Below are 56,137 nucleotides of genomic sequence, written 5' to 3'. Positions count from 1 at the left end.
GGTACGGCTGAGGGGCGGCGCCGCACCACGGCACCGCCCCTCGCCCGGGACCGGCAGGTCCCACCACCTGCCGGCCCCGGGCCGTCCTACAGCGCGCGGCGCGCGGCCGCGATCCCGTCGGGATCCCAGCCGGGCCGCGGGACGGACTCCAGCAGCAGCGCGGTGTAGGCGTGCTGCGGGTCGTCGAGGACCTGGGCGGTCGGCCCGGCCTCGACGATCCGGCCGTGCCGCATCACCACCACCTCGTCGGTGACGCACCGGACCACGCCCAGGTCGTGGGTGATGAAGAGGTAGCCGATGCCGGTCTGCTCGCGGATGTCGGCGAGCAGGTTGAGCACCTGCGCCTGGACCGAGACGTCCAGCGCGGCGACCGCCTCGTCCAGCACCAGGACGGCCGGCTCCACCGCCAACGCCCGTGCGATGGCGACGCGTTGGCGCTGGCCGCCGGAGAGCTGGCGGGGCAGCGCGTCGGCGGCCCGGGTGCCGAGCCCGACCTGGTCGAGGAGTTCCCTGATCCGGGCCTGGTGGTCGGTGTCGGGGAAGTGCAGCCGCAGGGTCTCCCGCAGGACGGCCTCGACGCTGGTGCGCGGGTCGAGGGAGAGGTACGGGTCCTGGAAGACCATCTGCACCTCGCGGGCGCGGGCCAGCCGCTCCGCCTTGCCGCGGGCACGGCCGGCCCGGGCGCGGCCGAGGACGGTGACCTGCCCCTCGTCGGCCTGTTCGAGGCCGACGATGATCCGCGCGGTGGTGGTCTTGCCGGAGCCGGACTCGCCGACGATGCCGAGCGAGGCGCCGGCGTCGAGGGTGAAGGAGACGTCGTCCACCGCCCGGACGCTGCCGAAGGTCCGGTGCAGCCCGGTCACCTGGAGTACGGGCTCAGGCATCGGCGCGGCTCCCTTCCAGCGGGTGATGGCAGGCCGCAGGGTGTTCCCCCGCCAGCTCGGGCGTCTGCTCCCGGCACACCTCGGTCGCGTAGGAGCACCGGGCGGCGAACGCGCAGCCGGTCAACTCCTGCCGCAGGTCGGGTGGTTGGCCGTCGATGGCGGCGAGCCGGCCGGCCGGCGCGTCCAGCCGGGGGGTGGAGGCGAGCAGGGCGGCCGTGTAGGGGTGGCGGGGCCGGGCGAAGAGCTCGGCGGCCGGGCCGGTCTCGGCGATCCGCCCGGCGTACATGACGTAGACCCGGTCGCTGATCGCGGCGGCGAGGCCGAGGTCGTGGGTGACGAACAGCAGCCCGGTGCCGAAGCGTTCGCGCAGCCGGCCGAGCAGGGCGACCACCTCGGCCTGGCTGGTGACGTCGAGCGCGGTGGTGGGCTCGTCGGCGAGCAGCAGGATCGGGTCGCCCATCAGGGCGGCGGCGATCATCACGCGTTGCAGCATCCCGCCGGACAGCTGCCCGGGGTAGCGGCCCAGCAGTTCCGGCCCGAGGCCGACGGCGTCGAGGAGTTCGACGGCCCGCCGGTCGGCGTCCGCGGCGCTCATGGTGCCGGTGAGGCGCACGCTCTCGGTGAGGAAGTCGCCGATCCGGCGCAGCGGGTTGATGGCGGCCCGGGGGTCCTGGAAGATCATCGCGGCCTGCCCGGTGCGCAGGGCGCGCAGCCGGTCGGGGGCCATGGTCAGGACGTCGTCGCCGTCGACCAGGACGGCGCCCTCGGGTGCGGCGCCGGGCGGCAGCAGGCCGAGGGCGGTGCGGGAGGTGAGGGTCTTGCCGGAGCCGGACTCGCCGACCAGGGCGACGGTCTCGCCGGGGGCGACGGTGAGGTCGACGCCGTCGAGGACGGGCCGGGCGGTGCCGGGCAGTTGGAGCCGGAGGCCCTGGATGTCGAGGGCGTTCACTCGGTCCTTCCAGTGGTGCGGTGGTCGTTCATGCGGACCTCCGGGCGACCTGGTCGGCCCAGCGCTCGCCGACCACGTTGAAGGCGACGACGGTGAGCACGATCAGGGCGCAGGGCAGGATCGCGGAGAGCGGGTAGCCGTGCTGGATCGCGGTCTGGCCGTCGAAGACCATCCGGCCCCAGTCGGGGGTGAGGGCGGGGACGCCGAGGCCGAGGAAGGACAGGCCGGCGAGGTCCATCAGGGCGTAGCCGAAGTTGACCGCGGACTGGGCGAGGACGATCGGCGCGATGTTGGGCAGGACGTGCCGCAGGCAGATCTGCAGGGCGGAGTGGCCCTGGACCTGGTAGGCGGAGACGTACGGCCGGGTCCGTTCGGCCAGCACCAGGGAGCGGGTGAGGCGGGAGACGTAGGGCAGGTAGGCGATCGCGAGGGCGACGACGGGGGCGAGCAGGCCCTCGCCGTACACCGAGACGATCAGGATGGCGAGCAGCATGCCGGGGAAGGCGAAGACCAGTTCGGTGCTGCGGGAGAGGACGGAGTCGAGCCAGCCGCCGCGCCAGCCGGCCGCGAGGCCGACGGCGATCCCGGCGACGGTGGAGAAGACGACCACGCCGAGCGGGCCGAGCAGCGAGGTGCGGGCGCCGAGCAGCAGCCGGGAGAGGGTGTCGCGCCCGGCCGTGTCGACGCCGAGCAGGTGCTCGGGCGAGGGCCCGGCGAGGGCGTTGCCGAGGTCGACGGCGTTCGGGTCGTACGGCGACAGCCAGGGGGCGAGCAGCGCGGCGAGCACCACCAGGACGGCGAAGCCGAGGCAGGCCAGGTAGAGCGGGGCGCGGGCGGCCTTGAGCCGGCCGAGGCCGGGCCGGCGGGTGAGGGCCGGCCGTCGGGTGAGACCGGTGCTCATGCGTCGGACCTCCGGGAGCCGAGGGTGACCCGGGGGTCGACCAGGGGGTGGAGCAGGTCGACGATCAGGTTCACGGTCATGAACAGGGCCACGATGATCAGGGAGATGGCCTGGACGGTCGGGAAGTCCTTGGTGGTGGTGGACAGTTCGAGGAGCTGGCCGATGCCGCCGATACTGAAGGCGGACTCGACCAGGATGGTGCAGACCAGCAGGGTGGAGACGATCAGGCCGCCGGTGGTGAGCACGGTGCCCAGCGAGTTGCGGAAGACGTGCCGGCGGATCACCTCGCGCTCCGGGACGCCGCGGCTGCGGGCCACGGTGACGTGCTCGCCCTCCAGGGCCTCCAGCATGGCCGAGCGGGTGACCCGGGCGAGCATGCCGATGAGGTAGAGCGCGAGGGCGAGGGCCGGCAGGGTGAGGTGCCAGAGCATGTCGCCGAAGCCGTCGCCGACGCCGCCGACCGGGAACCAGCCGAGCTTGACCGCGAACAGGCCCTGGAGCAGGACGGCGGCGACGAAGGACGGCGTGCCGAGGGCGATCGTGGTGGAGACCAGGATGGTGGAGTCGGTCGCGCCGCCGCGCACCGCGCCGAGCCGGCCGAGCGCCAGGCCGATGACGACCACGATCACCAGGGCCATGCCGACCAGCAGCAGGGTGGCGGGCAGCCGGTCGGCGAGCAGCTTGGAGACGTCGGTGCGGTAGGTGATGGAGCGTCCGAAGTCGCCCTGGAGCACCTGGCCGAGCCAGCGGAAGTACCGCACCAGGAAGGGGTCGTCGAGGTGGTACTGCTCGTTGATGGCCTGGAGGGCGGCCGGCGAGGCCGACCGTCCCGACAGGAGGAAGCTCGCGGGGCTGCCCGGCGCCAGGTACATGGCCCCGAAGACCACGAACGAGGCACCGAACAGGGTCACCGCCATCTCGACCAGCCGCCGGGCGGCGAATCGGAGGAAGCTCACCGTGCGGCCCCCACATCGGCGGCCCACGGGTAGTACATGTACGAGATGGTGGTCGGGGCGCCGGTGATCCGCTTGTTGAGGAAGACGGCGGTGGGCCACTCGGCGACCGGGATCCAGAGCAGCTGCTGGGAGGCGGCCTGCTGGAGCTTGGCCTCGATCGCGCCGCGCTTGGCCGGGTCGTACTCGGCGGTGGCCTGGTCGACCAGGTCGTCGTAGGCCTTGTCGCTGTAGCCCGCGAAGTTCTGGTAGGCGCCGGTGCGGAAGTTGACGAGCAGGTCGAGCGGGTCGGTGATGGAGTCGTAGTACGTCTCCGGGAACATGTCGATGCCCTCGCGCGCCTTGGCGTCGGTGAACAGCGCGGTGAAGGCGTTCGGGGCGATCGTCTTGAGCTGGATGTCGAGCCCGATCCTCGTCCCCGCGGCCTGGACGGCGGTGGCGAGCAGGGAGACGTCCTGGCCGATGGTGCTGGTGGCCATGACGAGCGTCTTGCCGCTCGCGCCGGCCTCCTTGACCAGGGCCTTGGCCTTGTCGATGTCCTGGGTGGTGGGGGTGAGGCCGTCGAAGGCGCTCTTGCGGACGTCGTCGGGGGCGGAGCCCCAGGCGGCCTTGGTGGTGAGGGAGCCGGTGACGGTGCCGGAGCCGGCCAGGCCGGTCTTGACGAAGCCGGAGCGGTCCAGGGCCAGCGACAGCGCCTGGCGCACCCGGACGTCGCCGAGCGCGCCCTGCATGTTGGTGACGTTGACGTTGACGGTGCTCAGGCCCTCGCCGAAGTAGAGCGTGCCGGGGCCGTTCTTCTTGAGCCGGTCGTAGCTCTCGGTGGGGATCAGGTAGCCGCCGTCGACGTCGCCGGTCAGCATCGCGTTGGTGCGGGCCGAGGAGTCGGTGAGGAAGCTGAACACGACCTTCTTGGACTTGGCCTTGGTGCCCCAGTAGTCGTCGAAGCGCTGGAGTTCGAGCGACTGGCCCTTGGCCCAGGTGCCGAGCTTGAAGGGGCCGGTGCAGTCGAGGCCGCCGGTGGTGCCGTAGTCCTTGCCCGCGGCCTCCACACCGGCCTTGGCGGCGACCACGCCGGCGGCGGTGGCCATGTACTGCGGGAACTGGGAGTCGGGCTGCTTGAGCTTGACGGTGGCCTGGAGCGGCCCGGTCTTGGTGATGGAGTCGACGTTCTGGAAGACCTGGGCCCAGGCCGCCGCGTTGTTGGGGTCGGTCTGCCGACTGAGGCTGTACACGACGTCGTCGGCGGTCATCACCGTGCCGTCGTGGAAGTGCACCCCCGAGCGCAGGTCGTAGACCCAGGTGGTCGGGTCGGGGTTGGCGGCCTTCTCCGCCAGGCCGGGCGCCAGGGTGAGCTGGGGGGTCCAGCGCATCAGGCTCTCGCAGACGTTGGAGAGGATCGTGTTCTGCGGGTAGTCGAAGGCCTGGATGTAGTCGAGGGTCGGCGGCTCGGCGTAGGTGGCCCAGGTGAAGGAGTCGAGCTCGCCCTTGGCCGGCGGGGTGGTGGCGGAGAGCTGGTAGCCGGCCTGGTCGGTGCCCCCGCCGTGCGGCGGTCCGGAGCAGGCGGCGACCAGGGCTGTGGCCGAGAGCAGGGCGGTGGCGAGGGCGAGCCGGCCGCGCTTGGTGGCGCGTCTCGCGGGTGCGAGGGTCATGTGAGGGTGGTCTTCCGATCGGTGCGGAACGGGAGGTGCGGACGGTACGGGTGCTCGGCCGTACGTAGTGCGGGCCGTAGGAGGGTGCGGGCCCGTACCGGTCCGCGGGTGGGGAAGCAGCTGGGGAAGCGGGCGGGGAGGGTCGTGCGGTACGGCGGGGTCAGGCCCGGGCGGCCGGGATCTGCTGGGTGATGCAGTGGATGCCGCCGCCGCCGAAGGCGATCACCCGGGCGCGCACGCCGACCACCTTGCGGTCGGGGTAGGCCGCGGCGAGGACGGCCAGCGCGCCCTCGTCCTCGGGGTGGTCGGCGACCGGGACGACGACGCCGCCGTTGGCCAGGTAGAAGTTGAGGTAGCCGACCTCGACCCGGGCACCGTCGACCTCGACGAACGCGGCCTGCGGGAGGTCGACGATCTCGAAGGGCCGGCCCTGGGCGTCGGTGGAGTGCTCCAGCACGGCGCGGTTGGCGCGCATCCGCACGTAGTCCGGGTGCGCGGGGTCGGCGGGCAGCTGCACGACGACCTTGCCGGGGGCGACGAAGGCGCAGACGCCGTCGACGTGTCCGTCGGTCTCGGTGTCGAGCGCGCCGCCGTAGGGCAGCCAGATCACCTTGGTGACGCCGAGGCGGTCCTTGAGCTCGTCCTCGATCTCCTCGCGGCCCAGCTCCGGGTTGCGGTTGGGGTGGAGCAGGCACTGCTCGGTGGTGATCAGGGTGCCCTCGCCGTCGACGGTGATGGCGCCGCCTTCGAGGATCATCTCGGAGCGGACGGCGGGCACGCCGAGGTGGTCCAGCAGCAGGGCGCTGATCCGGTCGTCGGTGTCCCAGGGGTGGTGCTTGCGGCCCCAGGCGTTGAAGCGGAAGTCGACGCCGGCCCGCCGGCCGTCGCCGTCCAGCACGAAGATCGGCGCGCTGTCGCGGAACCAGGAGTCGTCCAGCGGGAGTTCGACCACGGTGACGCCCTCGCCGCAGAGCGCGCGGGCCTCGTCGCCGTGGCCGGGCGGCGCCACCATGGTGACCGGCTCGAACTCGGTGATGGCGCGGGCGACCGCCGCGTACTCGCGCTTCACCTCGTCCAGGGTGTCGCCCCACAGGTCCGGCCGTACGGGCCAGGCCATCAGGCAGCCCTCGTGCTCGGTCCACTCGGCGGGCATTCGGAACGTCACGGGTTTCCTCTTCCGGTCGGGACTGGTGCGGTGCTGTGGTGCTTGCTCGGCGCGTTACGAGAGCCGAGGCCTCGGCGGCCCGCCTCCGTGGGGTACCGGACGGGCCGCCGAGGGGTCAGGGGGCCGCCGGTACGGCGGGCTGGGACTGGGTGGCGCAGTGGATGCCGCCACCGCCGGAGGCGATGTTGTCGATGTTGATCTGGACGACGTCGCGGCCCGGGAACTCGGCCTGGAGGATGGTGTAGGCCAGGCCGTCGGCGTAGCCGTCGCCGAACTGGGGCACGAAGACGGCCCCGTTGGCGACGTAGAAGTTGGTGTAGCTGGACAGGAAGTCCTTGCCGCGGCCGCGGATCAGGCTGCGGTCCGGGCCGGGGAGTTCCACCACGGTCAGGGCGCGGCCCTGGGCGTCGGTCGCGCTCTGCAGGGCCTGCTTGGCCTGCTGGTAGACGTCGATCCAGAGCTGGTCGGTGCCGGGGCCGGGCTTGTCGAGGATCACCCGCCCCATGGAGGTGAAGCGGGCCAGGCAGTCGATGTGGTCGTCGGTGATGTCCTGGCCGGCCAGCCCGGCCAGCCAGATGACCTTGTCCATCCCGAGGCTGCTCTTCAGGGCCTGTTCGACCTGGTCCTGGGTCATGCCCGGGTTGCGGTTCGGGTTGACCAGCGAGCTGACGGTGGCCAGCAGGGTGCCCTGGCCGTCCGTCTCCAGGGCGCCGCCCTCGCCGGTGAAGGAGGCGCGGACGCGGCTGACGCCGTACTCGGCGAGCAGGCTCGCCGCGACCGCGGCGTCCTCGGCGAAGGGCTGGTAGTAGGGGGTGCCGGCCTTGCCCCAGCCGTTGAAGTTGGTGTCGACCCCGGTGACGGTGCCGGGCGCGACCGTGAAGGTCGGGCCGAAGTCGCGGATCCACAGGTCGTCGTTGGGGATCTCGACGACGGTGATGCCGTAGGTGCTGCCGGGGCCGCACCAGTACCGGGCGCTCGCGGCCTGGGCGGGGCGGGCGACCAGGACGACCGGCTCGTAGCGGGAGATCTCGTAGGCGACCCGGGCGATGTCGTCGCGGACCGCCGAGAGCTTGTTGCCCCAGATCGAGGAGAGGGTCGGCCAGGCCATGAAGGTGCGGTCGTGCCGGTCGCTCTCGGCGGGCATCCGCAGCCGGGGGGTGGCGGTGGCCGTCTCGGTACCCGTAGCGGCCTGGGCGTCGTCGGCCCGGGCGAGGGCCGGGAAGGCCGCGGTGAGGGCGGCCAGCGGCACGGCGGCCGCGCCGAACCGGAGCAGGCTTCTTCTTGAGGGGGTGGGGGTGTTCAAGAAACGCTCCCTGCATGAGGTGGGAGGTGTGGGGGTTGCCCCGCATCCTTCACCGCACTGAAAATTCAGTCAAGCCCCTGGGAGGCAGTTACCTACCGGTCACCTCCCGAACACCCTCGACAGCCCCGCCCCGCCGCCCCGCACCTGGGCGGCGCAGCGTGCTGACCAGGGCGACCGGTCTGCGGAGCCCCCGGGAGGAAGTCCTGAAATTTTCGTCAGGATTGTGTAACGAGACGGCCCGAAGCCCGGTAGAGTGACCGCTCATGTCGGACCGTCGGACAGGGATACTCGAAGCCGCCACCCGCGTCATCGCCCGACGCGGCATTCGCGGACTGCGCATGGGCGAACTCGCGGCCGAGGCCGGGGTGTCCACCGCGCTGATCTACTACCACTTCACCGACCGGGCCGGCACCCTGCGCCGGACGCTGGAGTTCATCAGCGACCGCGCCGACCACTACACCGCCGACCAGCAGCCCGCCGCCCGGGCCGCGGACCCGCGCACCGACCTGGAACGGATCCTGCTGCGCGAACTCCAGGACACCGCCGAGGTCCGCGAGAACAGCACCGCCTGGGGCGAGTTGCGGGCCACCGCCGTCTTCGAACCGGACCTGCGCGAGGAGCTGGCCCGCTCCACCCACACCTGGGTGCACGACGTCGCCGAACTCCTCGCCCGCGCCAACCCCACCGGCACCGCCCCCGCGCACGCGGCCGCCGCCGAACGGCTCACCGCGCTGATCGAGGGCCTCAGCGTGCGCTGGCTCAGCGGCTCGCTGAGCCTGGACCACGCCCGCCGACTGCTCCGCGGCGCCGTCGACACGGAGCTGGCGCGGCACTGAACCTGCGCGGGCGGACGGGCTGACCGCGGCGGCGGCTCAGGAGGGGCTTGCCCCGACGGCTTTGCCCTGACGGCTTGTCCTGAGGGCTTGTCCTAACCCATCCGCTCGCGCAGCCGCTCGCTCGCCCGGTCCAGGTGGACGGCGAGCGCGCGGTCCGCCTGCTCGGCGTCGCCGTCGGCGATCGCCGCGAGGATCGCGTCGTGCTCGTCGGCGATCTCCGCGATGCTGAGCAGCCGGTACGTCTGGACCTGGGCCATGCACAGCCGCATCTCGGCCATGATCGAGGCGTGGGTGCGGCTCAGCCGCGGGCTGTCGAGGGCGTCGACCAGCGAGCGGTGGAAGCGGACGTCCGGCTCCACCGAGGCGACCGCCGAATCCTCCGCCTCGGCGAGCCGGCGGATCTGCGCCTGGGCCTCCCGGGCGGCCGGCGGGACGAGCCTGCGCTGCGCCAGCTCCCGCATGACCTGGCGCTCGACGCACGTCCGTACGTAGTAGAGGTCCGCGACGTCGCCCGCGTCGAACACCGGGACCCGGGCGCTCTTGTGGGCGTCGCGCCGCAGCAGTCCTTCCCCGGTGAGCCGTTCGATGGCGGCCTTGGCCGTCGGCCGCGCCACCTCGTACCGGCCCGCGATGTCCGTCTCGACCAGCAGCGTGCCACCGGGGAGCCGCCCGTCGAGCAGTTGCTCCCGGAGTTCGACGACCAGCGCGTCGATCAGGGACGTCGCCTGCGGGCGGGTGGCCATCATGCCTCCAGGGTGTCGATCGGCTCCGCCAAGTTAGCGGACCGGACGGCGCCGCCCACGTCTTCGGCCCCCAGAAGGGCGCGGGACCGGACACCGTCGAGCTGCTGGACGACGGCCTGCGACGGCTCGCACCGCTGCTGACCGGCGCCGGACCCGCCGAGGGCGGGGGCGCGGCGGGCGGCCTCGGCGCCGCCCTGCTGGCCCTGGGCGCCGAACTGGTGCCCGGGGCGGGCCTGATCCGGCAGCTCACCCGCTTCGACGAACGACTCGCCGACGTGGACCTCTGCCTCACCGCCGAGGGCAAGGTGGACGCCGGGACCAGCGCGGGCAAGACCGTCCGCGGCGTGGTGGACGCGTGCGCGGCGGCCGCGGTGCCCTGCGTCGTCCTCGGCGGCACGCTCAGCCCGGACGCCGACCTCCTGTACGACCACGGCGCCACCGCCGTCCTGCCCATCGGCCCGGGCCCGCGCGACCTCGAAACCGCGCTGCGGCACGCCGCCGCCGACCTCACCAGGACGGCCTACGCGGTGTACCGGCTCGCCGCCGTCGGCGGGCGTCCGGCCCACGCCTAGCGGTGGGCGGCTCAGAGGCCGAACCGCGCCCGGTGGGTGGCGGGGACCAGGTCGGCGTACTCGGGGTGCTTGGTGATCCAGCCCCGGATGAAGGGGCAGTAGGGCAGCACGGCGAGCCCCTGCTCGCGGGCCGCGTCCAGCGCGGCCCGCGCCAGCCGGCCGGCCAGCCCGCGGCCCTCGAAGCGGGGGTCGACCTCGGTGTGGATGAACGCGATCTCACTGCCGGAGCGGTGGTACTCGGCGAATCCGGCGAGCTCGCCGTCGTCCTGGATCTCGAAGCGGGACTTCTCGGCGTTGTCGCTGACGAACTGTTCCATCGTTCCTCCTGCAAGGGCGTGGCCGACTCCGGCGCACGGGTACGGCGCCGGGTCCCGCCGCCCGGGGTCCGGGCCGCGATCTCGATCCCACAGTAGTTGAAGTCTCAACATTTGTCGCGCACCCCGCGCCCCGCGTCGCGTCGCGCCCGGCTGTCCTGGAGCGGCTGCCCGGGGGCGGATCACGGACGACTGACCGACCGATCAGGGTGAGCCGCCGTACGGCCCGGCGGCCCGGTAGGGTGGCGACCCATGGCCAGTCGTCGAACATCGATCCTGCAAGCAGCCGCCCGGGTGATCGCCCGACGCGGCGTGCGCGGACTGCGGGTGGAGGAGCTCGCCGCCGAGGCGGGCGTGTCCACCGCCCTCATCTACTACCACTTCAAGGACCGCACGGGGATCCTGCGGAGCACCCTGGAGTTCATCAGCGACCGGGCCGAGGGCTACACCACCGACCGCTCCGACGACGCCCCGCCGCCGACCGCGCGCGAGGAGCTGGAGCAGACCCTGCTCCTCGAACTCCAGGACACCGTCACGGTCCGGGAGAACAGCACCGCCTGGGGCGAGTTGCGCGCCAGCGCCGTCTTCGACGAGACCCTGCGCGAGGACCTCGCCCGCGCCACCCGCCTCTGGGTCCAGGAGACCGCCGGACTGCTCGGCGTGATCCGGCCGACGGCCTCCGCGATGGCGCTGGCCGGCGCCGCCGAGCGCCTCACCGCACTGCTCGAGGGCCTCAGCACCCGCTGGCTCAGCGGCAGCCTCCCGGTCACCCACGCCCGCGCTCTGATGGCCGAGGCGATCGACACCGAGATCGCCCGACTCGAGGCCTGAGCCGGGCCCGAACCGCGCCCGGCCACTCCCGGAAGGGCCCCGGACGGCGCGCTCCGTGACCGTTCCTGCGGCAGGAGTCACACTCTTTGCCCTGACTTGACTGACTTTTCAGTCAGTGCGACGCTGCAGGGGACAGCAGGCGCTGCCCGCCCCGGCCGTCCACCCCGGCCGTCCGGTCGGTCCCGCTGTGCGCCCACACGCCGTGACGCGGAGAGTGGAGACGGCCGCGGCCCCGCCCCGATCCGCGGACCGCCGCGAGCGGCGGACCGGCCCGAGGGCCGCGGCGCGAACGGCACCTGCGCACCCTCGCACGATCAGGAGACCACCGTGAGCCACTACCACGACGACCACTCCGGCGAGTCCGGCCCCTGGGTGCCTGCCGACGACGTCCCGCACGCGCGGACCTGGATGTCCTGGCCCTCCCGCCGGGGCGTGTGGGGGCTGCGCCTGGGCGGCGTCCAGGAGGACATCGCCCTGATCGCCCGCACCATCGCCCAGTTCGAGCCGGTGGTCATGTGCGCCCCGGACGACTACACCGCGGGCAAGGCCCGCTCCTGGTGCGGCCCCACCGTCGAGGTGATCACCGCGATCCCCACCGACGACCTGTGGATGCGCGACATCGCCCCGGTGTTCCGCCGGGACGGCTACGGCGGCCTGGAGGCCGTCGTCCTCAACTTCAACGGCTGGGGCAACAAGCAGGTCCACCACGACGACGCCCGGGCCGCCGAGCGGATCGCCGCCCACCGCGGACTGCGGCACTCCTACGCGGACTTCGTCGGCGAGGGCGGGGCGGTCGAGACCGACGGCGACGGCACCGTGATGGCCACCGAGAGCAGCCTCGTCAACAAGAACCGCAACCGCGGCATGAGCCGGGACGAGATCGAGGACGCCGTCCTGGAGGCCTACGGCGCGGACAAGATGATCTGGCTGCCCGGCATCAAGGGCGAGGACATCACCGACGACCACGTCGACGTCACCTCCCGGTTCATCCGCCCCGGCGTGGTGATGGTCCAGCTGCCGCCGGCCGACCGCAACGACTCCTGGGCGCGCGACGCCCGCGAGCAGTTCGCCATCCTCTCCGCCGCGACCGACGCCCGCGGCCGCCGGCTCCAGGTCATCCCCGTGCACGGCCCGGACACCGTCCGCTCCCGCAGCTCCAAGTTCGTCGACTCCTACCTCAACTTCGTGCTCGTCAACGGCGGGGTCATCACCGCCCAGTTCGGCGACGCCTACAAGGACGCCGCCGCGCGGGACGCGCTCGCCGCGGCCTTCCCCGGTCGGCACGTCGTCCAGCTCGACGTCGACCGGCTGATGACCGGAGGCGGCGGCATCCACTGCTCGACCATGCACGAGCCGCTGCCGTAGCCGAAGCCGAAGCTTCCCGTTCCCGTTCCCGGACCACCCTCGAAGCCCGCCCGGAGAGCCCTTATGACCAACGCCATGTCCCGCCGCAGCATGATCCGCTCCATCGCCGGTGCCGGCGCCGGAGTCGGCGTCCTCACCCTCGGCCTCACCGCCTGCGACCCCAACGACCTCGGCGAGGCCGACGGCGCCGTGCCGCCGTCCCAGCAGCCCGGCACCCCCGGCGCCCGGCGCTTCGGCGCCGAGTGGGAGAAGCACCAGCGCACGGTGATGTCCTGGCCCGCCTCCGAGAGCGTCTGGGGCGAGCAACTCCCGGAGGTCCGCCGGGACATCGCCGGTCTCGCCCAGGCCATCGCCGCCCGCGAACCCGTCGTCCTGATGGCCCGTCCGGAGCAGAAGGAGGCCGCTCAGAAGGCCTGCGGCTCCGCCGTCGAGGTCGTGCCGGTGGCCGTCGACGACCTGTGGGCCCGCGACACCCTGCCGGTGTTCGTCGAGGAGGGCGGCAAGGTCAAGGGCGTCGACTTCAACTTCAACGGCTGGGGCAACAAGCAGCAGCACGCCAACGACTCCAAGATCGCCCGGGCGGTGCTGGCCAGGTTCGGCGTCGAGCGCATCGAGACCCCGCTGGTCGCCGAGGGCGGCTCCTTCGAGACCGACGGCCAGGGCACCCTGATGGTCACCGAGAGCTCCGTCGTCAACGAGAACCGCAACCCGGGGATGAGCCGGGACCAGGTCGAGGCCGAGCTGAAGAAGGCGCTCGGGGTGACCAAGGTGATCTGGCTGGCCGGCGTCAAGGGCAAGGACATCACCGACGCCCACGTCGACTGCCTGGCCCGCTTCGTCGCCCCCGGCGTCGTCCTGCTCGACCAGTCCTTCCCCGGCGGCCCGGCGGACGTCTGGTCCCGCGCGGCCGACCAGGCCCGCGGCGTCCTCAAGAACGCCACCGACGCGACCGGCAAGAAGCTCCAGGTGATCGAGCTCCAGCAGCCGGACCCGGACAAGATCACCGGACGCGGCGACGCCTTCGTCTCCTCGTACATGAACTTCTACGTCGGCTCCAAGGGCGTCTACCTGCCCAAGTTCGGCGACGCCCGGGCCGACGAGCGCGCCCAGCAGGTCCTCAAGCAGTACTTCCCGGGGCGGGAGGTCGTCCCGGTGAAGATCGACGCGATCGCGGCGGGCGGCGGCGGCATCCACTGCGCCACCCACGACATCCCGGCCGTCGGCTGACCGGGACCGGGCTCCCGTACGGCATCGCACCCGCCGGGCGGGGCGGCCGCCTCGCCCGGCTCACGGCCGTCCTGCGGGGCCGACCCGCCCGGGCGGCGGCCGGGGGCGAAGTAGTCGGAGGTGGAGCGGCCTGGGGCGGAGCGGTCGGTGAACTCCCGTACGGCTGGGCCGCGGTGACCACGGCCGTGGCCCGGGCCGTGGCGGGCGTACCGGCGCAGGCGGTGACCGTACGGTCGGCCCGGCGGCTGCCGGCCGTCCCCGCCGTCCAGGCGCACCTGGACGCGGTGCTGGTCGCGATGGTGGAGTCCGCGCTGCGGCGCAGCCCGCCGGGAGCGCGGGTGCTGGTCCGGACCGACCTGGCCACCGGCCGACCGGGAGCGCCCGACCGGATCCGGGTCCACGTCGCCGACCGCGGGCCGGACCTGGCCGGCGAGGCCAAGCACTGGCTGCTCGCCGGACCGGGGGGCCCCGCCGAACTGGCGTCCGCCGCAGGGAGGTTGAGCACGGCCGGCGGCGGCACCCTCTCCGCCGGCGACAACCCGGGCGGCGGACTCGTCCTGACCCTCGCCCTCACCACCGCGGCCCGCCCCGGGCGGTGAGGGCCGGAGCCACCGAGACCGACACCCTGATCACTACGGCCATCGCCCCTGGTCGTCCTCGGATCAGTCCGCGCGTTCCAGCCCGAGGGCGCTACCCACCGGGACCGCCCGCCACATCGCGCTGACCTGCGGAAGCGTTTCGATGAACGCGGCGATCCGGGCCAGCGCCGCGGCCCGTTCATGACCGATGGGATCGAAGTCGAAGCCCATGCTGTCGGCCCAGGCCATAGCGCCCAGGTCGGCCCAGGCCGGAGCGTCGGCGAAGAACAGTGCGAGTTCCACGTTCCAGTGCTGCGGTTGCCGGAACCCGTCGTCCTCGTCACCCTCGTCGCACACCGCGAACTGCCTGGTGAAGACCAGTGCGGGGCGGTCGTCGTGCCAACTCCACCGCCCCCACTGCACGATGAACCCGTCGCCGTCGTCCTCCGCAGGCTCGATCCCGTCGATCTGCACCTGGACGAACTCCTGGAACGCAGACCAGGCCCGCGCAACGTCGTCGACCGCGTCCGGGTCAAGGCCATGACGTCGAAGGATCAGCGCGAACGTCTCAGGACTGCTCTTCCAGTGCGTGGCCATGCCGGATGCTAGCTGATCACCACCGGCTCCAGGGCCCCGGGCGGCGGACTCGTGCTGACCCTCGCCCTCACCACCGCGGCCCGCCCCCCGGCGGTGAGGCCCGGTCCTGGCGCCGGACCGGGCCTCACCGCCTCGTCGGGTGTGGGTCGGTTCAGACCGCGGGCTGTTGCTGGGTGACGCAGTGGATGCCGCCGCCGCCCGCGCCGATGTAGTCGATGTTGAGCTGCTCGACGGTCCGGCCGGGGAAGAGCTGGGCGAGCGCCGACCTGGCGGCGGCGTCGGCCCCGGTGTCGCCGAACTGGGCGGAGATCACCGCGTTGTTGCAGAGGTAGTAATTGGCGTAGGAGCCGACGAAGTTGGGGTTGGTCGAGCGGATCAGGTTGTAGTCGGGGCCCTGGATCTGCGCGACCGTGATCGGGGCGCCCGACGCGCTCGTCGAGCTCGACAGGATCTGGTATTGCTGGCGCTCGTCGTTCGACCAGACGTCGGTGTCGCCGGCCAGCGGCAGCTGGACCACCGCCGTACCGGCGGCGAGGAAGCGCGAGGTCGCGTCGACGTGGTCGTCGGTGATGTCCTGGCCCTGGATGCCGGGGAACCAGATCACCTGGGAGGCGCCGAAGGCGGCGCACAGCGCGGACTCGATCTGGGCCTGGGACAGGCCGGGGTTGCGGTTGGGGTTGACGATGCTGCTGCTGGTCGCCATCAGGGTGCCGGCGGCGTCGGTCTCGACGGCGCCGCCCTCGGTGACCAGCCCGGCGGCCGTGAACGGGATGCCGAGGTAGGCGGCGACCCGCTGGGCCACCAGGGCGTCGTTGCCGTGCGGGTTCTGCTTGTTGCCCCAGCCGTTGAAGTTGAGGCCGACGGCGTCCAGGCCGCCCGCGCCGTTGGTGCGGAAGACCGGGCCGGTGTCGCGCATCCAGCAGTCGTCGACCGGGACGGAACCGATGACGGTGACGCGGGAGCCGCACATCGACTGCGCCTTGGCGACGCTGGCGGGGTTGGCGCACATGGTGACCGGCTCGTACTTGGCGATGGTCTTGGCGACCAGGGCGATGTTCGCCTGGACGCCGCCGAGCTTGCCGCGCCAGATGCTGGTGCTGTCCGGCCAGGCCATCCACGTCCGGGTGTGCGGGACGCTGTCGAGCGGGACGGTGTAGCCCGTACCGGCGAGCGCCTTGCCGTCGGGCGTCTTGCCGTCGGGCGAGGTGCCGCGGGCGGCGGCCCGCGGGGCGTTCGCACCGGTCAGCGCGGCGCCGGCGGCGGCCAGCCCCGCGGCCGCCAGGAAGCCGCGTCGGCCGAGGCGCCCGGGGGCCGCCGGGTCGGGTCTGTGGTGATCGCGCTCGTCCACTTCTACCTCCGTGTCAATTCCGGTCAGGTGCAGGGGAGTTGACCAGAAGGTAGAACTGACCGAGCGCTCGGTCAATGACCCGCGCAAGGACGGGGGGAAGCGATTTCCGGCCCGCCCCTCCCCCGGCCGCCCCGCTCGTTACAGTGGCGGCCATGGCGATACGGGCGACGGGCACGGAACACGGGGGCTCCTGGGCACCGGGCGGCGCCGGCCGGGCACGGGCGTCCGCCAAGGGCGAGCAGACCCGGGCCAGGTTGATCGCGGCGGCCCGGACGCTGCTCGCGGGCGGCGACGCCGGGCGGTTCACCACCCGCAACGTGGCCGCGCTGTCCGGGGTTTCGCACGGGATGTGCCACTACCACTTCGCCGACCGCACCGATCTGATCGTCGCGGTGGTGGCCGACATCCGGCCCGAGTGGATCACCCCGCTGGAGGAGGCGGTGGACGGCCCGGGCCGCTTCACCGAACGGGCGGAACGGGTGCTGTCGCTGCTCACCCGGCCGGAGAGCCCCGACCTGGCCCGCCTGCACGCGGCGCTGCACTGGCTGGCGCTCAACGACGAGCGGGTGCGGGCCAGTCTGGAGGCGGAGTACGCGCGGTGGCGGTCCTGCTTCGTACGCCTGTTCCGGACGCTGGCGGACGAGCGCGGCGACGGCTCCGACCCCCGCCCGCTCGGCGAGGCCTTCGCCGCCGCCGTGGACGGGCTGGCCGCGATCGGCTCGCTGGACGGGACGGTGGACGCCGGGCGGGTGCTGCGGACGCTGATGGCCTCGCTGTCCGCCACCGGCTGACCGTAGTCGCCCGGCCCATACCGGCCCGGGCGACTACGGTCGCGCGGAGCGGGTGGCGCGCCGTCCGGGCGCGGCTCAGGGTTCGATGTTCTCCAGGTCGGCGAGCAGGCTCGGGTGGGTCGGCTGCCAGCCGAGGGTGGCGCGGGTGTGGGCGCTGGAGGCGGGCTGGTCGGCCGCGAAGATCGGGCCGAGGGTGCCGAAGCTCTCCTGCGGTACCGACTCGACGGGCAGGCCGAGCCGTCGGCCGATGACCGCGGCGATGTCGCGGACCGCGTCGCCCTCGTCGGCGACGGCGTGCCAGGAGCTTCCGGCCGGGGCCTGCTCCAGGGCGAGCCGGAACAGCACGGCGGCGTCCCGCGCGTGGACGGCCGGCCAGCGCTGGGCGCCGTCCGAGGGGTAGCCGGCGACGCCGGTACGGCGGGCGATGTCGGTGAGCAGCCCGGCGAATCCGCCCCGGCCCTCGTCGTGGACCGTGCGCGGAAGCCGTACCGCCGAGCTGCGCACGCCGCGGGTGGCGAGGTCGAGCGCGCGAGTCACCGACCGGCTGCGGCCGGCGACCGGCCCCTCGGTCGGCAGGGCGTCGGCCTCGGTGGAGGCCCGTCCCGGCAGGCGTGGGGTACCGGCCACGGTGACGAGCGGGCGGTCCGTGCCGACGAGGGTGTCGCCGAGCGTGGCGAGCGCGGCGGCCTCCTCGGCGACGCCCCGGGCCAGGGCGTCGGGCGAGCTGAAGTCGTTGCTGAAGGCGAGGTGGATGACGCCGTCGGCCCGCTCGGCGCCGGCTCGCAGCACGGCGAGGTCGGCGAGTGCGCCGCTGAGCACCTCGGCGCCGGCGGCCTCGGCGTGCGCCGCGGAGGCGTCGGAGCGGGCGAGGGCGGTGACCGAGTGTCCCGCGGCGATCAGTTCGGCGACGACGGCCGTACCGATGAGGCCGGTTCCGCCGGTGATGAAGACGCGCATGGTGGCTCCCCTGGGGAGGTGGGTGGGCAGGGCTCGGGCAAGTGATGAGACTTGGTCCCATCACTTCCACAGTAGCTGTGATGGGACTCGGTGTCATCACTTAGGATGTGCCCATGGCCAGATGGGAACCGAACGCGCGCGAACGCCTGGAGCGGGCCGCACTCGCGCTCTTCACCGAGCACGGGTACGACGCCACGACCGTCGCCGAGATCGCGGACCGCGCCGGGCTCAGCAAGAGCACCTTCTTCCGGCACTACGCCGACAAGCGGGAGGTGCTGTTCGGCGGGCAGAACGCGCTGGCGGAACGCTTCAGCGAGGCGATCCGGGCCACCGCGCCCTCGGCGACGATCGGCGCCTGCCTCGCCGCCGCACTGGAATCCGCCGCCCCCGCCTTCACTTCCGCCCGCCACGATCTCGCCCTTCAGCGGCGGGCGATCGTCGCCGCCAACAGCGAACTGCAGGAACGCGAACTGCTCAAGCGGGCCGGCCTCAGCTCCGCCGTCGCCGACGCCCTCCGGGCCCGTGGAGTCGACGACACCACCGCACGCCTGGCCGCCGAGCTGGGCATCCTCGCCTTCAGTACCGCCTTCGTGTGCTGGGCGACACCGGAGAACCAGCGGCCCTATGCCGAGATCGCGCACACCGCGCTGCGGGACCACCTCCAGGCTTGCGCGACCGTCCTCGGCGCGGAGCCCGACGTCCGGGCCTGATCCCGGACGCCGGCGCGTCCCGGCATCGCACCCGGGGCCCACTCGCCCGTGATAACCCTTGCCCGGACCGGGTCGGTCAGAACACCGACCAGCCGGTGAGGGTGGTGAAGGCGTCGAGGGCGGTGATCCCGGCCACCGAGTTGCCGTGGTCGTCCAGGGCCGGGCCCCAGGCACACAGGCCGCAGCGACCGGGGACGACGGCGATGATGCCTCCGCCGACCCCGCTCTTGGCGGGCAGTCCCACCCGGTGGGCGAACTCGCCGGCCGCGTCGTACGTGCCGCCGACCAGCATGACGGCGTTGATGCGCTTGGCCTCGCTGCGGGTGAGCAGCCGGGTGGCGTCGGCCCGGATTCCGTGCCGGGCAAACAGACAGGTGGCCAGGGCGAGGTCCTGGCAGGTCATGGCGATGGAGCACTGCTGGGTGTAGTGGTACAGCACGGTTCTGACCGGGTTGGCGAGCTTGCCGTGGTCGGCCAGCAGGTGGGCGAGGGCGGCGTTGCGGTGCCCGTGGCGCCGTTCGGAGCGGGCGATGCGGGGGTCGAAGTCGAGGGCGGGGTTGCCGCTCTCGGCGCGGAGGAACTCCCGCAGGGCTCCGCTGGCATCCCCGGTCAGGCTCTGCAGGCGGTCGGTGACCACCAGGGCGCCGGCGTTGACGAAGGGGTTGCGCGGGATGCCGCGCTCACGCTCCAGCTGGGCCAGGGAGTTGAACGGGGATCCGGAGGGCTCCTTGCCGACGCGCTGCCACAGCGTGTCGCCGTCCGCCGCCAGGACCAGCGCGAGCGCGAAGACCTTGGAGAGGGACTGGATGGAGAACGGCACCCGCCAGTCCCCCGTGCCGCGGACCGGCCCGGGGTCGGCGGCGGGGGCGGGGGCGATCGCGAACCCGAAGGCGGCGGGGTCGACCCGGGCCAGTGCCGGGATGTAGGAGGCGACCGTGCCGGTGGCGGCTGCCTGCCGGGCGGCTCGGGACACCTCGTCGAGCACGTCCTGGTCGTCCATGAGTCCCCCCGCGGTCCGACGTCGTTGTCAGGCAGGGTCAAGGATGCGCGCGATGGAGAAACAAGGGGAAGGCGCGTGCACCTGCGAGTAAGGTGACCGAGGGAACACAGGCACTCGCTGAGAGTTGTAACACCATGTCGGACCAGCTGCCCGAAGACCCGGGCCGGCTCGAAACGATCACCCGGACCATCGGCATCGACGAGCTCACCTCCAGCCCGGTGGCCATCAAGTGCATGGGCCGCACCTACACCGCCGCCGCGGTCGACGGCGTCATCCAGATCCACGACCGCACCGACATCACCCATCCCCGCCCGCTGGGCAGAGCCAGCCCCGCCCCCGCCGTCGGCGACTGGGAGCTCACCGACCCTCAGGGCTTCGTGCTGGCCCACACCCACGACCTGCTCCACGCCCTGTCCCTGCTCCGCCTGGCGCAATGGCCCCCACTCGACCAGTCACCCGGTGGCACTGCCACCTTCGGTCGCCGGCGGCCCGCCGCGGGCTGATCACGCCGCGTCGGCCTCGGCCTCCTTCTCGCGGCGCAGCCGGTGCTCGGTGCGGATGCCGCACCAGGCGGTGCAGGCCAGGCTCGCGGCGATGATCCCTTCGGCCCAGAAGAACGCGACGTAGTCCATCAGCGATCCGATCGGCGGCGCGCCGGGGGCGGCGTTGCGCATCCCGATCAGGGCGAACAGGCTGGCCGCCATCCAGCCCAGGGAGGGCCAGACCAGGCCCTCGCGCTTGCGGTAGAGCACCTCGGCGGCGCCCAGGACGGCCAGGGCGAGGGCCCACATCGCCGCGATCATGAACCAGGAGAGGATGAAGGTGCTGCGGGAGCGGGTGATCTTCGTGTCCAGGCTCACCGCGCCGTTGTTCGCGGTGGTGGCCTGCGGGCGCAGCACGAAGAACGGGTCGGTGTCGGTGAAGACGACGCCGACCGGCACGGCCGCGCCCGCGCTGGTGGCGGCGAAGCCGGCCTCCATGCGGTAGCGGTCGAAGGGGTAGTCGGTCTTGGTGCCGTCGTACATCCCCACCTGGACGAGCTGGGAGGGCGCGGCCTCCCCCTCGGCCGCCTTGATGGTGACCCTGGGGGTGCCGGTGACGGTGATCTCGGCCGGGCGGGCGAAGGCCTGGGAGCCCGGTCCGGCGGCGAAGCGGCCGTGCGGGACGGGTGTGACGTAGAGCGTCAGCTGCTGGGCCGTCGGGTCGACGTCCTGCGCGGTGACGTCGAGTTCGATCCAGTCGGCCGCCGAGGGGACGGCCAGCTCGCGGGTCTGCTCGCGGGTGTTGCGCTCGTTGAGGTAGAGGCCGATGCCGCTGCCGCACAGGGCGACGACCATGGCCAGCAGGACGGCGAAGCGCCAGCTGCGGCGGGGGGCTCGGGGCGGCGTCGCGGGGGGTGCGCCGGTCTCGTCGATGGTGGCCTGCACGGTGGTCCTTCCTGGAACGCGCGTCGGCGGAGGGGCGGGGTCGCCGCCGGCCACGCGGCCGCGCGCGGTGTTTCGTCCGGCGCTTTCCTCTGGGTTGCCCCGCATCCTCCATCAAACTGAAAATTCAGTCAATTGCCCGAATCGCTCCAGGTCGCCCCATCCCCTCTCACCAGGCTTTCACCGGCCCTGCGCCGGGCCCGCTGCGCCTTCCCCTGACGGAGCCTCTAAACTTCGCCGCGATGCCATCCGTGTCACACCCCTCCTTGTCCGCCGAGAGAGGCCGCCCCATGTCCGCTGACCGCTCCCCCTTCGCCCTCCAGCCGGTCTTCCAGGCGCTGACCGCGGACGACCCGCGCGAGGTCGGCGGCCACCTGCTGTACGCGCGGCTCGGCGCCGGCGGCATGGGCCGGGTCTACCTCGCGTACACCCCGGGCGGCCGCCCGGTGGCGCTCAAGGTGGTGCGCCCCGAGCTGGCCGGGGACCCCGACTTCCGGGCCCGGTTCGCCCAGGAGGTGGCCAGCGCCCGGCTCATCCACGGACTGTTCACCGCCCAACTGGTCGACGCCGACCCGGACGCCGCCACCCCCTGGCTGGCCACCGCCTACGTGCCCGGCCCCTCGCTCCAGCAGGTGGTGCAGCGGTACGGCCCGCTCCCGGAGCGCACCGTGCTGCTGCTGGTGGCCGGGATCGCCGAGGCACTCCAGGCGATCCACGCCAGCGGGGTGGTGCACCGCGACCTCAAGCCCGGCAATGTGCTGATCGCCGCCGACGGCCCCCGGGTGATCGACTTCGGCATCGCCCGGGCCGCCGACGCCGTCGCCCTGACCGGCACCGGGCTGCAGATCGGCTCCCCCGCCTACATGGCCCCCGAACAGGCCATGGGGCAGCCCGCGACCACGGCCACCGACGTCCACGCCCTCGGCGCGCTCGCCGTCCACGTCGCGGGCGGCGCCCCGCCCTTCGGCGACGGCCCGCACCCCGCGACGCTCTACCGGACCGTCCACGAGGAGCCCGACCTCGACCGGGTGCCGGAGGGTCTGCGCGACCTGCTCCGGCGCTGCCTGGCCAAGCGCCCCGAGGACCGGCCGACCACCGCCGAGGTGATCGCCGCGGCCGCCGGCCACCCCGCGGTGGACGGACACCTCAGGTTCGGCGAGGACTGGCTGCCGCAGCCGCTGACCAGCCAGATCACCCGGCACGCCGAGCTGCCGCAGGTGCCCGCCGAGGCCGCCGGGGCCGCCGGGGCCGCCGGGCCCGGGCTGAACGCGGCTCCGACGGTGCTCGCGCCGGCGGCGACGCCGACGCCGACCGTGCTCGCGGCCGTACCGACCGTGCTCGCGGCCGTACCGGCCGCGCCGGCCGTACCCGATGCGGCGCCCGCTCCTGCCGTTCCTGCCGCGACCGCCGCAGCCGTCGCTCCGGCGCGGCCCAGGCGGGTCCGCGGGCGCACCGCGCTGGTCGCCGTCGTCGCCCTGGCCGTCGGGGCCGCGGCCGCGGCGTTCGTGCTCGACGACCCGGGCCAGGTGGAGGCGGCGACGGCCGAGACCCCGGTGTCCGATTCCCCCGCGCCCGGCGCGCCCACGGCCTCGCCGACGCCCACCGGACCGTCGGGCGCCGCGCGCCCCACCACGCCCGCACCGACCCGCCCCTCGCCGGGGCCCGCCGCCGACTTCACGGCCGACTACCGGGCCGTCGAACTCACCTCGGCCGACCCCGGCTACGAGTTCGACCTCGCCGCGGGCACGGTGGTGCCGACCGAGAGCGTGAACTGGTACGTGGGGCGCAGCGACAGCGAGTTCTTCGTCCCGGAGAACGCCGACTCCTACATCGGCCGGGACGCCGGCCTCGGCGTCGCCGAGTGCCTCCAGGGGCTCGGCAGCCACCCCACCACCCGGGTGCCGTTCAGCGCGGTCGGCCCGCGCGGCGCCTTCTGCGTCCGGTCCGCGGACGGCAAGGAGCTGGCCGTGGTGCGGGTGCTGTCGACCGCGGGCGGCGACGGGCCGGTCAGGGTGTCGCTGGACCACTACCGCCGCAACGGCTGACCGGTCGGTGATGCCGAGAGCCCGCCGCTCCTCCCCTCGCGGGTGGGGCGACGGGCTCTCGGCATGGCCGGGGCTCCGGCCGGGCCGGTCAGACCGGGCGCCGAGCCGTCTCGGGCGTGCCGGTCGGGGGCGTACCAGGCGTGGGCGTACCGGGCGTGGGCGTAGCCACAGCCGCCGGGCCGGGCGTCGTCGTGCCGGCGGCAGGCGTGCCGGTGGCGGGCGTGCTGGTGGCGGGCTGGTCCTCCTCCCGCATGGCCGCCGTCTCCGCCTTGAGGATCCGCATCGACTTGCCCAGTCCGCGCGCCATCTCGGGCAGCTTCTTGGACCCGAAGAGCAGCACCACGACCGCCAGCACCACCAGCAGGTGCCAGGGCTCCAGTCCGTTGCGCAGCATCGCCGCCTCACCCGTCCTTTCGTCGTCGGGACCGGGGCCGTGTGCGGGCGGCCCGGGTCGTCTCGGGGTGGTTTGGGTGGCTTCACCCTAAAGCTTGACTGATTTTTCAGTCAATGCGAGAGTGCAGTTCCCGACAGGCCGGGCGACTGCGCCCGCCGCCGACCGGTGCCGCGCGCACTCCTGCGAGCCCCGCCGCACCGGACGACCCACCCTCGGCCCCACCGGAGTCCACCGTGTTCCAGTCCTCCCTCGCGCGCCGCACGGTGCTGCGTTCCCTCGCCGGCGCCGGTCTGATCGCGGCCGGCGCGACCGCCTGCGCGGCCACCGACGACCCGGCGGAGCCCGCCGCCCCGTCCTCCGCCGCCACCACCGCCGACCAGCCGTCCGCGGGCGCCTCCGCGGCACCCGACGCGCCCGCCCCGGCCCGCGGCCGCCGGCTCGGGGGCGAGTGGGAGAAGCACGAGCGGACCTTCATGGCCTGGCCCGCCTCCGAGAACGTCTGGGGCGAACAGCTCGGGGCCGTCCGCAAGGACATCGCCTCGGTGGCCCGGGCCATCGGCGGGCGCGAGCCGCTGGTCCTGCTGGTGCGCCCCGGTCAGGAGGACTCGGCCCGCAACGCCTGCGGCAAGGACGTCGAGCTGCTGTCCGTCCCGGTGGACGACCTGTGGGCCCGCGACACCGTCCCGGTGTTCGTCGAGGAGGGCGGCAAGGTCAAGGGCGTCGACTTCAACTTCAGCGGCTGGGGCGGCAAGCAGCAGCACGACAACGACGCGCGGATCGCCCGGGCCGTCCTGGACAAGTACGGGATCGAGCGGGTCGCGACCCAACTGGTCGCCGAGGGCGGCTCGTTCGAGACCGACGGCCAGGGCACCCTGATGGTCACCGAGAGCTCGATCGTCAACGCCAACCGGAACCCGGGCCGCGACCGCGACCAGATCGAGGCCGAGCTCAAGCAGGCGCTGGGCGTCACCAAGGTGATCTGGCTGGCCGGCGTCAGGGGCAAGGACATCACCGACGCCCACGTGGACTGCCTGGCCCGCTTCGCCGCCCCCGGCGTGGTCTTCCTGGACCGGGCCTTCCCCGGCATGCCCGCGGACGTCTGGTCCCGCTCCGCCGACCAGGCCCGGGCCGTGCTGGCGGACGCCACCGACGCCACCGGCAAGAAGCTCAAGGTGATCGAGATCAGCCAGCCCGACCCGGACCGGATCACCGGCCGCGGCGACGCCTTCGTCTCCTCGTACATGAACTTCTACATCGGCAACAAGGGCGTCTACCTGCCGCTGTTCGGCGACGCCAAGGCCGACGGGCACGCCCAGGACGTCTTCAAGGACCAGTTCCCGGACCGCGAGATCGTCCCCGTGCAGATCGACACCATCGCCTCCGGCGGCGGCGGCATCCACTGCTCGACCCACGACCAGCCCGCCGCCTGACCCCGAGCCGCCCTTTCGGCGCACCCCGCACCGAGGGAGAAGGAGCCCCCGTGCAGCTGACCCCCACCGAACGCGACCGGCTGCTGATCTTCACCGCCGCCGAACTCGCCCGCGCCCGCCGCGCCCGCGGCCTGCGGCTGAACGTCCCCGAGGCCACCGCGCTGATCTCGGACACCGTCTGCGAGGCCGCCCGCGACGGCCTCCGGCTGGCGGAGGCCGTCCACCGCGGCCGCACCGTGCTCTCCCCCGCCGACGTCCTGCCCGGCGTCCCCGACCTGGTCACCGAGATCCAGGTCGAGGCGGTGTTCCAGGACGGCACCCGGCTCGCCGTGATCGCCGACCCCTTCGGCGGCGGCGGCCTCGGCGAGGCCGCGCCCGGCGCCGTGCTCCCCGGCCGCGGCGCCGAGCCGCTGCCCACGCCGGCCCGCACGCTGACCGTCCGCAACACCGCGGACGTGCCGGTCTCGGTCACCTCGCACTTCCACTTCTTCGAGGCCAACCCGCGGCTGGCCTTCGACCGGGCCGCCGCCTACGGCATGCACCTGGCCGTCCCGGCCGGCTCCTCGGTGCGCTTCGACCCGGGCGCCGACGTCGAGGTCGGGCTGGTCCCGATCGGCGGCGAGCGGGTCGCGATCGGCTTCGCCGGGCTGGTGGACGGACCGCTGGACTCGCCCCGGGTCCGGCGGGAGGCGCTGCGCCGGGCGGCCGAACAGGGCTACCTCGGGGCGAGCGGCGCGAGCGACGCGAGCAGTGCCAGCGGTGCCAGCAGTGACGACGAGGCGGAGGAGAGCCAACCGTGAGCAGCAGCATCGGCAGCGGGTCGATCGAGGCGGCCGAGTACGCCGCCGTGCACGGCCCGCGGGCCGGGGACCGGGTCCGGCTCGGGGACAGCGGGCTGGTCGTCCGGGTCGAGTCCGACTCCCAGCGGCCGGGCGACGAGTTCCTGACCGGCTTCGGCAAGACCGCCCGCGACGGCATCCACCTCAAGGCCGCGGCGGTCCGCGACACCTGCGACCTGGTGATCAGCAACGTGCTGGTGATCGACGCGGTCCAGGGCATCCGCAAGACCTCGATCGGCATCCGGGAGGGCCGGATCGCCTCGATCGGGCGGGCCGGCAACCCGGACACCCTGGACGGCGTCGAGGTGGTGGTCGGCACCGGGACGGCGATCGTCTCCGGCGAGGGCCTGATCCTCACCGCCGGGGCCATCGACACCCACGTCCACCTGATGTCCCCCCGGATCATGGAGGCCTCGCTCGCCTCCGGCGTCACCACCATCATCGGCCAGGAGTTCGGCCCGGCCTGGGGCGTCGGCGTCAACTCACCGTGGGCGCTGCGCCACGCCTTCAACGCCTTCGACGCCTGGCCCGTCAACATCGGCTTCCTGGGCCGCGGTTCGTCCTCCCACCCGGCCCCGCTGGTGGAGGCCCTGGCCGAGGGCGGCGCCTGCGGGTTCAAGGTGCACGAGGACATGGGCGCGCACACCCGGGCGCTGGACACCGCGCTCTCCGTCGCGGAGGTCCATGACGTCCAAGTCGCCCTGCACACCGACGGGTTGAACGAGTGCCTGTCGGTCGAGGACACCCTGCGGGTGCTCGAGGGCCGGACCATCCACGCCTTCCACATCGAGGGCTGCGGCGGCGGACACGTCCCCAACGTGCTCAAGATGGCCGGGGTGCCGAACGTCATCGGCTCCTCCACCAACCCCACCCTGCCGTACGGCCGGGACGCGATCGCCGAGCACTACGGCATGATCGTCTCCGTCCACGGGCTGAAGACCGACCTGCCCGGCGACGCCGCCATGGCCCGCGACCGCATCCGCGGCGGCACGATGGGCGCCGAGGACGTGCTGCACGACCTCGGGGCGATCGGCATCACCTCCTCCGACGCCCAGGGCATGGGCCGCGCCGGCGAGACCGTGCGCCGCACCTTCGCCATGGCCGGCAAGATGAAGGCCGAGCGCGGACCGATGGAGGGCGACGGCCCGTCCGACGACAACGAGCGGGTGCTGCGCTACATCGCCAAGCTCACCATCAACCCGGCCATCGCCCACGGGCTCTCGCACGAGGTCGGCTCGGTGGAGGTCGGCAAGCTCGCCGACCTGGTGCTGTGGAACCCCGCCTCCTTCGGCGCCAAGCCGTACCTAGTCCTCAAGGCCGGCTTCCCCGCCTACGGCGTCACCGGCGACCCCAACGCCGCCACCGAGAGCTGCCAACCCCTCGTCCTGGGGCCCCTGTTCGGCGCCCACGGCGCCACCCCCGCCGACCTGTCGGTGGCCTTCACCAGCCGCGCCGCCGCCGAGGCCGGCACCGGCGACCGCCCCTACGACAGCATGACCACCCGGCGCCGACGGGTCGCCGTCCGCCACACCCGCGGCATCGGGCCGGCCGACCTGGTCCGCAACAGCCGCCTCGGACAGATCCTGGTCGACGGGCAGCAGGGCCTGGTCACCCTCGACGGCGCCCCGCTGTACTCCGACCCCGCCGAGGAGGTCCCGCTGAACCGCCTGTACTTCCTCTGACACCTCCCGCCGGGGCGGCGGCCCCGGCGGGCGCCCCTTCAGGTCCGCTTGAAGAACTCCACCTCGGCCAGCGCGATGGTGCGGCCCGGGCCGGTGCCCGCCGCCTCGCGGACGGTCAGCTTCACCTGGGCGACGTCGCTGATCCCGGTCACCACGGTCTGTGGGCCCGGCTGGTCGTTGAGCGTGACCTGCTTGCGGTGCACCTCCCCGTCCGAGGCCGTCACCTCCAGGGCGAGCACCAACGGGCGGGCCTGCCTACGGAACTCCTCCGGGTCGGCGGACCCACCGGTGCTGACGATCAGGTCCACCAGCCGGAACGGGGTGCGGAAGGTGAAGCTGATGGAGTCCCCGATCGCGGGCGCGCCCCAGTAGGTGTTGGAGACCCCGTCGTCGGCCGCGCTCGCGGGATGGCCCTCGACTGCGGCGCTCGCCGTGGTCACCGAGGGCGCGATCGGCGCGGTGCTGCCCAGCTTGTCCAGCACGTCCTGGTAGGCGTTCTTGCCGAGCGGCCACAGCAGGATCCCCGCCGCCACCAGCGCGAGCAGCACGATCAGCGCGATGGTGCGGCGCAGCGCGTTGCCCGAGCCGCCGATCCGCACCCGGCGCCGGAACGGCCACCGGGTGCGCCACCAGGGCAACTCGGGGGCGGGGGTGGGGGCGGTCAGCGGTGCCGCGCAGCGGCGGCAGAACCGGCGCTCGGGCAGGTTGGGCGTGCCGCAGCGGGGGCAGGGCGGGCCGTCCTGGGCCTCCTCGACGGCGGAGGACCGGACGACGGGGCGCGGCGCGACGGGCTTGGCGGGCTGCACGGCCACCGGGTCGGTCTGCGGTGCGGCGGGTGGTTCGGGTGCCGGGTCGGGCTTGGGATCGGGGGTCGGTTCAAGCTTGGGTTCGGGCTTGGGTTCCGCTGCGGGCGCCGGTCCGGGCGCTGCCGGGGTGGCGGTCGAACGCGAGGTCTCGGCGGCGAGCGGCTCGGGGGCCGCGGGCTCCGGGGCGGCGGGCGGCTCGGTGCGCCGGCTGCGGCTGGTGACCCGCCGGGAGACGTTCCGCCAGCTGCGCGAGGTGTCGGGCGCAGCCGGCTCGGGCGCAGGCTTGGGCTCGGGCTTGGGCGCAGCAGGTTCGGGCGCAGCCTCGGGCTCGGGTTCCGCCGCGACGGGCGCGGGCCCCGCCGGGGCGGGTGCGCGGCGCGACCACCCCAGGTAGGCACCGCAGTTGCCGCAGAAGTCGTCGCCTTCCGCGTTGGCCGTTCCGCATTCGGGACACACCGGCATCCGTCAGCCCTCCGCTCGCCCGGGTGGACCGGGCAGGATCTCGACCCGGCAGGTCAGGTGGACCGGGCAGCCCGCCCGGACGACGGACAGCACCTGCTCCTCGTCCAGCCCCGCGCCGCCCAGCGGCCAGACCCGGACCAGCACCTCGCCGCCGCCCGGCGCGGGCGGCAGGACGCCGCCGGGGTCGGTGGACCGGACGGCGCCGCCGCCGTCCGTGATCTCGGCCCCGGCGCCCAGCACCAGGCGCAGCCGCTCGGCGAGCCCGCGCCGGGTGCCGCGCCACCGGTGGAGTTCCACCGCGCTTCCGACCACGGCCCGGCGCACCTCGTCCGGCCAGGCCGGGTCGACCTCCACCGCGACCCAGGAGGCCAGCCAGTCCAGGAAGTCGGCCGGCGCGAGCTCGGGCCGGAAGTAGGCGGGCAGGTTGTCCAGGGTGGCGAAGACCGGGGCGAGGACGGTGTCCAGGCCGGCCGTGAACCGCTGGGCGAAGTCGTCCTCGGCGAAGAGCGCGGGCAGCAGTTCGCCGATCGGGTGCGGGCTGGGCAGTCCCGGGACGGCGGCACGGGTCATGACGCGCCGTCCTCTCCGGCCGCCGTGACCACGACCTGGTGCTGGTGCGAGAACACCAGGGCGTCCGGCGGGATGTCGACCCGCTCGGCGGGCGCGCCCCGGCGTCCGGTGATCGGGTCGGCCGGGAACAGCCGCAGCTCCTCGACCCCGGCGACGGCGGCCACCCGTTGGAGCACCGCGAACACCTCCCCGTACTGCACCGCCCGGCCGAACGGCCAGCCCGTGCCGTCGGCGCCGCCGCGCAGCGGGTTGAGGTACCGGTAGAGCTCGTCCAGCACCGCCTCGCGGACCCGGTCGGGGTCCGCGGCGCGGGTGGTGAGTCGGGCGACCACGGTCACGCCCTGGTAGGCGGGCGGCTGGACGAGCACCCGGGTGCCGATCAGCCGCCGCTCGTCCAGCGCGCTCGCCACGACGGCCAACACCTGCTCGTCCGGGATGAGTTGCTCGAAGCGCAGCCGCTCGCCCTCGTCGGCGACGGCCTCCGGCACCACCAGCACCCGTACCGCCCCGGCCTCCCCGCCGGTGGCGGGCACGCAGCTGACCCGGGCGGCGGAGGGCGCGGCCTGCCGGGCGATCAGCTCGAAGTCCCCGGCGGTGACGGCGCGTTCCTGCAGCCGCAGCTGGTGCGGGGCGCGCGCCTTGGCGTTCTCCACCGTCTCGCCGTCGACCCCGCCCCGGGCCGCCTCCCGGTTGTCCACCCGGGCGATGTACGGGACGGAGCTGCGCAGCACCGTGACGGTGTTGCGGGCCACGTTGCCCGCGACCCCGCCGCCGGTGCGGTACTGCGGGACGCGCAGCCGGGCGCCCTTGGGCGGCACCGCGCCGAAGGCGCGCAGGCTGCCGTCCGGTTCGCGGACGGCGGGCGGCAGGTGGAACTCGCCGTTGGTGGCGTCGAGCACCACGTGCCGGTCGGTCGGCGCGGACTCGCCGAAGTGCTCGACGACCGTCCAGCGCTGCCAGCCCTCCCCGGCCGAGACCTCGACCACCGGCGGTCCGCCGTCCAGCAGCACCGGCGGCCGGCTCAGCCGGAAGCGCTGCCCGGCGACGCCCTCGGAGGTGCCCAGCGGCGCGTCGGTGACGGTCTGGGCGTGCACGGCGGTGGCGGTGCCGCCGACGGTGAACACCTCGGCCCGGCGCACCGTCGGGGACTCGGAGTAGAACGGCTGGCCCGGCCGGGGTTCGGTCACCCGGCAGCGCAGCCAGCCGGCCCGCCGCCCGGCCACCACCGAGGCGGTGTGGCCGGCGGGCACGAACACCACCACCTCGCCGGGCCGGTTGAGGCCGCCGGTGGTGTCGCTGCCGGTCTCGCAGGCGATCCAGCGGGCGCCGTCCCACACCTCCCAGACCAGCGGCGGCTGGCGCGGGTCGACACCGACGCCCTCCACCCGGCTGTCCAGCCGGACGGCCAGGATGCAGCGCGGCACCACGGCGGGCAGGGCGAACAGCATGGCGTCCCCGGCCGCCGGGCGCGGCTGGAAGCAGGGCACGTCGACGCCGTCCGCGAGTCGGCCGGTGACGTCGGCCTGCTCCCCGGTGGCGGATACGGTGACCAGCCGCTCCAGCGAGCTGGGCACGATCGGGAGGTCCTCGGCGGTGGCGAAGACCACCGCGTCGTCGGTCTCGGTGCGCAGCGTGGACACCTCGGTGCCGGCGCGCAGCAGGACCGTCTCGGGCTGCGGGGCGGAGAGCCAGAAGTCGACCTCGGCCCGGGCGGCGGCGGGCGGGAACAGCCGGATGCCCAGCAGGTCCAGGAAGGCGGTGTAGTTCTTCTCCGGCACCCGGTTCAGCCGGTAGAGCAGCTGGTCGACCAGGTAGGCGAAGGTCTCGATCAGGGTGACGCCCGGGTCGGAGACGTTGTGGTCGGTCCACTCCGGGGCGCGCTGCTGCACGTACCGCTTGGCCTCGTCGACGAGTTGCTGGAAGCGGCGGTCGTCCAGGTTCGGGGAGGGCAGTGCCATCAGCGGGCACCCCCGTCCACGGCGGCGGCGGCCGGTGCCAGGTCCGGGGTCTCCGCTCCCGGGGACTCCGGGATGGTGTAGAAGGGGAAGACCAGGTTGCGGCGGTCGTTGGTGGCCCGCACGGTGTAGTGGACGTCGATGTAGAGCGTGCCCTCGTCGACCCGGTCGAAGGCGATCACCACGTCGTCGACCGTGATCCGCGGCTCCCAGCGCTCCAGCGCGATCCGCACCTCGCGGGCGATCCGCCCGGCGGTGGTGCTGTCGCCCGGGGCGAAGACGTACTCGTGGACGCCGCAGCCGAACTCCGGGCGCATCGGCCGCTCGCCGGGGGCGGTGCCGAGGATCAGCCGGATCGCCTCGGCGATCTCCCGGTCCCGCTCGACCATGCCGATGCCGCCGGTGGCGTTCACCCGCAGCGGGAAGGCCCAGCCGCGGCCGATGAAGTCGCTGCTCATGCGCCCGCCCCCGCCGTACTCCGCCCGCTCGCGCCGCTCATGCCGCTCATATCGCTCCGCCGATCAGCACGTTGAACGCCCCGGCGACGATGGTGGCGCCGCAGGTCGTCTTGTCGCCCATCCGGGCCGCCGGCAGGCCGCCGATCAGCACCACCCCCCGGGTCACCCCGCCGAGTTGGGGCTCGACGAGGTTGGCCGGGCCCATCTCCACGTGCGGGACGCAGGCGTGCACGGTGCCGGCCACGGCGGCGGGCCGGCCGCCGATCAGCACCGTCGCGACCTTGAGGGCACCCGGCGGCGGGGTGGTGAGGGCGCCGCCGTGGTCGGTCGGATCGCCGGTCCGGGCTGCGGGGGGCATGTACGGTCTCCATTTCCGATGGCGCCCTGACGGGCACGCGCCTGCTGTCGTACTTGATGATCCGTCAATTGATCCGCACGAAGGCCCCCTTGAGGACGGCCTCGGCCCCGCCGTCCACGGTAACGGCCGTCGTGCCACGAACGGTCACCGAGCCGCCGCGCACGTTCACTTCACCGGTGCCCGCGTCCAGGGTGATGCCGGAGGGGGTCAGCCGGACGGTGCTGCCCGCGCCGCCGACCCCGCCGTGCACGGTCAGCACGATCTCGCCGTGCTGCTGGTCCAGGCGGACCTCCAGCTTCCCGTCCCCGCTGGCCAGCCGGACCCCCGAGCTGCCGCCCGGCACGTCCAGCAGCTCCAGCCGGTGCCCCGAACGGGACACCACGGAACGGCGGTTGACCTTGCCGGCGGTCGCGTCGACCAGCGGCACGTCGTGCGGCGAGGGCCGGTCCACGCCGTTGTAGAGGCCGCCCAGCACATAGGGGCTGTCCAAGTCCCCCTGCTCGAAGCCCACCAGGACCTCGTCGTTGACCTCCGGACTGACCACACCACCGCCGCCGTGGCCGCCCCACTGCACGGTGCGCACCCAGTCGGAGACGTAACTGTCGTCCAGCCAGGGGAACTTCAGCCGCACCCAGCCGCGCTGCCCGTCGCCCGGCTCGCGGACGTCGGTGACCACGGCGACGGCCAGGCCCGGCATCCGCGGCCCGCGCGGCGGCGCGTTGCCGCCGGTCGCCAGCCCGGCCAGCGAGCGGTCCGGCGAGGCGCTGACCACCACCGTGGTGCGGTAGCCGCGGAACGGCTCCAGCAGGTGGCGCACCCCGGTGGCGGTGTAGCGGCCGGAGAAGGCCGCGCCGACGTTCCCCAGCGCGACCGCGACGCCCGCCCGCAGCCGCGGGTTGCCCTCGGCCACCACCTCCAGCTCGCCGAAGCCCGCGGCCACCGAGGAGGCCAGCGAGCGGGCCACGGCGGCGGTCTCCGCCTGGGTGCGGTACGGGGTGTCGGCGACGGTCAGCCGGGCCTGCCCGGGGAAGGCCGAGGCCACCACCGAGGGGCTCAGCCCCGGCAGCACGGTCGTCGAGGCCACCGACGGCTCGGTGGCGACCAGGGCGCTCTTGGTGGTCACGTTCCACCCGCGCGCCTCGACCGTGTCCGCGCCGGCCGCGCCGGTCAGCACCCCGCGCAGCTCCAGCAGGTTGCGCCCGTACTCCAGCACCAGCGGGTTCTGCGGCGCGGGCGTGGCCGGGGCCGGCGCCGAGGAGGCGGGCTGCGGCCGGACGAACTCCAGCTTCCCGTCGTCGTCCACCCGCACCTGCGCACCGCTCTCCTGCGCCAGGAACTGCAGGAACTCCCAGTCCGGGACGTTCGCCTGGGACAGCTGCTGGTGCACCACCGGGAAGGAGTCGACCCGCCCGCAGGCCAGGCCCGCGCCCGCGGCGACCTCGCGGACGATGTCGGCGGTGGTCATGTTCCGGAAGGCCTTCACCCGGCGCCCGCGCATCAGCCGGTGGGTCACCGCCGCCGCCCGCACCACCGTGTACGAGCCCGTGGTGTCCACCTCCAGCTCCAGCGCCGTCACCTCCCCGGTGAACAGCCGCGCCCGGGTGTTGCCCTGCACCGTCACCACGGAGACCCGCAGCTCGGTGCCGATGGTGATCCCGGTCGCGGCGAGGAAGGTGTGGTCCGCGTCCCGGAAGCTCAGCACCGCCGTGTCCGGCAGGCCGACGCTCTCCTCGATGTCGCAGGACACCAGCTGCGCCGCCCACACCGGCGGCAGCGGCCCCGGCGCCTCGACGACGGGATCCGCGGCGAACGGCCGGCCGCCCCGGGCCTCGGGGGTGGTCATGCCGCACCGCCCCGGGTGAGCTCGTCGATGCCCGGCACGATCAGCTCCGCGCCCGGGACCAGCACCAGCGGATCGTCGATGTCGTTCGCCTCCGCGATCGTGCGCCAGGCCGTCGCGTCCCCGTACGCCCGCCAGGCCAGCAGCGGCAGGCTGTCGCCCGCGATCACCCGGTGGGTGCTGCGGGCCTCCGGGGAGCCGGAGGTCGGGTTCTGCCCGGCCGGGTCGACGCTCGCCTCGTCGATGGAGAGCGAGCAGACCGCGCGCAGCGGATTGCCGTTCACGTCGAAGAGCGTGTAGGTGACCGACAGACTGGTCAGCACCCCGTTGAACGAGGTCGTCTTGAGTGCCCCCCAGTCCAGCCGGATCCACGGGCTGGCCGGGGTCTTGCGCGCCAGGCTCGCCGGGGTGGGCACGCACGCCGTCATCAGCTGCGCCACCGCCCGCTCCACCGAGTCGTCGTGGGTCGACGTCGAGTCCAGGAACACGTCCAGGGACAGCGACCGCGGGCCGCTGCCGACGAACTCCGGCAGCGCCGACTGGCCGGCCATCCGGGACGGCGTGCGCCGCCACTCGGTGGTCTTGCGCAGCACCAGGGTCGCCGGGTTGAACTTGAGCGAGAGCAGCGCGATCTCACCACCGGGCTGGGCACCGACCGTGGACGGCGGCTCCATGATGGTCAGTTGGGCCCGGGTGACGCTCGCGGGGGCCGCCGAGGACATCCTGCTGCTCCTTGGGTGGGGGGGGTGAGAACGGGGGGCGGGGAGGGCTCAGGACGGGCGCAGGCCCGCGTGGGCGATCTCCAGGGACTCCATCGCCGGCTGGGAGCTCGACGGGTCGAAGGACGGCCCCTCCCACCGCACCGGGACGATCCCGAGCACCTGCCAGCCCGCGATGCGGGTCAGGTCCGGGCGCAGCGCCACGATCTCGCCGTTCTTCGGTTCGACCTTCCGCACGATCTCGTCCAGCCACCGGGCGATCTTGGCGGTGTCCGCGGTGACCGCGCGGCTCAGCGTGATGTTCGTCCAGGTGATCCGGCCCGGCAGTTGCCAGGCGAAACCGTTGTTGCCGCCCTCCGCGTACTGCTCGATCTCGACCTGCGCGCCGAGCCCCGAACAGGTGGTGAACTCGCCCAGGTCGGTGCCGCCGATGGTCAGGCTGAAGAACACACTGCTCGCGAAGATGTTGTCGGTCATCGGCCCCGCCTCCTGCTGTGCTGCTCACGGTCAACGTCGATCCGGTCCTCCGGCGGCCGTCCTGCGCCGGTCCCCGCGCTCAACGGCGCAGGTCGTACGGCTTCCCGGCCCGCTCCCGGCCCCTGCGCAACTCCGTGCGCAGCAACCGTCCGACCGGTTCGACCAGGCGCCGGGCCAGTTCGTCCAGGTCGGCGGGCGCGGCGTGGTCCGGCTTGTCCTCACCCTCGGCCGCCGCGGCGCCCCCGGACGGCTGGTGCCCACCGGCCGTCCGGTGGGCGCCGGGCTGACCGGCGCTCGACGGGGCCGCCTGCACGGTGGTCGGCCGACGCGCCGGGACGGCGGTCAACGGCACCCCCACCAGCCCCGCCTGCTCGGCCACCCGCTGGAGCACCTGCGCCGTACCTGACGCGGACCGCTGGAGCGGCTGCTGCGGGGACGGTGCCGAGGGGGCACTCATCACGGCCTGCCCGGGCGCCACGGCCCGGGTCAGGATCGGCGACAGGGCCGCGGGTGGCTGCGCCTGCGGCGACGCCCCGGGCGCGGCCGGCAGTCGCTGGAGCGACCGGACCACGGGCAGCGCGGGAGGTGCGGGCGGTACGGGGGGTGCGGGCGGTGCGGCCTGCGCGGGCGTCCTGACCGGGGCGGGCGCGGCCGACCCCGGTGGCGACAACTCGTATGCTGCCGAAGGCCATTGAGCCCGCTGGACGAACGTCGAAGGCGCTCCGGACGGGTGCGCGGACGCCCTCGGGAGCAGCTGGATCCCCGGAGGCGCCGGCCGGACCACGGGCAGTGACGGGGCAGACCTCCCGACGGACCGTGCCGACGGGCCGACCCCAGGGCGGCCCGGGTGACCGGCGAACGAATCGGCGAACGACTCGGCGACGGAGGGGCGTTGAGAAGCCGAAGGGCTGTGGCCGCCACCCTGCGGCCGCCACGTCCCAGGCATCGCGTCGCGAGGACGTCCGGGCTGGACGGGCGAGGGACGGTCGGCGGGGGCACCCGCGGTCGGGGCGGCACCGCCGGGCGCCGAACTCCCCTGCACTGAGCGGCGATCGACCGGCGACCGGCCGCCCCCGCGTTCCACCGAACGCCGGGAGCGCAACCGCTGCACGGCAGCCACCACCCCGCGCCCGACTCCCCCACCGGACGAACGGCCCACCACCGCAGCGGCACCGCGGACCTGCGACACCGGCTGCGCTGCGGCAGACCGGCCGCCCCCGGGGCTCGGCCGGCGATCGGGGGCAGCGGTCACCCCTCGACCACTGCCAGGCTTCGGAGACGGCGCGGCAGCTTGCGCGTCCTCCGTACGGCCCACCGGCGAGGCGGGCCAGACCGCCGGGACTACCAGCGGGGCGGCGGGCACCGGGCCGGTGCCCGCACGAGTACCGGCGCCCCCGACGAAGGGCGCAGACGGTGTCGGGAGGGCGACCGCCATCGGGCGCTCGCCGATCAACCCGCGCCTCGGGGCGGCGGGTCGGACGGCCCGCTGCACGTCCAGGCCTCCACCGGCCGGACGCGCGGGAACCACTGGCGCATCCACCGGAACAACCGGCTGCGGCCTCGCGCCCGAAGTGCGTGCGCTCTCCGAATGTCCGTCAGTTTTACTCAACTGCAAGGAGGTTGGCTCGGTCGAGCCCGTCCCTTCGACGACGGCCGGTCCACTCCGTCCGCCACCCGCCACGGGAGCCCCGGCACCTCGTCGGATCCGCCGCCGCCCGCCGGGCGACGGCACGGCAGGGCCCGCCGCTGCGGCCGTCGGCGGCAGGGCGTCGAGGGGGGCGCCCAGACCCGAGCGCGTACGAGCCGGGGCCTGGGCCGGTTCGGGCCGCACCCGAGAAGCTGGTTCGGTGTTCGACAACGACGACGAGGGCGTGCGCTGGACGGATGCAGATGCGGATGCGCCGCCGACGGGCCCAGGCCCGGAGACACGCGTTCCGCGCTCACCGCTCCCGCGTTCGCCGCTCGCAGGCTCCCCGCCGCCGGTGGACCCGGCCTCGGCGCGGACCACCGGCATGGCCGACGACCCCGAGGCAGGCTCAGCAACCCGGGGCCCGGAAGCGGTGACGGGTACGGCACTCGCGGGCAGCCCGGTCAAGGGCGCACCGAGCACCGGCCGGGCCGGTGCATCACCACGCGGCGCGGCCGCACGCTGGACCACGGCATCGGCGGCACCGATCGGGCCCGACGACGCCGGCCGGGCCGCGGAATCGGCGCGCTCGGGCACCTGCCCACCGCCGGCCGACTCCTCGGCCACCGCGACGGGCTGCGGCTCCTCCGCACCCCGACTCGACGACGCCTCTCCGACGACGCCCGACGGCGTCCCGCCCCGCCCCGGCACGGCCGCCACCGGCCGCAGGGGCAGCAGCCGGGGCCGCCGCGCGACGGTCAGCGGCACGCTGACGGCCCGCGGTCGCACCGCGCGCTGAACGGCCGGACCTGCCGCACCACTCCGCCCTGGCACCCCGTGCTGCGCCGTACCGGACTCGGGCGCCTCGCTGCTGGTCGCACGACCCGCCACGCCGGCGGGCGTGTCCGCAACTGCCGCCCCGGAAGGAGCAGTTGCCGCGCCCGACTCCGGGACAGCACCCTCGGACGCACCCGGCACCGCGGCCCCGGCCCGCCGGTCAGCACGCTGAACAGCCGGACCTGCCGCACCACCCCGCCGTGCCTCCCCGGAAGGAGCGGCTGCCGCACCCGACTCCGGGACAGCACCATCAGGCGTACCCGCAACCGCCACCCCGGCCCGCCGGTCGGCACCACCCGTACGCGCCCCGGACCGCACGGGCAACTTCCTTAGCCGGACGGACCGTTGGACGGGCCGAGCCCGCCGACGCTCCACCTGTTCCACCGGCTCCGGCGCTTCCGACGGTCCCTCCTCCGCCGCCACCACCGGGGGCCGCAGGACGAGCGCGTCCCCGCCCCCGGCGGCCACGGACGGAGTGCCCGGCACCGCGACCGCCCGCAGGATGCCCGCCGGGGCGGAGGGCAGCACGGCGTGGCCGAGCGGGCCGCTCAGCGTCGGGTCCTGCCAGGAGGCGAGCCGGGAGCGGAACGCCAGTCCGTCGCTGACCCCGCGCGGCGACGCCCCGGCCAGGGTCGGGACCAGCGGCGTCACCGCGCGCCAGCCCCCGCCCCCGACCGCCGGACGCGGACGCGCGGCCCCGACAGCAGCGGCAGCAGCGCCAGCACCGGCAACCGATTCAGCACCCGAATCAGCCCCGGCCCCGCCCCGCCGCCGCCCGATCCAGTCCCGCAGCCCCACCCGGCTCACCCACCCTCGCTGACACGGGAGTTGAGCCGCGCGACTTCGCGCACCCATTGCCCGCGCTCGTGGTGGGTCAGGTCCAGCAGGTCCTCGCGGGACCAGTGGAGGTGGTAGGCGATGTACGCGATCTCCTCGTACAGCCGAGCAGGCGCGTACGTCACGATTCCCCCAGGCGCCCACCGGCGAGGTCGACCTCGAAGGCGCCGTCGCAGTGCGGGCAGGTCACGGCGGCGCGCGTGTGGCCTTCGCTGTTGATCCGCTGGTAGAGGTCCTGGAGGAAGGCGACGTCGGTGGCGTACATCCGCTCGACGACGCCGGTGTGCACGTCGGTGAGTTCGCCGAGCCTGGTGATCACGTGGCTGAGCAGCACCACGCTGAGGTAGGCCGGGTTCTCCTTGACCCGCAGGTCGATCTGCGGCATCAGTTCGTCGCGGGCGGTGGCCAGGCGCATTGCGCCGTGGCGGTGCACGGTGCCCTCGTCGTCGACGTAGCCGAGCGGCAGCTCGAACTCGAACTCGGTGTGCGGGGACTGCCGCCGGGGCGGCCCGGCCGTTCCCGCCTGCCCCGGGGCCTGCTGCTGCGGCGCGGGGTTCTGCGGGGCCGGGGCGCCTTCCAGCAGTTCCTCAAGGCCGATCTTCCGCCTCACTCGACCCGGATCTCCTCGAACACGATGGTCACCGTCTCGGTCGCGGCGCTGGACTCGCCCGCGCTGAGCGTGGGGCCCTCCCAGCGGCTCGCCCAGGCGTTGGTGAGCTGGATGCGGCGCAGGGTGGCGCCGGTGGTGTCCTTGACCTCAATGGTGAGGTTCTGCCGGGCGGTGTTGATCGCCCCGTTGTTGAGGGTCTCCTTGATCCAGTCCGTGAACGCGCCGCTCTTGTCCAGGCCGCGGGTGATGGTCACCTCGCCGGGCAGTCGGGCGCCGGGCTGCTTGCGGACGATCAGCTTGCCCTCTTGGGTCACCTGCTTGTACTCGACGACGTCCTGTTCGACCGTCAGGTTGCTGATCTCCTTGACGGACTCGACGTTGTAGCCGCCGAGTTGGACGCCGAATATGTGTGTGGAGAGCGGATCGCCTTCAGCCATGGCGTGCTGTCACCTTCCGATGCGTATCGACAGTGGGGCCTACGTGTGGGTCGACAGTGGTGCCGCGGCTCACTCGTCGAGGAGGCTGGTGCTGTCGGAGAACTGGGCCAGCCGGAACACCACGAACTCGGCCGGCTTCACCGGGGAGACGCCGATCTCGCAGATGACCTGCCCGAGGTCGATGGACTCGGGCGGGTTGTTGTCGCGGTCGCACTTGACGTAGAACGCCTCGGCCGCGGTCTGGCCGAACAGCGCCCCGCGCCGCCACTCCTCGGTGAGGAAGGCGGTGATGTTCCGTCGGATGCTGGACCACAGCCGGTCGTCGTTGGGCTCGAAGACCACCCACTGGGTCCCCAGGAGGATGGACTCCTCCAGGTAGTTGAAGAGCCGGCGCACGTTGAGGTAGCGCCAGGCCGGGTCGGAGGAGAGGGTGCGGGCGCCCCAGATCCGGATGCCGCGGCCGGGGAACGCCCGGACGCAGTTGACGCCGATCGGGTTGAGCAGGTCCTGCTCGCCCTTGCTGAGCCGCAGTTCCAGGTCGACGGCGCCGCGGATGACCTCGTTGGCCGGCGCCTTGTGCACTCCGCGCTCGGCGTCGCTGCGCGCCCACACCCCGGCCGCGTGGCCGCTCGGCGGGACCAGCGCGTTGCGCCCGGTGGCCGGGTCGAAGACCTTGATCCACGGGTAGTAGAGGGCGGCGTAGCGGGAGTCGTACCCGGCCTCCTCCTGGCGCCAGGTGCGCATCCGCTGGGCGTTGAGTCCGGGCGGCGGGTCCAGGACGGCGATCCGGTCGCCCATCTGCTCGCAGTGCGAGATCACCGCGAGCTGGACGGTGCGCAGGCCCTCGTCGTCGAGGTCGCCGCGCTGGTAGGCGCTCATCAGGTCGGGCACCGCGACCATGGTGATCTCGTCGATCGCCTCCAGGCCGGAGAAGCCGGTGCGGGCGGCCGCGTCGCCGACGTACTCGGCCGGGTCCAGCCGGCTGCCGGCGGCCACCACCGGGCCGGTCGCGGGAGCGGGCGCCGGGGCGGCGGCGAGCGCGTGGGTGCGGCGCTCGGGGCGGCCCGGCGCGGCGCCGGGCTGCTCGGCGACGGCGACCAGCTTGGACTCGCGCAGCTGGGTGACGACGTAGCCCTTGGTGTTCTTCCGGGTGGAGACGTCGTAGCTCTCGACGACCTCGGCGCCCCGGCGGACGATCAGCCGGAACCGGTCGTCGGGAACGTTCTCGCCCTCGGCGTCGGCGACCTCGACGGACACCTCGCCGCCCGCACCGGGCAGCGCGGAGACCAGGAAGCCGCCGATCTCGGCCGGCGGGGCCGCCGCCACGGCGGGCGCGGGCGCGCCGCCGGGGGCCTGCCGCGCCGGGTCGCCGATCCGTACGACGTAGGCGGAGCCGCCGCCGTTGGCGAAGAACCCGTACACCGAGTGCGCCAGGTAGGTGCCCTCGGTGAACCCGCCGAACCGCTGGACGTACTGGTCCCAGTTGGTGACCAGCGTGGGCTCGTGGAAGGGTCCGCTGCCGGCGAAGCCGACGAAGGCGGCGACGGCCGTGCCGACACCCTCGATCGGCCGGGCACCGGACTGCACCTCCTCCACGTACACGCCCGGGGTCAGGTACGACGGCATACGCGCTCCTTCAGATCACCGGTGGTTCTGCGTCATTCGCCCCCGAGTCTCCGCCCCCGACCGCGCCCCGGGACATGTCCCCGGGGTCAAGATCGGGGGCAGCGACGCTGCCCCGGCGGGCACGGCCGGGTGCGCCCTGCGGCCCCGCGGCCCCGCCGGGTCGGTCAGACCGCCGGGTCGGGTCAGACCTTCCCCAGCCACGGCCCGAACTCGCTCTCCAGCACCAGCCGGCCGAGCTTGCGGTACTCCCCGACCACCGCGGCGACCAGCTGCGCCATGCCCAGCGGGGTGCCCGCCCCGGCGGCCAGGTAGGCCGCGGAGACGGCGCAGGCCCGGATGGAGCCGCCGGTGAGCTCGAAGTGCCGGGCGCAGTAGTCCAGGTCGAGGTCCTCGCCGCGGGGCAGGACGGGCCCCAGGCAGCGGTCCCAGAGCAGCCGCCGCTGCGCCTCGTCGGGCAGCGGGAACTCGGCGATGACGTCCAGTCGGCGGGTGAACGCCTCGTCGAGGTTGGCGCGCAGGTTGGTGGTGAGCAGCGCGATCCCGTCGAAGGACTCCATCCGCTGGAGCAGGTAGGCGGTCTCCACGTTGGCGTGGCGGTCGTGGGCGTCCTTGACCTGGGCGCGCTTGCCGAACAGCGCGTCCGCCTCGTCGAACAGCAGGACGCCGTTGACCTGGGCGGCCTCGGTGAAGATCCGTTCCAGGTTCTTCTCGGTCTCGCCGATGTACTTGTCCACCACGGTGGAGAGGTCCACCACGTACAGCTCCATGCCGAGTTCGGCCGCGACCACCTCGGCCGACATGGTCTTCCCGGTGCCCGACTCCCCGGCGAACAGGGCGATCACCCCGTTGCCGCGGCCGCCGCCCGGCCGCATCCGCCACTGCCCGAGCACCTGCTCGCGGTGGCGGGCCCGCAGCACCAGTTCGCGCAGCCGGCCGGCGGTGGGGGCGGGCAGCACCAGGTCGGACCAGCCGACCGCGGGCTCGATCCGGCGGGCGAGGCGGGCCAGCCCGGCGGCGTTCTGCGCCCGGACGGCGGCCCGCAGGTCCTCGGCGCCCACCGGGCGCCGCTCGGCGGCGGCGGTCCGGGCGGCCACGGCGGCGGCCCGCTCCAGCTTCTCCCGGTCCATCCGGTAGGCGGCCACCGTCTCGGCCAGCCCGTCGGTCAGCTCCGCGCCCAGCGGGGTCCCGGTGGCGGCCAGCGCGCGGGCCCACTGCCCGGCGCGGCCGTGGGCGTCCGGCGGCGGGGCGGTGACCACCACGGGGCTCTCCCGCGACCAGGCCGGGTCCCACACCCGGGGGCCGTGCACGATCAGCGGGAGGGCGGCGAGTTCGGCGCACAGCTCGCGCAACAGCGCGGCCCGCTCGGGCCGTTCGGGTTCCAGCCGGTCCAGCGGTCCGAGCACCACCCCGCCCCCGCCGAGCCGGGCCTCGCGGGCGAGCACCCGGACGGTGGGCCCCGGCGGGCGGGCGGCCAGCGCGGCGGCGTCGACGACCAGGGGCGGGCGGCCGTCGGCGGCGAGGGCGGCCACCGCCAGCGGGCCGGCGTGCCCGTCCCGGTCCAGCAGGTACACCGGTCCGCCGCCCGCCGCCGTCGCGGCCGCGCGCAGGCGCTCGACGGTCTCCTTCGCACCTCCGGGGTCGGCGGCCGGGTCGGCGCGGCGGGCCAGGCCGGCGAGGGCGTCGTCCGGTGCGTCCTCGCCGAGCAGGTGGGCCGTCACCCGGTCCGGCACCCGCAGGGTGCGGGAGAGCAGCGGACGGTCCGGCTCGGTGAGCTCCAGCAGGCCGCCGGCGATCAGCGGGGCCCGCGCGGCGAAGCGGAAGCGGCCGGCCCCGGCCCCGGGCAGTCCGCACAGTTCGAGGGCCAGGCCGACGGTCGCCCGGCGGCGGGTCAGGTCGTCGTTGAGGTAGCCGTAGAGCTGCTCGAAGCGGCTGTCGAGGTCGGGGGCGAGGGCGACCAGCAGCAGGTCCAGGTCCACCGGGAGCAGCCCGAAGGCGGCGCCGAGGCGGGCCAGCCGGGAGCCGGTCGGCGGTGGGGGTGCGTCGTCAACTGCCGTACCGGTGTACCCGGTTGCGGCGGCGGAGGCCAGGATCCGCTCGACCGCCTCCGGGCCGAGGTACTGGCCGCGGTACGGGTCGTCCGGGTCCGGGTCCTCGGCCCGGCGGTCGCGCACCGCGCTGCGGACCCGCTGCTCGACCCGGTGCAGCCGCTCCCACAGGTGGTCCCGGCCGGGCGGCGCGCCGTTCAGCACCGCCACGGGGTCCGGGCTCATCGGGTCCCGCCCCGGGGCCGGCGGCCGGGCGGCAGCGTGCGGTCGCGGGGCGCGGCGAAGCCGTCCGGTCCGGGGTCCGTGGCGCCGCGGTAGCGCAGCCGGCGGCCGGGGCCGTCGGGCGGCGGCGCCGCGTCCCGGCTGGTGTCGGTGGTGTGCACCACCAGCCCCTCGGTGACGGGCGGTCCGGCGGGGCTGAGCGCGCCGGTCAGCGGGGCGAGCAGCCGCAGGTCGATCGAGGGCCGCAGTTCCCCGCCGAGCGCGGACCAGACGTCGGAGACCGACGGCAGGCCGGTGTCGCGGCCGGCGATGTCCAGGCCGACGGTGAGTCCGAGCCGGGCGAGCGTCCCGGTGAGCACCCGGGCGGGCAGCGCGTCGACGGCGGTCAGGCACTGCAACACCTCGGCCAGCAGCCGGTGTTCGTCCTGCGGGCGGTTGGTCCAGACGGTGACCAGGTAGGCCAGTTCGAACCAGCGGGGCGCGGCCCGGTGGCCGACCACCACACCCTCGGCGTCGTGCTCGGCGACGGCGCCGGCCTGCCGGCGGCCGGTGTCCTCGCGGATGCCGTAGAGGAACACGCTGACCGTCGGCGCGGTGCGCCGGGCCGCCAGCTCGCGGGTGGGCGCGTCGAAGACCACCTCGACGCCGCGCTCCGGCAGTCCGGCTTCGGCGAGCAGCAGCCGCAGCGCCTCGTCGACCTCGTGGATCACCGCCGCTCCACCTCCCCCGGCGGGCCGATGGTGCCCTCGACGACCAGGAAGGGGGTGGTGACCGGGGAGAACCCGGGGCCGGCGGCGGTGATGGTGCGCGGGCCGGTCTCGTCCTTGGTGAGGATCAGCAGCTGGCCCGCGAAGGTCCCGTCGGCCTTGGGGTGGGTGGGCGCGGCCGCGGCGGTGATGCCCGGCTGCCAGGTGAAGCGGACGGGTACGCCGGGCGGGAAGTCCACGCCGCGCACCGAGGTCACGAAGCCGGGCTTGCCGATCGCCGGCACCGCGACGATCCGGGGCTGGAGGATGCGCAGCGGGGTGCTCGCCCGGTGCGGTCCGGGGGCGGCGTCGGTGCCGGTGGTGGTCAGTTCGGCGGTGATGGTGGTGTCCAGCGGCGCCACCGGCGAGAGCACCACCCGGACCACCTGGCTGCGCCCCGGGCGCAGGTCGGCCAGGTCGCAGCCGCCGGCCCGGCAGCCGGGCGGCAGGGCCTCGGTGGGCACGCCGGCGGGCAGGCCGAGGGTGAGCCGCAGGCCGGTGGCGAGGGCCTGGCCGGTGTTGCGCACGGTGTAGCTGACGGTCACGTGGCCGCCGACGTAGCCGGGGTTCGGCTGGGCGTCGACCGCGACGCCGGGGCCGGCCTGCGGCGGCGCGGGGGCCGGCGGCGGGGGCGGCGGAGCGGGGGTGGGCGTGCTGCTCGGGGTGGTCGGGGTGGGTGTCGGGCTGGGCGAGGCGGTGGCGGTCGGGCTCGGGGTGGGCGTCGGCGAGGGGCTCGGCGCGTCCAGGACGGGCAGCACGGTCTCGGCGGAGTCGTTCTCGGGGTTCGGGTCGACGACCGCCCCGGTGACGCTCCAGCCGAACGGCTGGTCACCGGTGCGGGTGCCGATCAGGGTGGCGGTCACCCGTACCTGTGCGCCGGGTGCCAGGGTGCCGAGTTCGCAGCGCAGCGCGGCGGCGTCGCACTGCCCGACGGGCGTGGTCAGCCCGCCGAGCCGGGCGCCGCCCGGTACCGAGGCGGTGAGGACGGTGCCGGGCGAGGGCGCGGGGCCGTTGTTGGTGACGGTGACGGTGACGTCGGTGCCGCCGTCGACCTGCACGGCGGGGGTGCGCGGCGGCGCGCTCAGCGACAGGTGGACGGACTGCTGGACGGCCGGTTCCTTCTGCCGTCCGGGCAGCCGCCGGTCCAGCGGGGTGAGCGTGCCGCTCGCGAGGTCGTAAGTACCGAGCCCCTCAGGGGAGTTCGGCGGCAGGGCCCGGCGGGAGGTGAGCACCAGCCGGGCGCCGTTCGGCGTCCAGGCGGCGTCGCGCGGCTGGTACGGGCCGGTGGCGGAGGTGTCGGGCAGCGGGCGGGTGCAGGCGCCCTTGTCGTCGCGCAGCCCGGCGGGCAGCAGCACCGTGCAGTCGGTGCCGGTGGGCGAGGTGACCAGCAGGCCGTCCTGCCGGTTGTTGCCGCCGTCGCCGGCCTTGCGGTTGAAGGCGATGCGCTTGCCGTCGGGCGAGAACACCGGGCTGTCGTCGATGACGTTGCAGCTGCCGGGGCAGGCCGCCCGGCTGAGGTCGCGCTGCCGGGTGAGGTCGTCGGCGGCGACGGTCCAGATGTGCAGGTTGCCGGCGTTGCCGTTGACCACGGCCGTCCGGGAGAAGGCGATCAGCTTGCCGTCGGGGGACCAGAACGGCTCGCCGTCGGAGGCGCCCGGCTGGTCGGCGGGCGGCTGGACGGTGCCGACGATCGCGCCGGTGGCCACCTGGGCGATCAGCAGCCGGCCGGGGCGGGCCGGGTTCTGCCCGGCCGCCGGGGCGCTGCGGCTGAACACGATCAGCCTGCCGTCCGGGGAGAGCGAGGGGTCGGTGTCCCGGTCGGTGGGGCCGCGGCCGGCCAGGTTCATCGGGTGCGGGTTCGAGCCGTCGGCGTCGGCCTGCCAGATCCGCTGGATCCGCCCGGCCGGGGAGTCCTCGTAGCGGGTCACCACGAGCTGCCGGCCGTCGGGCGTGTAGGTCTGCCGCTCGTACCAGGGGTCGTAGCCGGGGCGGGGGTGGAAGAGCGGGTCGGCGCCCGGGTCGGGGTTGGTGTTGGTGTCGGCGGCCGGGTCCTCGGTGAGCACGCTGATGCCGAGGTCGCGCGGGTCGGTGCCGTCCTGGTGGACGTCCTGGACGTCGGCGGTGTTGGCGGTGGCGGCGCTGGTCTGCTCGACCACCGGGCCGCCCTCGGCCTGGGTGCCGAGCCAGGTCGGGGTCGAGATCAACCGGTTGGTGCGGTAGAGGAGTTGGGGGTCGGTGCAGTCGCAGGTCGGGGCCCGGTAGAGGTTCACCACGGGCGGCTGGTTCGGGTCGGGCTGCGGCGTGGGGGGCGGGGAGGCGAGCTGGTCGGCGCTCAGGAAGAGGACGCCGCTGCCGTCGGCCAGCCAGGAGGCCGAGCCGGTGCGCCAGGTGGAGCCGGTACCGGGGAAGAACGCCTTGTCGCCGCCGGTCGGCGAGGTGAGGATCAGGGTCCGGCCCTTGTCGCCCTGGTCCCAGGTGTAGACGATCTGGTTGCGGTGCGCGTCGTCGTTCACCGGGTTCCAGGTCGGGTCGACGGCGTCGCCGCTGGTCACGTTGGTGACCTTGACGGGCGCGCCGCCGGTGAACGGCCGCAGGTAGACCTGGAGGTGTGCGCCGTCGCCGTTGCAGGCGTACGCGACCCATTGGCCGTCGGGAGAGACCGTCGGGTGGGTCTCGTCGGCGGCGCCGTCGGTGATCCGGCGCAGCCCGGTGCCGTCCCGGTTGACCGCCCACAGCACGTGCTGGGTGCCGCCGCCGGCGGTGGGCTCCAGCGCCTCGAAGACGACGCCCTTGCCGTCCGGGGCGAGCGCGGGGTGGGCGGTGTCCATGCCGTTGGTGAGCCGGCGCACCGCTCCGCTCGCCTCGCGCAGGTAGACCTGGGGCAGCGGGCCGTCCCGCAGGCTGGTGAAGACCAGCTCGCCGCCGCGGGCCGAGGGGTCCTGGTCGAAGTGGATCGGGCCGGGCCCGAACAGCGGGGTGCTGGAGGCCGCGCCGGTCACCCGGCCGAGGCCGCGGTGGTTGGTGCCGGCGTAGACGACGCGTCCGGCGGCCGGGTCCTCGGCGGTGACGGCCGGGGCCGCCCGGCCGCTCGGCGCGACGGGGGCTGAGCCCAGGGTCAGCACGGCGGTCGCCAGCGCGAGCAGCACCGCGGCGGCGGCCCGGGCCGGCCGCCGGACGGGGCGGGGGGTGGCGGTGGCGCCGATCACGCTCGACCTCACAGGATGGCAGGGGCGGTCTCCCCCGCAGTCTCACCGGCCCGGGCGCCCGGGAACAGGGCCCGGGCACCCGAGCCGGGGGTAACGGCCGGTGTCCGCAAAGGGCAGGACGCCGCGGTCGCGGGCGGCGGGGACGTCCGTCCGCGTCGCGATGATCCTGCTCCTCAGGACCCCTGTCAGATCAGGCCGCGCCGCATGGCGTACCCCACCGCGTGCGCCCGGTTGCGCAGGCCCAGCCGGGTGATGATCTCGTGCAGCACGTTCTTGACGGTGCGTTCCGAGTACGAGGTCTTGGCCGCGATCTCGCTGGTGTCGAAGCCCTCGGCGACCAGCCGCAGCATCTCCGCCTCCCGGGCCGTCAGGGTGGACAGGGTGAGGCCGCGCCCGTCGAGCATGGTGCGCTGGAGCGTCCCGATCCGGTCGAGCAGTTCGCCGAGCAGGTCCCCGGGCATCACGCCCTCGCCGTTGGCCAGGGCGGTGATGAGGTGCACCAGCCGGTCCTGGTCGGCCTCCGAGCGGCGCAGCACGGCGGCGACCCCGTGCTCCACGATGGTCTGCAGCCCGCCGGCCTCGAACTGGCCGACCACCAGGCCGATCCGGCCCGAGGTGGCGAGCCGCAGCCGGCGCAGGTGGTCGGCGACCGCCTCGGTCAGGGCGTCGACGACCAGCAGCGAGACCTCCGCCCGGCCCGCGTCGGCCTCGCTGAGCAGCTCCACCTCGGGCCGCTGGCGCAGCTGTTGGACCACCCCGGTCTGCAGGATGAGGTCCTCGGCGTACACCGCCACGGGTATCTGGGTCGGCCGCCCGCGCCCCTGGACCGGGACCCGCGCCCCGGCCGGGCGGGGGGTCACGGACGGCGGTGTCGCCGGCGTCCGGCGGGTGGTGACGGCTTCCCCTCGGGTTGCCTCGATCGACGTCATCGGAACACTCCATTCTCCTGCGGTCCTGCGGCTGTTGCGGCCCGGCGCCGTCGCGCCGGGCCGGTCGTGGGCCCCGTGGTGGGCCCGGTGGTGGGTCCGGTGTGGTCTGGTGGGGGCGCTGCGCGGTAGGTCGCGGCGGCGCCGGGCAGGGTCGGTCCGTCCGTACGGGCAAGGGGTGTGCCCGTGCCTTGCCCGTACGGCCCTCTCCGCGGACGGTCCCCCGGACCTACCGTCACGCCATGACCACATCCGCCGAACTCGGCCTGCCCGCGCTGACGGTGGCGCCCGGTGGCGTGGCCACCACGACCCTGACGGTGCGCAACGACCTCGACATCGTCGAGGCGTACACGCTGGAGGTGGTCGGCGACTGCGCCGCGTGGACGACGGTCGAGCCGGCCCGGGTCTCGCTCTTCCCGGGGACGTCCGAGACGGTGACGGTGCGCCTCGCCCCGCCGCGCTCCCCCGCCGCCCGGGCCGGGGAGTTCCCGCTCGGCATCCGGGTGCTGCCGACCGAGCGCCCCGAACTGGTGACGGTGCCGGAGACCACGGTCACCGTGACGCCGTTCCAGGAGTTGCAGGCCGCGCTCGCGCCCCGGCGTCGCCGCGGCTGGCTGCGCGGCCGCTACCGCACCTCGGTGCGCAACCTGGGCAACGCCCCGGGCACCGTGGTGCTCACCCCCGGGCAGGCCGGCGAGGAGCTGCGCTTCCGGGCCGCCCCGGAGCGGCTGCGGCTGGAGCCCGGCGAGTCCGGGGAGCTGCGGCTGCAGGCCCGTGCCCGCAAGCTGATCTGGTTCGGCAAGCAGGCCTCCTGGCCGTTCGAGGTCGCGGTGGGCCCCGAACCGGCCCCTGCGGGCAAGGCCCCCGACGCTGGGGGCAAGGACGGCGGGAGCAAGGACGGCAAGGCCACCGGCAGTGCCGCCGCGGGCGCCACCGCCGCTCCGGCGACCACTCCCGCACCCGCCCCCGCACCCGAAGCCACTCCCAGCGCCGCCCAACGCCCGGTGCTGGCGGGCGAGTTCATCCAGCTCCCGATCTTCCCCAAGTGGCTGCTGGCCCTCCTGGCGGCGCTGATCGCGCTGCTGCTGGCCTGGTTCGCCCTGGTCCGCCCGGCGGTGCGCAGCTCCGCCAAGCAGGCCGCCGAACAGGCCGTCGCCCAGCAGAGCGCCACCCCGGCACCGCCCGCCGGCACGCCCGGCGGCGCACCGAGCGCCCCCTCCGGCGGGAACCCCGGCGGGCAGAGCAAGCCGGGTGCCGGGCAGCCGAGCAGCGGCGGCCGCGCCCCCGGCCCGGGCCAGGCGGAGCCGGGCACCGGCCGGCAGAGCTCCGCGGCCATCGAGGTGCAGACCGGGGGCGGCGCCGCGAACGCCGGCAGCTACCAGGTGCCGCACGGCAAGGTCTTCGACATGACCGACCTCGTGATCGCCAACTTCCAGGGCGACCAGGGTGTCGTGATCATCACGGCCGGCCAGAAGGTGCTCAACACCATCGCTTTGGAGACCTTCCGCAACCAGGACTACCACTGGGTGACTCCCATTCAGGTCCCCGAGGACCAGGCTGTGACGGCGAGCGTGACCTGCGAGTCCCCGGGCACTCCGGCCTCGGGCAAGCAGGCACCCACGTGCCACGAACTCCTCAACATCAGCGGGACGTTGAGCGATGTCGTCAAGCCGGGGAACTGAACCGATGGACAGCGTGACGCCTCCCGCTCCGGGTGCACCTTTCCGGGCCGACCGGACCGGAAAGGTGCACCCGATGCCCCAACGGTGTCAATGGGCCCCATCCGCCGGAATCGCCCCGCTCTCCTCCGTGATCTTCCCCTTCCCCATCTCCTCTCACAGCCCGTGACCATGTCAACACCGGATGACGGGCACCACCGCTTCGTACACCGACCGGAAACCCGTTCGAACCCCACCAATACGGGCCACGTGCCCTCCCGGGGAACCCTCGACTGCCCCGGCGGGGCAGCGGACCGTTCCCCCACGGACGACAGGATCTGCCCCCGAGGCCCTGCTGACGTCCCATCAGTACAGCAGTAGCTTTGCGCTGTTCCCACACCGGAGACGCCTTCGGCGCCGTATACGCACCGAATCGCCACAAGGCGGAAGGAATCCGACCACCGTGCGCGCTCATGAACCGGACCGACGGGCCGACCAGCGGGCCGACCGGGCCGACGCCGCCGCCCGCGCGGTGCGCCCGGGCCCGCGGCCCGGCGCGGCGCCCGGCACCGCCCTCGCCCTGCAACGGACCCTCGGCAACGCCGCGGTGACCCGCCTCGTCCTCCAGGCCCGGCACGGATCCGGCGGCCACGGCGGCCCCGGCTGTACGCACGGCGGGGCCGGGTCGGAGGAACTCCCGCTCCAGCGCTCCCTGGTGCCCCAGGTGCTGCGCTCCGCCGGCAAGCCGCTGGACGGGGTCACCCGCGGCGACATGGAGGCCCGCCTCGGCGCCGACTTCTCCGATGTACGGCTGCACACCGGCAGCACGGCCGCCGCCTCCGCCGCCGAGGTGGGCGCCCGCGCCTACACCTCCGGCAACCACGTGGTGCTCGGCGAGGGCGGCGGCGACCGGCACACCCTGGCGCACGAGCTCACCCACGTCATCCAGCAGCGCAACGGTCCGGTCGCCGGCACCGACCGCGGCGACGGCCTGCGGGTCTCCGACCCCTCCGACCGCTACGAACGCGAGGCGGAGGCCAACGCCGTCCGCGCCCTCGCCGCCCCGCTGCTCCGCGAGGAGGCGCCGCCCGGCCCCTCCGCCTCCCGGGCCGGGGCTGCGGTGCAGCGCATGCCCAAGCGGGACGCGGACACCGCCGAGGTCAGGGGGAGCAGCCCGCCCGCGGGCCGCAGCACCCGGTCCAGGGCCAAGGCGGCCAACCTCGACCTCAACCGGACCGTCCTGGAGTTCGAGTCGGGCTACGAGGGGCCGCCCACCCAGAAGATGCACGACGACCAGAGCATCGGCTTCTGGCAGGTCGCCCGGCTGAAGAACCCGGCGGGCGCCCCGCAGCGGGTCTCCACCAACTACCACTTCTGGCAGGAGGTCACCGACTCCAACGTCCAGATCGTGGAGGCGAAGAACGGTACCTTCGGCGAGCACGAGTCCCGGCGCGACTGGGTCCAGGACGGCCCCTACCGCCCGACCTACAGCAACGCCGTCATCAACGACGCCCAGAACCAGATCGAGTTCAACGACAACCCCGGCTTCTCCACCTCGGCGCGGATGACCTCCGGGTACTGGCTGAAGCAGTACAGCGTCTCGTTCCGCTGGAAGGTCGCCCGGAACACGGGCGCCTGGAACCGGAACGCGGCCGCCTGGACCAGCCCCGTGGTCACCCACTCCGTGTCGGCGGAGTTCGACCCCGAGCACCCCGACGAGGCCGTCCCGATCACCGTCCGCGAGGGCGGCAACCACACCTGGAACGTCGACCTGTCCTCGTAGGGACGACTCCCCGTAGAACGACGTGAGCACCGCCCGCGGGCGGTGCTCACCTGCTCGTCGTGACGGCCTCCTACCGCCGCGGTCCCGCCACGGCGTACGCGGCGGTGCCGACCGCCAGCAGCACCCACGCCGTCCCGGAGGACACCCTGGTGCTCGGGGAGAAGGTCATCCAGTGGAGCACCTCCCCCACGGTGCCGGGCGCGGGCGGGCTGAGCAGGGTGACCGCGAGCCAGCCGGTCACCGGGATCCAGCACAGGTGCGCCCCGAACAGCACCGCGCCGAGCGCGGCCAGGCCGGCCAGGCCCGCGGCGTCCCGGACCAGGAACCCGGTGGGGGCGGGATCGGCCCCCACCGCCCCGGCGACCAGCAGCGCCCCGCCGGCGACCGCGCCGATCAGCAGCACGTGCGCCGCCCGGCGGGGCACCCACCGGATCGCGGCCGTCCGCTCCAGCGCGGCGTCCTGCCCGCCGAGCCCGACGGAGGCGGCCGCCACGTTCACGGCGAGGACCAGGACCACCGTCACCAGCTCCATCGGGCCCGGGCCGCCGTGGTCGAAGACCCACGCCGCCAGGACGACCAGCAGGATGACGGCAGCGGAGGCGGGCACCTGCCGGGACCGCGCGTACAGGGTCAGCCACCTCATCGGGACGCCTCCCCGGTCAGCGGCGCCAGCTCGGTCCCGCAGGCCAGCGCGGCGGCCCGGACCTGGGCGATCCGCGAGCGCTGCTCGGCCTGCGGCAGGGCCTTCAACTTCTGCCAGGCGGCCTCGGCACCCGCCCACTCGCGCTGCGCGTACGGGTCGGCCTCCGGCGTCTGCAAGGGCTTCAGCTGCTGGTCGCCGAGCGCCCAGCTCGCCACGACGCTCTGCGCGGGGACAGCGTTCAGGCCCCCGCCCTCCCAGATGGTGCGCGGTCGGCAGTTCGGCGCCAGGCCCTGGGCGACCAGCAGCCGGGTCAGTTCCGCACCCGTCGCCCGGGCGATCAGCGGGTCGTCGAGGTCGACCAGCACCACGTCGGCGGCGAGCCGGCGGTCGTCGCCGACCGCGCGCAGCGCGGTCTCCTCCCGCACCGAGGCCGGCGCCTGGTCGCCCAGGACGTCGTGCAGCACGCGCAGCGCCTCCTTGCCGTACGGGGCGATCTCGGGCAGGCGCGCGCCGTTCACCCGTGTCACGCACACCGGGCCGTCGCAGACCGGGGCCGCGGCGGCCGCGTCGACGACGAAGGTGTCCCGCGGTTCGGCCGGCAGGACCAGCAGGGCCGCTGCCGCACCGGCCAGGACGGGAGCCAGCGCGAGCAGCCTGGTCCGCGGGGTCGAGGCCGTCAGCAGGGCGAAGCCGGTCCCGAGCAGGCCGAGGAACCAGAGCGTCTGCCCCAGGTCCACCGCCCCGGACAGGGTCAGCAGCAGCTCGCGCGGCATGTCGGTCACCGGCGACAGCTGGGAGAGCCGGTTGGGCGCCGCGCCCGACGGCAGTGCCGAGTCGGTGGTCTGCCGCAGGAACATCACCGCCATCAGGGAGGCGACCACCAGCAGCGGCGGGGTCAGCACCGAGGGCAGGACCCGCGCCACGCCCATGCCGAACACCGCGCCCGCCACCAGGGCCAGCACCGCGACCAGCGAGATCGGCAGCCAGCCCGCCGGCAGGTAGCCGGTGTCGCCGAGCGCCACCTGGCTGCCGCCCCACAGGACGAGCAGGCCGAAGCCCGACGCCAGCGCGAGGGCGAGCGCACCGGCGGGCAGCGCCGCGCGGCGCCAGGCCGGACTCGGCGTGCTCGCCAGCAGTTCGGCCATCCGCGAGCGGGAGTCGCGCAGCCCGTACACCGCCCCGAAGCCCACCGAGAGCGGCCACAGGTAGGCCAGCAGGGAACGCGTCGTCAGCGCCATCGACGTCCACTGCGAGGTCCACGCCGTGGTCCCCCGCCACCAGAGTCCTTCGATCGCGTACAGGACCGCCAGACTGCCGCCCAGGACGACCAGCGCGGCCCACGGGGCCACGGAGCGCCTCAGCTCGGTGCGCAGCACTCGCCCGTTCACCAGTTGCCCCCCTGCTGACCGGAGTTGCGCAGCAGCGCCGAGTAGCCGCGCTCCAGCGGGCTGTCGCCCGGGTGCTCGGTGCCGCCCGCCGCGGCCAGGTCCTCCGGGGTGCCCTGGAAGACCAGGCGCCCGTCGGCGAACAGCACCACGTCGGTGCAGGCCGCCGCGACGTCCTCGACCAGGTGGGTGGAGACGACCACGCAGGTGTCCCGGCCCAGTTCCTGCAGCAGCTCGCGGAAGCGCAGCCGCTGCGCCGGGTCCAGGCCCGCCGTCGGCTCGTCCAGCAGCAGCACCTCGGGGTCGTTGACGATCGCCTGGGCAATGCCGGCCCGCCGCACCATGCCGCCGGACAGGGTCTTCATCCGGTGGTCGGCGCGGTCCGCCAACCCCACCCGTTCGACGGCCCGTTGGACGGCCCCGGGGATGTCCGCCTTCGGCACCTCCTTCAGCCAGGCCATGTACTCGACGAACTCCCGCACCGTGAAGCGCTTGTAGTAGCCGAACTCCTGCGGCAGGTAGCCGATCCGGCGCCGCACCGCGCGCAGGTCGCCCAGCCCGCCCACCGGGGTGCCGAGCAGTTCCAGCTCGCCGCCGGCCGGACGCAGCACCGTTGCCAGTGCCCGGATCAGACTGGTCTTGCCCGCCCCGTTGGGCCCCAGCAGGCCGTGGGCGCCGAGGCCCAGGGAGAGGTCCAGCCCGTCGACGGCCAGTTTCTTGCGGCCCACCCGGACTCTCAGGTCACTGGCCCGGATCTCCCAGGCGTAGGTCTTCGGCGCGGTGTCGGCCGCGCTCGTCATGGGCGCCATGCGGTGGCCCCTTTCGAGGGTCGATGGTGGTGTCACAACGTCGAGAAGGCGTTCCGGCGGGCGATCACGGCGCCGACGCCCAGCAGGAGGAGGAGCGCCCAGGCCGGCAGCAGGCCCGGTTCCAGGGCGAGCCGCAGGACGGCGGGGTCACGTCCGGTGACCCCTGCGGGCACCAGAACGGCGGCGCCCCAGGCGGTCGCCAGAGCGGTCGCGGCGCGGGTCACGCCGATGACGCTGCCCAGTGCCAGGGCGGTCGAGGTGAAGGCCAGTGAGGGCAGCAGCCACTGCGCGGGCGTCATGGTCCCGGTCAGCCACCCCGTCAGCACGAGCCCGGGCACGACCACGGCGAGCACCGCCGTGGTGCGCCTGAGCAGCAGGGGCAGGCCCGCGCGGGCGGTCGAGGCCGTCAGCTCGTGCGCCGGGTCCAGGGCGCGCGACCACGCCGCGGCGACGCCGAACAGCGGCAGCACGGGCGCCAGCAGCGACACCGGCGAGGCGGTGCCGAAGGACGCCGACGGCGCGATCGCGTCCAGCACCAGCGCCACCAGGGTGACGGCGGCGGCCATGGCCAGCCACGGCCCCATCACCGGAGTCACCCAGGCCGACACCCACCACGGACGCCACCGCCGGACGGGCAGGCCTCCGGCCGCGTCCAACTGCGGCTCCAGGCCGGCCCGGACGGTGTCGAGCAGCGCGGCGACGTCGGGCGCCTCGACGGCCACCGAGGCCGCCAGGAGGCTCCGGCACGACGCGCAGGTCTCCAGGTGGGCCTCCAGGGCCCACACCGTGTCCGCGGCCATCGTCGCGTCACCCCGTGCGTAGGCGTCGATCAACCGCCTCGACGCGTGGTCCTCTCTCATCCCAGTGCCTCCCGCATCGCGATCCGGGCCCGTCGGGCGCGGGTCTTGACCGTGCCTTCGGGCAGTCTGAGCAGCACGGCCGTCTCCCGGACGGTCAGCCCGTCGAGCACCGTGGCCTGCAATACGTCTCGGAGTTCCGGCGCCAGGCGCCGCAGCGCGTCGCCCACGTCACCGCCGACCGTCCCGGCGAGCGCCTCCTCCTCCGCCCCGGGCACCACGGCCCGCTCGGCGGCGGCCACCGGCGGCTCGGCGTGGTGGGCCCGACGCCGGAACGCGTCGACCAGCCGGCGTGCCGCGATCGTCCACAGCCACCCGACGGCCGAACCGCCCACCGCGCTCCCGGCGAACGCGCCGGCCGCGCGCCACACCGCCAGAAAGGTCTCCTGCATGACCTCGGCGACGATCTGCTCGTCCGAGCAGCGACGGCGCAACCGCACCGCCAGCCACGGCGACGTCCGGCGGTACAGCTCGTCGAACGCCCCGCGGTCACCCCTGGCCACCAGGCGGAGGAGGCGTTCCTCGTCCAGCTCGTCCAGTGCTCTCCTGCGTGATCTCACACCAGCCAGACGCCCGATCCGGCGTGCAGGTTCTTCGCTGGGGGTGACCTGCGTCACAGTCGAGGGCTTCCATTCGGGAACATCTGCTCCGGAAATGCGAAAAGGCCCACCCGGTAACCCGGGTGGGCCTTTTCTGAATGATTGTTCGGCGGCGTCCTACTCTCCCACAGGGTCCCCCCTGCAGTACCATC

The 56,137-nt window shown here is 74.4% G+C and carries 51 protein-coding genes and 1 pseudogene; 15 read left to right on the top strand and 37 right to left on the bottom strand.

Annotation, left to right across the window (positions count from 1 at the left end):
* Positions 1-86 precede the first annotated feature (86 nt).
* From ACFVXG_RS41360 to ACFVXG_RS41330, 7 genes are all read right to left on the bottom strand, one after another.
* Entirely contained in the window at positions 87-884 is a 798-nt protein-coding gene (locus ACFVXG_RS41360; protein WP_387935601.1) for an ABC transporter ATP-binding protein, read from the bottom strand.
* The gene (locus ACFVXG_RS41355; RefSeq protein WP_387935599.1) at positions 877-1,833 is read right to left on the bottom strand and encodes an ABC transporter ATP-binding protein; all 957 of its coding nucleotides are present in this window, start codon (positions 1,831-1,833) and stop codon (positions 877-879) included. The genes ACFVXG_RS41360 and ACFVXG_RS41355 overlap by 8 nt, the downstream gene beginning before the upstream one ends.
* 28 nt (positions 1,834-1,861) lie before the next feature.
* The gene (locus tag ACFVXG_RS41350) at positions 1,862-2,734 is read right to left on the bottom strand and encodes an ABC transporter permease (RefSeq protein WP_387935597.1); all 873 of its coding nucleotides are present in this window, start codon (positions 2,732-2,734) and stop codon (positions 1,862-1,864) included.
* Positions 2,731-3,690, bottom strand: coding sequence for an ABC transporter permease (locus ACFVXG_RS41345; RefSeq protein ID WP_387935595.1), 960 nt, complete (start codon positions 3,688-3,690; stop codon positions 2,731-2,733). Before ACFVXG_RS41345 ends, ACFVXG_RS41350 begins: the two co-directional genes overlap by 4 nt.
* The gene (locus ACFVXG_RS41340) at positions 3,687-5,336 is read right to left on the bottom strand and encodes an ABC transporter substrate-binding protein (protein ID WP_387935593.1); all 1,650 of its coding nucleotides are present in this window, start codon (positions 5,334-5,336) and stop codon (positions 3,687-3,689) included. The genes ACFVXG_RS41345 and ACFVXG_RS41340 overlap by 4 nt, the downstream gene beginning before the upstream one ends.
* Before the next feature lie 160 nt (positions 5,337-5,496).
* Positions 5,497-6,501 carry an agmatine/peptidylarginine deiminase gene (locus tag ACFVXG_RS41335; protein WP_387935591.1) on the bottom strand — a complete coding sequence of 335 codons (1,005 nt, stop codon included), beginning with the start codon at positions 6,499-6,501 and terminating at the stop codon, positions 5,497-5,499.
* Positions 6,502-6,616: 115 nt separating this feature from the next.
* Positions 6,617-7,804 (bottom strand): agmatine deiminase family protein, encoded by a 1,188-nt coding sequence (locus tag ACFVXG_RS41330; protein ID WP_387935589.1) that lies wholly within the window; start codon positions 7,802-7,804, stop codon positions 6,617-6,619.
* Positions 7,805-8,067: 263 nt separating this feature from the next.
* Here ACFVXG_RS41330 and ACFVXG_RS41325 point away from each other — a divergent pair, with 263 nt between their 5' ends.
* Positions 8,068-8,640, top strand: coding sequence for a TetR/AcrR family transcriptional regulator (locus tag ACFVXG_RS41325; RefSeq protein ID WP_387935587.1), 573 nt, complete (start codon positions 8,068-8,070; stop codon positions 8,638-8,640).
* Between the two features lie 92 nt (positions 8,641-8,732).
* Here ACFVXG_RS41325 and ACFVXG_RS41320 read toward each other — a convergent pair whose 3' ends face one another.
* Positions 8,733-9,386 (bottom strand): GntR family transcriptional regulator, encoded by a 654-nt coding sequence (locus tag ACFVXG_RS41320; RefSeq protein WP_387935586.1) that lies wholly within the window; start codon positions 9,384-9,386, stop codon positions 8,733-8,735.
* Between the two features lie 41 nt (positions 9,387-9,427).
* Between ACFVXG_RS41320 and ACFVXG_RS41315 the strand changes: the two are divergent.
* Positions 9,428-9,955: pseudogene (locus tag ACFVXG_RS41315) on the top strand (glycerate kinase); the annotation flags it as partial.
* A gap of 11 nt (positions 9,956-9,966) precedes the next feature.
* Here the strand turns inward: ACFVXG_RS41315 and ACFVXG_RS41310 are convergent.
* A complete protein-coding gene (locus tag ACFVXG_RS41310) occupies positions 9,967-10,272 on the bottom strand; it encodes a GNAT family N-acetyltransferase (RefSeq protein ID WP_387935584.1) in 306 nt (101 codons plus the stop codon).
* Between the two features lie 249 nt (positions 10,273-10,521).
* Here ACFVXG_RS41310 and ACFVXG_RS41305 point away from each other — a divergent pair, with 249 nt between their 5' ends.
* From ACFVXG_RS41305 to ACFVXG_RS41290, 4 genes are all read left to right on the top strand, one after another.
* Positions 10,522-11,100 (top strand): TetR/AcrR family transcriptional regulator, encoded by a 579-nt coding sequence (locus tag ACFVXG_RS41305; protein ID WP_387935582.1) that lies wholly within the window; start codon positions 10,522-10,524, stop codon positions 11,098-11,100.
* A 327-nt stretch (positions 11,101-11,427) separates the two neighbouring features.
* Positions 11,428-12,465, top strand: a complete 1,038-nt coding sequence (locus tag ACFVXG_RS41300; RefSeq protein ID WP_387935580.1) for an agmatine/peptidylarginine deiminase — start codon at positions 11,428-11,430, stop codon at positions 12,463-12,465.
* A 63-nt stretch (positions 12,466-12,528) separates the two neighbouring features.
* Positions 12,529-13,692 (top strand): agmatine/peptidylarginine deiminase, encoded by a 1,164-nt coding sequence (locus tag ACFVXG_RS41295; protein ID WP_387935579.1) that lies wholly within the window; start codon positions 12,529-12,531, stop codon positions 13,690-13,692.
* A 173-nt stretch (positions 13,693-13,865) separates the two neighbouring features.
* Complete coding sequence (locus tag ACFVXG_RS41290; protein WP_387935577.1) at positions 13,866-14,291, top strand: hypothetical protein; 426 nt, start codon at positions 13,866-13,868, stop codon at positions 14,289-14,291.
* Positions 14,292-14,354: 63 nt separating this feature from the next.
* Here the strand turns inward: ACFVXG_RS41290 and ACFVXG_RS41285 are convergent, their stop codons facing one another.
* Both ACFVXG_RS41285 and ACFVXG_RS41280 read right to left on the bottom strand, forming a co-directional pair.
* Positions 14,355-14,867: a hypothetical protein gene (locus ACFVXG_RS41285; protein WP_387935575.1), complete on the bottom strand. Its 513-nt coding sequence runs from the start codon at positions 14,865-14,867 to the stop codon at positions 14,355-14,357.
* Positions 14,868-15,018: 151 nt separating this feature from the next.
* Positions 15,019-16,215: an agmatine/peptidylarginine deiminase gene (locus ACFVXG_RS41280; RefSeq protein ID WP_387935573.1), complete on the bottom strand. Its 1,197-nt coding sequence runs from the start codon at positions 16,213-16,215 to the stop codon at positions 15,019-15,021.
* A 152-nt stretch (positions 16,216-16,367) separates the two neighbouring features.
* On the opposite strand from ACFVXG_RS41280, the gene ACFVXG_RS41275 reads away from it, so the two are divergent.
* Complete coding sequence (locus tag ACFVXG_RS41275) at positions 16,368-17,006, top strand: TetR/AcrR family transcriptional regulator (RefSeq protein ID WP_387935571.1); 639 nt, start codon at positions 16,368-16,370, stop codon at positions 17,004-17,006.
* Between the two features lie 75 nt (positions 17,007-17,081).
* Here the strand turns inward: ACFVXG_RS41275 and ACFVXG_RS41270 are convergent, their stop codons facing one another.
* Positions 17,082-17,963: an SDR family oxidoreductase gene (locus ACFVXG_RS41270; protein WP_387935569.1), complete on the bottom strand. Its 882-nt coding sequence runs from the start codon at positions 17,961-17,963 to the stop codon at positions 17,082-17,084.
* A 113-nt stretch (positions 17,964-18,076) separates the two neighbouring features.
* Here ACFVXG_RS41270 and ACFVXG_RS41265 point away from each other — a divergent pair, with 113 nt between their 5' ends.
* Positions 18,077-18,673, top strand: coding sequence for a TetR/AcrR family transcriptional regulator (locus ACFVXG_RS41265; protein WP_387935567.1), 597 nt, complete (start codon positions 18,077-18,079; stop codon positions 18,671-18,673).
* 76 nt (positions 18,674-18,749) lie between these two features.
* Here ACFVXG_RS41265 and ACFVXG_RS41260 read toward each other — a convergent pair whose 3' ends face one another.
* Positions 18,750-19,673, bottom strand: a complete 924-nt coding sequence (locus ACFVXG_RS41260; protein ID WP_387935565.1) for a glutaminase — start codon at positions 19,671-19,673, stop codon at positions 18,750-18,752.
* 134 nt (positions 19,674-19,807) lie between these two features.
* On the opposite strand from ACFVXG_RS41260, the gene ACFVXG_RS41255 reads away from it, so the two are divergent.
* A complete protein-coding gene (locus ACFVXG_RS41255) occupies positions 19,808-20,176 on the top strand; it encodes a hypothetical protein (protein WP_387935563.1) in 369 nt (122 codons plus the stop codon).
* On the opposite strand, the gene ACFVXG_RS41250 is transcribed toward ACFVXG_RS41255, so the two are convergent.
* Complete coding sequence (locus ACFVXG_RS41250; protein ID WP_387935561.1) at positions 20,177-21,100, bottom strand: DUF4436 family protein; 924 nt, start codon at positions 21,098-21,100, stop codon at positions 20,177-20,179. It abuts the gene before it with no gap.
* A 287-nt stretch (positions 21,101-21,387) separates the two neighbouring features.
* Between ACFVXG_RS41250 and ACFVXG_RS41245 the strand changes: the two genes are divergently transcribed.
* Positions 21,388-23,142, top strand: coding sequence for a protein kinase (locus ACFVXG_RS41245; RefSeq protein WP_387935559.1), 1,755 nt, complete (start codon positions 21,388-21,390; stop codon positions 23,140-23,142).
* Positions 23,143-23,230: 88 nt separating this feature from the next.
* Here the strand turns inward: ACFVXG_RS41245 and tatA are convergent, their stop codons facing one another.
* Positions 23,231-23,536: a Sec-independent protein translocase subunit TatA gene (tatA, locus tag ACFVXG_RS41240; RefSeq protein ID WP_387935557.1), complete on the bottom strand. Its 306-nt coding sequence runs from the start codon at positions 23,534-23,536 to the stop codon at positions 23,231-23,233.
* Between the two features lie 233 nt (positions 23,537-23,769).
* Here tatA and ACFVXG_RS41235 point away from each other — a divergent pair, with 233 nt between their 5' ends.
* Genes ACFVXG_RS41235 through ACFVXG_RS41225 form a run of 3 tightly spaced genes read left to right on the top strand, consistent with a single transcriptional unit; the run spans position 23,770 to position 27,487 of the window.
* Complete coding sequence (locus ACFVXG_RS41235; RefSeq protein WP_387935555.1) at positions 23,770-24,966, top strand: agmatine/peptidylarginine deiminase; 1,197 nt, start codon at positions 23,770-23,772, stop codon at positions 24,964-24,966.
* Positions 24,967-25,016: 50 nt separating this feature from the next.
* Positions 25,017-25,766, top strand: a complete 750-nt coding sequence (ureA, locus tag ACFVXG_RS41230; RefSeq protein WP_387935553.1) for an urease subunit gamma — start codon at positions 25,017-25,019, stop codon at positions 25,764-25,766.
* Complete coding sequence (locus ACFVXG_RS41225) at positions 25,763-27,487, top strand: urease subunit alpha (protein WP_387935551.1); 1,725 nt, start codon at positions 25,763-25,765, stop codon at positions 27,485-27,487. The genes ureA and ACFVXG_RS41225 overlap by 4 nt, the downstream gene beginning before the upstream one ends.
* 38 nt (positions 27,488-27,525) lie before the next feature.
* On the opposite strand, the gene ACFVXG_RS41220 is transcribed toward ACFVXG_RS41225, so the two are convergent.
* From ACFVXG_RS41220 to ACFVXG_RS41140, 17 genes are all read right to left on the bottom strand, one after another.
* The gene (locus ACFVXG_RS41220; RefSeq protein WP_387935549.1) at positions 27,526-28,755 is read right to left on the bottom strand and encodes an NADase-type glycan-binding domain-containing protein; all 1,230 of its coding nucleotides are present in this window, start codon (positions 28,753-28,755) and stop codon (positions 27,526-27,528) included.
* Between the two features lie 3 nt (positions 28,756-28,758).
* Positions 28,759-29,325: a phage tail protein I gene (locus ACFVXG_RS41215; RefSeq protein WP_387935547.1), complete on the bottom strand. Its 567-nt coding sequence runs from the start codon at positions 29,323-29,325 to the stop codon at positions 28,759-28,761.
* On the bottom strand, positions 29,322-31,283 hold the full coding sequence (locus ACFVXG_RS41210) for a putative baseplate assembly protein (protein ID WP_387935545.1): 1,962 nt from the start codon (positions 31,281-31,283) through the stop codon (positions 29,322-29,324). The genes ACFVXG_RS41215 and ACFVXG_RS41210 overlap by 4 nt, the downstream gene beginning before the upstream one ends.
* Positions 31,283-31,738, bottom strand: coding sequence for a GPW/gp25 family protein (locus ACFVXG_RS41205; protein ID WP_387935543.1), 456 nt, complete (start codon positions 31,736-31,738; stop codon positions 31,283-31,285). The genes ACFVXG_RS41210 and ACFVXG_RS41205 overlap by 1 nt, the downstream gene beginning before the upstream one ends.
* Before the next feature lie 46 nt (positions 31,739-31,784).
* Complete coding sequence (locus tag ACFVXG_RS41200; RefSeq protein WP_387935541.1) at positions 31,785-32,096, bottom strand: PAAR domain-containing protein; 312 nt, start codon at positions 32,094-32,096, stop codon at positions 31,785-31,787.
* A gap of 64 nt (positions 32,097-32,160) precedes the next feature.
* On the bottom strand, positions 32,161-33,939 hold the full coding sequence (locus ACFVXG_RS41195) for a VgrG-related protein (protein WP_387935539.1): 1,779 nt from the start codon (positions 33,937-33,939) through the stop codon (positions 32,161-32,163).
* Positions 33,936-34,658: a LysM peptidoglycan-binding domain-containing protein gene (locus ACFVXG_RS41190; protein ID WP_387935538.1), complete on the bottom strand. Its 723-nt coding sequence runs from the start codon at positions 34,656-34,658 to the stop codon at positions 33,936-33,938. Before ACFVXG_RS41190 ends, ACFVXG_RS41195 begins: the two co-directional genes overlap by 4 nt.
* A gap of 48 nt (positions 34,659-34,706) precedes the next feature.
* Positions 34,707-35,132: a phage tail protein gene (locus ACFVXG_RS41185; protein ID WP_387935536.1), complete on the bottom strand. Its 426-nt coding sequence runs from the start codon at positions 35,130-35,132 to the stop codon at positions 34,707-34,709.
* A 79-nt stretch (positions 35,133-35,211) separates the two neighbouring features.
* Positions 35,212-35,589 (bottom strand): hypothetical protein, encoded by a 378-nt coding sequence (locus tag ACFVXG_RS41180; RefSeq protein WP_387935534.1) that lies wholly within the window; start codon positions 35,587-35,589, stop codon positions 35,212-35,214.
* Between the two features lie 2,810 nt (positions 35,590-38,399).
* Entirely contained in the window at positions 38,400-38,558 is a 159-nt protein-coding gene (locus ACFVXG_RS41175; RefSeq protein WP_387935532.1) for a DUF6760 family protein, read from the bottom strand.
* Positions 38,555-39,043 carry a hypothetical protein gene (locus ACFVXG_RS41170; RefSeq protein ID WP_350509414.1) on the bottom strand — a complete coding sequence of 163 codons (489 nt, stop codon included), beginning with the start codon at positions 39,041-39,043 and terminating at the stop codon, positions 38,555-38,557. The genes ACFVXG_RS41175 and ACFVXG_RS41170 overlap by 4 nt, the downstream gene beginning before the upstream one ends.
* The gene (locus tag ACFVXG_RS41165; protein ID WP_350509413.1) at positions 39,040-39,480 is read right to left on the bottom strand and encodes a phage tail protein; all 441 of its coding nucleotides are present in this window, start codon (positions 39,478-39,480) and stop codon (positions 39,040-39,042) included. The genes ACFVXG_RS41170 and ACFVXG_RS41165 overlap by 4 nt, the downstream gene beginning before the upstream one ends.
* 69 nt (positions 39,481-39,549) lie before the next feature.
* Positions 39,550-41,106 (bottom strand): phage tail sheath family protein, encoded by a 1,557-nt coding sequence (locus ACFVXG_RS41160; protein ID WP_387935530.1) that lies wholly within the window; start codon positions 41,104-41,106, stop codon positions 39,550-39,552.
* Positions 41,107-41,288: 182 nt separating this feature from the next.
* Positions 41,289-43,376, bottom strand: coding sequence for an ATP-binding protein (locus ACFVXG_RS41155; RefSeq protein ID WP_387935528.1), 2,088 nt, complete (start codon positions 43,374-43,376; stop codon positions 41,289-41,291).
* Entirely contained in the window at positions 43,373-44,083 is a 711-nt protein-coding gene (locus ACFVXG_RS41150; protein WP_387935526.1) for a DUF4255 domain-containing protein, read from the bottom strand. Before ACFVXG_RS41150 ends, ACFVXG_RS41155 begins: the two co-directional genes overlap by 4 nt.
* Positions 44,080-47,325, bottom strand: a complete 3,246-nt coding sequence (locus tag ACFVXG_RS41145; RefSeq protein ID WP_387935524.1) for a hypothetical protein — start codon at positions 47,323-47,325, stop codon at positions 44,080-44,082. The genes ACFVXG_RS41150 and ACFVXG_RS41145 overlap by 4 nt, the downstream gene beginning before the upstream one ends.
* Positions 47,326-47,510: 185 nt before the next feature.
* Positions 47,511-48,254 (bottom strand): LuxR C-terminal-related transcriptional regulator, encoded by a 744-nt coding sequence (locus ACFVXG_RS41140; RefSeq protein WP_387935522.1) that lies wholly within the window; start codon positions 48,252-48,254, stop codon positions 47,511-47,513.
* Between the two features lie 239 nt (positions 48,255-48,493).
* Between ACFVXG_RS41140 and ACFVXG_RS41135 the strand changes: the two genes are divergently transcribed.
* Both ACFVXG_RS41135 and ACFVXG_RS41130 read left to right on the top strand, forming a co-directional pair.
* The gene (locus ACFVXG_RS41135) at positions 48,494-49,933 is read left to right on the top strand and encodes a hydrolytic protein (RefSeq protein ID WP_387935521.1); all 1,440 of its coding nucleotides are present in this window, start codon (positions 48,494-48,496) and stop codon (positions 49,931-49,933) included.
* Positions 49,934-50,372: 439 nt separating this feature from the next.
* Positions 50,373-51,692 carry a DUF4157 domain-containing protein gene (locus tag ACFVXG_RS41130; protein ID WP_387935519.1) on the top strand — a complete coding sequence of 440 codons (1,320 nt, stop codon included), beginning with the start codon at positions 50,373-50,375 and terminating at the stop codon, positions 51,690-51,692.
* 70 nt (positions 51,693-51,762) lie between these two features.
* On the opposite strand, the gene ACFVXG_RS41125 is transcribed toward ACFVXG_RS41130, so the two are convergent.
* From ACFVXG_RS41125 to ACFVXG_RS41105, 5 genes are read right to left on the bottom strand one after another with little or no spacing between them, the layout of a single operon-like run.
* A complete protein-coding gene (locus tag ACFVXG_RS41125; RefSeq protein ID WP_387935517.1) occupies positions 51,763-52,335 on the bottom strand; it encodes a hypothetical protein in 573 nt (190 codons plus the stop codon).
* Entirely contained in the window at positions 52,332-53,723 is a 1,392-nt protein-coding gene (locus ACFVXG_RS41120; RefSeq protein ID WP_387935515.1) for a hypothetical protein, read from the bottom strand. Before ACFVXG_RS41120 ends, ACFVXG_RS41125 begins: the two co-directional genes overlap by 4 nt.
* A complete protein-coding gene (locus ACFVXG_RS41115) occupies positions 53,720-54,529 on the bottom strand; it encodes an ATP-binding cassette domain-containing protein (RefSeq protein WP_387935513.1) in 810 nt (269 codons plus the stop codon). The genes ACFVXG_RS41120 and ACFVXG_RS41115 overlap by 4 nt, the downstream gene beginning before the upstream one ends.
* Positions 54,530-54,561: 32 nt before the next feature.
* The gene (locus ACFVXG_RS41110; RefSeq protein WP_387935512.1) at positions 54,562-55,389 is read right to left on the bottom strand and encodes a zf-HC2 domain-containing protein; all 828 of its coding nucleotides are present in this window, start codon (positions 55,387-55,389) and stop codon (positions 54,562-54,564) included.
* Entirely contained in the window at positions 55,386-55,946 is a 561-nt protein-coding gene (locus tag ACFVXG_RS41105; protein WP_387935510.1) for an RNA polymerase sigma factor, read from the bottom strand. The genes ACFVXG_RS41110 and ACFVXG_RS41105 overlap by 4 nt, the downstream gene beginning before the upstream one ends.
* Positions 55,947-56,137 lie beyond the last annotated feature (191 nt).

Origin of the sequence: Kitasatospora sp. NPDC058162 (assembly GCF_042884005.1) — a bacterium.
In the GTDB taxonomy this organism is placed as follows: Bacteria; Actinomycetota; Actinomycetes; order Streptomycetales; family Streptomycetaceae; genus Kitasatospora.
Note: the sequence above shows the minus strand (reverse complement) of the source record. Positions and strands in the feature narration are given on the sequence as shown.

What these genes read in the sequence shown, in the direction of transcription:
- ACFVXG_RS41115 (WP_387935513.1), bottom strand. Translation starts at nt 54,529, where the DNA reads ATGGCGCCCATGACGAGCGCGGCCGACACCGCGCCGAAGACCTACGCC.
- ACFVXG_RS41190 (WP_387935538.1), bottom strand. Translation starts at nt 34,658, where the DNA reads ATGTCCTCGGCGGCCCCCGCGAGCGTCACCCGGGCCCAACTGACCATC.
- ACFVXG_RS41285 (WP_387935575.1), bottom strand. Translation starts at nt 14,867, where the DNA reads ATGGCCACGCACTGGAAGAGCAGTCCTGAGACGTTCGCGCTGATCCTT.
- ACFVXG_RS41350 (WP_387935597.1), bottom strand. Translation starts at nt 2,734, where the DNA reads ATGAGCACCGGTCTCACCCGACGGCCGGCCCTCACCCGCCGGCCCGGC.
- ACFVXG_RS41140 (WP_387935522.1), bottom strand. Translation starts at nt 48,254, where the DNA reads ATGACGTCGATCGAGGCAACCCGAGGGGAAGCCGTCACCACCCGCCGG.
- ACFVXG_RS41320 (WP_387935586.1), bottom strand. Translation starts at nt 9,386, where the DNA reads ATGATGGCCACCCGCCCGCAGGCGACGTCCCTGATCGACGCGCTGGTC.
- ACFVXG_RS41160 (WP_387935530.1), bottom strand. Translation starts at nt 41,106, where the DNA reads ATGCCGTCGTACCTGACCCCGGGCGTGTACGTGGAGGAGGTGCAGTCC.
- ACFVXG_RS41245 (WP_387935559.1), top strand. Translation starts at nt 21,388, where the DNA reads ATGTCCGCTGACCGCTCCCCCTTCGCCCTCCAGCCGGTCTTCCAGGCG.
- ACFVXG_RS41270 (WP_387935569.1), bottom strand. Translation starts at nt 17,963, where the DNA reads ATGCGCGTCTTCATCACCGGCGGAACCGGCCTCATCGGTACGGCCGTC.
- ACFVXG_RS41135 (WP_387935521.1), top strand. Translation starts at nt 48,494, where the DNA reads ATGACCACATCCGCCGAACTCGGCCTGCCCGCGCTGACGGTGGCGCCC.
- ACFVXG_RS41165 (WP_350509413.1), bottom strand. Translation starts at nt 39,480, where the DNA reads ATGGCTGAAGGCGATCCGCTCTCCACACACATATTCGGCGTCCAACTC.
- ACFVXG_RS41210 (WP_387935545.1), bottom strand. Translation starts at nt 31,283, where the DNA reads ATGGCACTGCCCTCCCCGAACCTGGACGACCGCCGCTTCCAGCAACTC.
- ACFVXG_RS41340 (WP_387935593.1), bottom strand. Translation starts at nt 5,336, where the DNA reads ATGACCCTCGCACCCGCGAGACGCGCCACCAAGCGCGGCCGGCTCGCC.
- ACFVXG_RS41110 (WP_387935512.1), bottom strand. Translation starts at nt 55,389, where the DNA reads ATGAGAGAGGACCACGCGTCGAGGCGGTTGATCGACGCCTACGCACGG.
- ACFVXG_RS41325 (WP_387935587.1), top strand. Translation starts at nt 8,068, where the DNA reads ATGTCGGACCGTCGGACAGGGATACTCGAAGCCGCCACCCGCGTCATC.
- ACFVXG_RS41275 (WP_387935571.1), top strand. Translation starts at nt 16,368, where the DNA reads ATGGCGATACGGGCGACGGGCACGGAACACGGGGGCTCCTGGGCACCG.
- ACFVXG_RS41155 (WP_387935528.1), bottom strand. Translation starts at nt 43,376, where the DNA reads ATGAGCCCGGACCCCGTGGCGGTGCTGAACGGCGCGCCGCCCGGCCGG.
- ACFVXG_RS41125 (WP_387935517.1), bottom strand. Translation starts at nt 52,335, where the DNA reads ATGAGGTGGCTGACCCTGTACGCGCGGTCCCGGCAGGTGCCCGCCTCC.
- ACFVXG_RS41305 (WP_387935582.1), top strand. Translation starts at nt 10,522, where the DNA reads ATGGCCAGTCGTCGAACATCGATCCTGCAAGCAGCCGCCCGGGTGATC.
- ACFVXG_RS41180 (WP_387935534.1), bottom strand. Translation starts at nt 35,589, where the DNA reads ATGAGTGCCCCCTCGGCACCGTCCCCGCAGCAGCCGCTCCAGCGGTCC.
- ACFVXG_RS41310 (WP_387935584.1), bottom strand. Translation starts at nt 10,272, where the DNA reads ATGGAACAGTTCGTCAGCGACAACGCCGAGAAGTCCCGCTTCGAGATC.
- ACFVXG_RS41205 (WP_387935543.1), bottom strand. Translation starts at nt 31,738, where the DNA reads ATGAGCAGCGACTTCATCGGCCGCGGCTGGGCCTTCCCGCTGCGGGTG.
- ACFVXG_RS41265 (WP_387935567.1), top strand. Translation starts at nt 18,077, where the DNA reads ATGGCCAGATGGGAACCGAACGCGCGCGAACGCCTGGAGCGGGCCGCA.
- ACFVXG_RS41200 (WP_387935541.1), bottom strand. Translation starts at nt 32,096, where the DNA reads ATGCCCCCCGCAGCCCGGACCGGCGATCCGACCGACCACGGCGGCGCC.
- ACFVXG_RS41260 (WP_387935565.1), bottom strand. Translation starts at nt 19,673, where the DNA reads ATGGACGACCAGGACGTGCTCGACGAGGTGTCCCGAGCCGCCCGGCAG.
- ACFVXG_RS41360 (WP_387935601.1), bottom strand. Translation starts at nt 884, where the DNA reads ATGCCTGAGCCCGTACTCCAGGTGACCGGGCTGCACCGGACCTTCGGC.
- ACFVXG_RS41220 (WP_387935549.1), bottom strand. Translation starts at nt 28,755, where the DNA reads ATGCCGGTGTGTCCCGAATGCGGAACGGCCAACGCGGAAGGCGACGAC.
- tatA (WP_387935557.1), bottom strand. Translation starts at nt 23,536, where the DNA reads ATGCTGCGCAACGGACTGGAGCCCTGGCACCTGCTGGTGGTGCTGGCG.
- ACFVXG_RS41255 (WP_387935563.1), top strand. Translation starts at nt 19,808, where the DNA reads ATGTCGGACCAGCTGCCCGAAGACCCGGGCCGGCTCGAAACGATCACC.
- ACFVXG_RS41295 (WP_387935579.1), top strand. Translation starts at nt 12,529, where the DNA reads ATGACCAACGCCATGTCCCGCCGCAGCATGATCCGCTCCATCGCCGGT.
- ACFVXG_RS41195 (WP_387935539.1), bottom strand. Translation starts at nt 33,939, where the DNA reads ATGACCACCCCCGAGGCCCGGGGCGGCCGGCCGTTCGCCGCGGATCCC.
- ACFVXG_RS41185 (WP_387935536.1), bottom strand. Translation starts at nt 35,132, where the DNA reads ATGACCGACAACATCTTCGCGAGCAGTGTGTTCTTCAGCCTGACCATC.
- ACFVXG_RS41215 (WP_387935547.1), bottom strand. Translation starts at nt 29,325, where the DNA reads ATGACCCGTGCCGCCGTCCCGGGACTGCCCAGCCCGCACCCGATCGGC.